Origin of the sequence: Paenibacillus sp. J14 (assembly GCF_000518465.1) — a bacterium.
GTDB lineage: Bacteria > Bacillota > Bacilli > Paenibacillales > Paenibacillaceae > Fontibacillus > Fontibacillus barengoltzii.
Map to the genome: position 1 here is coordinate 1 of NZ_JADQ01000027.1, position 57,671 is coordinate 57,671.

General features: G+C 53.0%; 44 protein-coding genes and 2 pseudogenes (1 of these 46 running past the window's edge). 18 read left to right on the top strand and 28 right to left on the bottom strand.

Annotated features, from left to right (window positions below; translation table 11 throughout):
- A pseudogene (locus M891_RS23810) lies at positions 1-228 on the bottom strand (IS110 family transposase); the annotation flags it as partial.
- A gap of 382 nt (positions 229-610) precedes the next feature.
- Here M891_RS23810 and ku point away from each other — a divergent pair.
- Positions 611-1,588 carry a non-homologous end joining protein Ku gene (ku, locus tag M891_RS0111965; protein ID WP_028539006.1) on the top strand — a complete coding sequence of 326 codons (978 nt, stop codon included), beginning with the start codon at positions 611-613 and terminating at the stop codon, positions 1,586-1,588.
- A gap of 46 nt (positions 1,589-1,634) precedes the next feature.
- Here ku and M891_RS0111970 read toward each other — a convergent pair whose 3' ends face one another.
- Positions 1,635-2,582 carry an ATP-dependent DNA ligase gene (locus tag M891_RS0111970; protein WP_028539007.1) on the bottom strand — a complete coding sequence of 316 codons (948 nt, stop codon included), beginning with the start codon at positions 2,580-2,582 and terminating at the stop codon, positions 1,635-1,637.
- Positions 2,583-2,794: 212 nt separating this feature from the next.
- Here M891_RS0111970 and ligD point away from each other — a divergent pair, with 212 nt between their 5' ends.
- On the top strand, positions 2,795-3,694 hold the full coding sequence (ligD, locus tag M891_RS0111975; RefSeq protein ID WP_028539008.1) for a non-homologous end-joining DNA ligase: 900 nt from the start codon (positions 2,795-2,797) through the stop codon (positions 3,692-3,694).
- A 34-nt stretch (positions 3,695-3,728) separates the two neighbouring features.
- Here ligD and cls read toward each other — a convergent pair whose 3' ends face one another.
- A complete protein-coding gene (gene cls, locus M891_RS0111980) occupies positions 3,729-5,159 on the bottom strand; it encodes a cardiolipin synthase (protein WP_028539009.1) in 1,431 nt (476 codons plus the stop codon).
- A gap of 181 nt (positions 5,160-5,340) precedes the next feature.
- Between cls and M891_RS0111985 the strand changes: the two genes are divergently transcribed.
- Positions 5,341-6,339 (top strand): M23 family metallopeptidase, encoded by a 999-nt coding sequence (locus M891_RS0111985; protein WP_016313196.1) that lies wholly within the window; start codon positions 5,341-5,343, stop codon positions 6,337-6,339.
- Between the two features lie 32 nt (positions 6,340-6,371).
- A complete protein-coding gene (locus M891_RS0111990) occupies positions 6,372-6,785 on the top strand; it encodes a bactofilin family protein (RefSeq protein WP_016313197.1) in 414 nt (137 codons plus the stop codon).
- A gap of 95 nt (positions 6,786-6,880) precedes the next feature.
- Here M891_RS0111990 and M891_RS0111995 read toward each other — a convergent pair whose 3' ends face one another.
- The 7 genes from M891_RS0111995 to M891_RS0112025 form a co-directional block, all read right to left on the bottom strand.
- Positions 6,881-7,651 carry an ABC transporter permease gene (locus M891_RS0111995; RefSeq protein WP_016313198.1) on the bottom strand — a complete coding sequence of 257 codons (771 nt, stop codon included), beginning with the start codon at positions 7,649-7,651 and terminating at the stop codon, positions 6,881-6,883.
- A complete protein-coding gene (locus tag M891_RS0112000) occupies positions 7,644-8,558 on the bottom strand; it encodes an ABC transporter ATP-binding protein (protein ID WP_036700256.1) in 915 nt (304 codons plus the stop codon). The genes M891_RS0111995 and M891_RS0112000 overlap by 8 nt, the downstream gene beginning before the upstream one ends.
- A gap of 257 nt (positions 8,559-8,815) precedes the next feature.
- Positions 8,816-10,687, bottom strand: a complete 1,872-nt coding sequence (locus M891_RS0112005) for an ABC transporter ATP-binding protein (RefSeq protein WP_028539011.1) — start codon at positions 10,685-10,687, stop codon at positions 8,816-8,818.
- Complete coding sequence (locus M891_RS0112010) at positions 10,684-12,402, bottom strand: ABC transporter ATP-binding protein (RefSeq protein WP_036700288.1); 1,719 nt, start codon at positions 12,400-12,402, stop codon at positions 10,684-10,686. The genes M891_RS0112005 and M891_RS0112010 overlap by 4 nt, the downstream gene beginning before the upstream one ends.
- Before the next feature lie 235 nt (positions 12,403-12,637).
- The gene (gene gltB, locus M891_RS0112015) at positions 12,638-17,236 is read right to left on the bottom strand and encodes a glutamate synthase large subunit (protein WP_028539013.1); all 4,599 of its coding nucleotides are present in this window, start codon (positions 17,234-17,236) and stop codon (positions 12,638-12,640) included.
- Between the two features lie 507 nt (positions 17,237-17,743).
- On the bottom strand, positions 17,744-19,933 hold the full coding sequence (locus M891_RS0112020) for a YhgE/Pip domain-containing protein (protein WP_028539014.1): 2,190 nt from the start codon (positions 19,931-19,933) through the stop codon (positions 17,744-17,746).
- A gap of 55 nt (positions 19,934-19,988) precedes the next feature.
- Positions 19,989-20,576: a TetR/AcrR family transcriptional regulator gene (locus M891_RS0112025; protein ID WP_028539015.1), complete on the bottom strand. Its 588-nt coding sequence runs from the start codon at positions 20,574-20,576 to the stop codon at positions 19,989-19,991.
- A gap of 318 nt (positions 20,577-20,894) precedes the next feature.
- Here M891_RS0112025 and M891_RS23815 point away from each other — a divergent pair, with 318 nt between their 5' ends.
- Positions 20,895-22,076, top strand: a complete 1,182-nt coding sequence (locus tag M891_RS23815) for a UDP-N-acetylglucosamine--LPS N-acetylglucosamine transferase (protein WP_036700260.1) — start codon at positions 20,895-20,897, stop codon at positions 22,074-22,076.
- Here the strand turns inward: M891_RS23815 and thpR are convergent.
- Positions 22,073-22,639: an RNA 2',3'-cyclic phosphodiesterase gene (gene thpR / locus M891_RS0112035; protein WP_036700263.1), complete on the bottom strand. Its 567-nt coding sequence runs from the start codon at positions 22,637-22,639 to the stop codon at positions 22,073-22,075. The genes M891_RS23815 and thpR overlap by 4 nt on opposite strands.
- 155 nt (positions 22,640-22,794) lie before the next feature.
- Between thpR and M891_RS0112040 the strand changes: the two genes are divergently transcribed.
- On the top strand, positions 22,795-24,492 hold the full coding sequence (locus tag M891_RS0112040; protein ID WP_028539017.1) for a methyl-accepting chemotaxis protein: 1,698 nt from the start codon (positions 22,795-22,797) through the stop codon (positions 24,490-24,492).
- A gap of 68 nt (positions 24,493-24,560) precedes the next feature.
- On the opposite strand, the gene M891_RS0112045 is transcribed toward M891_RS0112040, so the two are convergent.
- Both M891_RS0112045 and M891_RS0112050 read right to left on the bottom strand, forming a co-directional pair.
- Positions 24,561-25,025 (bottom strand): Dps family protein, encoded by a 465-nt coding sequence (locus tag M891_RS0112045; RefSeq protein WP_016313208.1) that lies wholly within the window; start codon positions 25,023-25,025, stop codon positions 24,561-24,563.
- Between the two features lie 254 nt (positions 25,026-25,279).
- On the bottom strand, positions 25,280-25,660 hold the full coding sequence (locus M891_RS0112050; RefSeq protein ID WP_016313209.1) for a DivIVA domain-containing protein: 381 nt from the start codon (positions 25,658-25,660) through the stop codon (positions 25,280-25,282).
- A gap of 201 nt (positions 25,661-25,861) precedes the next feature.
- Between M891_RS0112050 and M891_RS0112055 the strand changes: the two genes are divergently transcribed.
- Positions 25,862-26,821 (top strand): MraY family glycosyltransferase, encoded by a 960-nt coding sequence (locus tag M891_RS0112055; RefSeq protein WP_028539018.1) that lies wholly within the window; start codon positions 25,862-25,864, stop codon positions 26,819-26,821.
- A 139-nt stretch (positions 26,822-26,960) separates the two neighbouring features.
- Here the strand turns inward: M891_RS0112055 and M891_RS0112060 are convergent, their stop codons facing one another.
- Positions 26,961-27,188, bottom strand: coding sequence for a twin-arginine translocase TatA/TatE family subunit (locus M891_RS0112060; protein ID WP_009226252.1), 228 nt, complete (start codon positions 27,186-27,188; stop codon positions 26,961-26,963).
- A 160-nt stretch (positions 27,189-27,348) separates the two neighbouring features.
- Here M891_RS0112060 and ytaF point away from each other — a divergent pair, with 160 nt between their 5' ends.
- The 3 genes from ytaF (at position 27,349) to M891_RS0112075 (ending at position 29,380) form a co-directional block, all read left to right on the top strand.
- Positions 27,349-27,966: a sporulation membrane protein YtaF gene (gene ytaF, locus M891_RS0112065; protein WP_028539020.1), complete on the top strand. Its 618-nt coding sequence runs from the start codon at positions 27,349-27,351 to the stop codon at positions 27,964-27,966.
- A 129-nt stretch (positions 27,967-28,095) separates the two neighbouring features.
- Positions 28,096-29,037 carry a hypothetical protein gene (locus M891_RS0112070; protein ID WP_028539021.1) on the top strand — a complete coding sequence of 314 codons (942 nt, stop codon included), beginning with the start codon at positions 28,096-28,098 and terminating at the stop codon, positions 29,035-29,037.
- A gap of 97 nt (positions 29,038-29,134) precedes the next feature.
- Positions 29,135-29,380, top strand: a complete 246-nt coding sequence (locus M891_RS0112075) for an NHLP leader peptide family RiPP precursor (protein WP_028539022.1) — start codon at positions 29,135-29,137, stop codon at positions 29,378-29,380.
- 44 nt (positions 29,381-29,424) lie between these two features.
- Here the strand turns inward: M891_RS0112075 and M891_RS0112080 are convergent, their stop codons facing one another.
- From M891_RS0112080 to M891_RS0112105, 6 genes are all read right to left on the bottom strand, one after another.
- Entirely contained in the window at positions 29,425-31,344 is a 1,920-nt protein-coding gene (locus tag M891_RS0112080) for a sensor histidine kinase (RefSeq protein ID WP_028539023.1), read from the bottom strand.
- 270 nt (positions 31,345-31,614) lie between these two features.
- Positions 31,615-32,934 carry an MFS transporter gene (locus M891_RS0112085; protein ID WP_051416964.1) on the bottom strand — a complete coding sequence of 440 codons (1,320 nt, stop codon included), beginning with the start codon at positions 32,932-32,934 and terminating at the stop codon, positions 31,615-31,617.
- Between the two features lie 88 nt (positions 32,935-33,022).
- On the bottom strand, positions 33,023-34,174 hold the full coding sequence (locus tag M891_RS0112090; protein ID WP_028539025.1) for a winged helix-turn-helix domain-containing protein: 1,152 nt from the start codon (positions 34,172-34,174) through the stop codon (positions 33,023-33,025).
- Positions 34,175-34,306: 132 nt separating this feature from the next.
- On the bottom strand, positions 34,307-37,540 hold the full coding sequence (locus M891_RS0112095) for a hypothetical protein (RefSeq protein ID WP_028539026.1): 3,234 nt from the start codon (positions 37,538-37,540) through the stop codon (positions 34,307-34,309).
- A 36-nt stretch (positions 37,541-37,576) separates the two neighbouring features.
- Complete coding sequence (locus tag M891_RS0112100; protein ID WP_028539027.1) at positions 37,577-38,920, bottom strand: glycoside hydrolase family 30 protein; 1,344 nt, start codon at positions 38,918-38,920, stop codon at positions 37,577-37,579.
- Positions 38,921-39,078: 158 nt separating this feature from the next.
- The gene (locus M891_RS0112105) at positions 39,079-40,083 is read right to left on the bottom strand and encodes a LacI family DNA-binding transcriptional regulator (protein WP_016313217.1); all 1,005 of its coding nucleotides are present in this window, start codon (positions 40,081-40,083) and stop codon (positions 39,079-39,081) included.
- A gap of 247 nt (positions 40,084-40,330) precedes the next feature.
- On the opposite strand from M891_RS0112105, the gene M891_RS23820 reads away from it, so the two are divergent.
- Complete coding sequence (locus M891_RS23820) at positions 40,331-40,627, top strand: hypothetical protein (protein WP_036700272.1); 297 nt, start codon at positions 40,331-40,333, stop codon at positions 40,625-40,627.
- Between the two features lie 58 nt (positions 40,628-40,685).
- On the opposite strand, the gene M891_RS0112115 is transcribed toward M891_RS23820, so the two are convergent.
- Together M891_RS0112115 and M891_RS0112120 are read right to left on the bottom strand one after the other, a co-directional pair.
- Positions 40,686-41,141, bottom strand: a complete 456-nt coding sequence (locus M891_RS0112115) for a methyl-accepting chemotaxis protein (protein ID WP_028539028.1) — start codon at positions 41,139-41,141, stop codon at positions 40,686-40,688.
- Between the two features lie 311 nt (positions 41,142-41,452).
- Complete coding sequence (locus M891_RS0112120; protein WP_028539029.1) at positions 41,453-42,517, bottom strand: GGDEF domain-containing protein; 1,065 nt, start codon at positions 42,515-42,517, stop codon at positions 41,453-41,455.
- Between the two features lie 192 nt (positions 42,518-42,709).
- Between M891_RS0112120 and M891_RS0112125 the strand changes: the two genes are divergently transcribed.
- Positions 42,710-43,468, top strand: a complete 759-nt coding sequence (locus M891_RS0112125; protein ID WP_016313221.1) for a threonine/serine exporter family protein — start codon at positions 42,710-42,712, stop codon at positions 43,466-43,468.
- Between the two features lie 28 nt (positions 43,469-43,496).
- A complete protein-coding gene (locus M891_RS0112130; RefSeq protein WP_036700281.1) occupies positions 43,497-43,946 on the top strand; it encodes a threonine/serine exporter family protein in 450 nt (149 codons plus the stop codon).
- 23 nt (positions 43,947-43,969) lie between these two features.
- Here M891_RS0112130 and M891_RS0112135 read toward each other — a convergent pair whose 3' ends face one another.
- Positions 43,970-44,830, bottom strand: coding sequence for a GNAT family N-acetyltransferase (locus M891_RS0112135; protein WP_028539032.1), 861 nt, complete (start codon positions 44,828-44,830; stop codon positions 43,970-43,972).
- 229 nt (positions 44,831-45,059) lie between these two features.
- Between M891_RS0112135 and M891_RS0112140 the strand changes: the two genes are divergently transcribed.
- Positions 45,060-45,983, top strand: coding sequence for an AEC family transporter (locus M891_RS0112140; protein ID WP_028539033.1), 924 nt, complete (start codon positions 45,060-45,062; stop codon positions 45,981-45,983).
- A gap of 61 nt (positions 45,984-46,044) precedes the next feature.
- Here the strand turns inward: M891_RS0112140 and M891_RS0112145 are convergent, their stop codons facing one another.
- The 3 genes from M891_RS0112145 to M891_RS0112155 form a co-directional block, all read right to left on the bottom strand.
- Complete coding sequence (locus tag M891_RS0112145) at positions 46,045-47,376, bottom strand: extracellular solute-binding protein (RefSeq protein ID WP_028539034.1); 1,332 nt, start codon at positions 47,374-47,376, stop codon at positions 46,045-46,047.
- A gap of 137 nt (positions 47,377-47,513) precedes the next feature.
- Positions 47,514-48,311 (bottom strand): response regulator transcription factor, encoded by a 798-nt coding sequence (locus M891_RS0112150; protein ID WP_016313226.1) that lies wholly within the window; start codon positions 48,309-48,311, stop codon positions 47,514-47,516.
- On the bottom strand, positions 48,308-50,065 hold the full coding sequence (locus M891_RS0112155; RefSeq protein WP_016313227.1) for a sensor histidine kinase: 1,758 nt from the start codon (positions 50,063-50,065) through the stop codon (positions 48,308-48,310). The genes M891_RS0112150 and M891_RS0112155 overlap by 4 nt, the downstream gene beginning before the upstream one ends.
- Before the next feature lie 201 nt (positions 50,066-50,266).
- On the opposite strand from M891_RS0112155, the gene M891_RS0112160 reads away from it, so the two are divergent.
- The 4 genes and pseudogenes from M891_RS0112160 (at position 50,267) to M891_RS0112175 (ending at position 54,822) form a co-directional block, all read left to right on the top strand.
- Positions 50,267-50,989, top strand: a complete 723-nt coding sequence (locus M891_RS0112160) for an HAD family hydrolase (protein ID WP_028539035.1) — start codon at positions 50,267-50,269, stop codon at positions 50,987-50,989.
- Positions 50,990-51,140: 151 nt separating this feature from the next.
- On the top strand, positions 51,141-52,634 hold the full coding sequence (locus tag M891_RS0112165; RefSeq protein WP_028539036.1) for a spore germination protein: 1,494 nt from the start codon (positions 51,141-51,143) through the stop codon (positions 52,632-52,634).
- A 9-nt stretch (positions 52,635-52,643) separates the two neighbouring features.
- Positions 52,644-53,726 (top strand): annotated as a pseudogene (locus M891_RS25810) (GerAB/ArcD/ProY family transporter).
- Positions 53,719-54,822: a Ger(x)C family spore germination protein gene (locus tag M891_RS0112175; RefSeq protein WP_028539037.1), complete on the top strand. Its 1,104-nt coding sequence runs from the start codon at positions 53,719-53,721 to the stop codon at positions 54,820-54,822. The pseudogene M891_RS25810 and the gene M891_RS0112175 overlap by 8 nt, the downstream one beginning before the upstream one ends.
- An 18-nt stretch (positions 54,823-54,840) precedes the next feature.
- On the opposite strand, the gene M891_RS0112180 is transcribed toward M891_RS0112175, so the two are convergent.
- Together M891_RS0112180 and M891_RS0112185 are read right to left on the bottom strand one after the other, a co-directional pair.
- Positions 54,841-56,847, bottom strand: a complete 2,007-nt coding sequence (locus tag M891_RS0112180; RefSeq protein ID WP_016313232.1) for a GTP-binding protein — start codon at positions 56,845-56,847, stop codon at positions 54,841-54,843.
- 1 nt (position 56,848) lies between these two features.
- Positions 56,849-57,671, bottom strand: the 3' portion of a protein-coding gene (locus M891_RS0112185; RefSeq protein ID WP_028539039.1) for an SGNH/GDSL hydrolase family protein. It continues 356 nt past the right edge of the window; 823 of the gene's 1,179 nt are visible here — the last part of the coding sequence; its start codon lies off the right edge, out of view — the gene reads right to left on this strand; it ends in the stop codon at positions 56,849-56,851.

Sequence of the window (57,671 nt, forward strand, 5' to 3'; positions counted from 1 at the left end):
CCCCATGGAGGTGATCCAGCGATAGGTTTCGTAACCTGTGGGTCCTGCCTCGTAGCAAAACGATAGCGTTTCGGCCGCTCCCAGCTCTTTGATAAGCTTGCGTAACGCTGCCGGTGTGTGGGGAATGCTCCCGTAATAGCGTGGAGCTTCCCCGCTCACATCTGCAATTGCAACCGAAATTTTTTCTTTGGATACATCTAAACCGACGAATTTTGTGGTAGACTGCATAGTATCAGCTCTCCTTTGCTATGTAGCTCTGAAATGGTTTGGGTTAATCACTATCCATTTTAACCTACGAGATGTAGCAATTTGGAGGGCTGTCTTTGTTTTACGTTCATCTTAGCTAGAAAGTCATGGTATCTGCTCCAGCAACCTGCCCACATCACCACGTCCACAATATCCGTTACAGCAACATTTCGTGCTGCCTCAAATCCTTGCTAGGCCTGTCCTCATTATATCGGTCCACTGCACCCCCCGCAACCGCAGAACACCGGAACGAAGATTCACTCCCCTCACGTAAATAGAAAATAGATTTCAAACCATACTACGGATTAATAGCAAATTTGCCTGCGACGATTTTGAAGGATGCACAAAGAAAGGGGTTTACACGATGCATACCGTCTGGAAAGGAGCGATCAGCTTCGGGCTGGTCCATGTACCGGTCAAAATGTTTTCGGCCACCGAAGACAAGGACATCTCCATGAAATACATCCATAAAGTGTGCGGCAGCCCGATTTCGTATGTACGGCGTTGTCCGGCGTGTGACGTTGACGTGAATTGGGAAGATATTTCGCGCGGTTATGAATACGAGAAGGGCAAGTACGTTCTATTTGAAAAAGAAGAATTGGAGCAGTTGTCTGCCAACGCCGAAAAAACGATCAAGATCATCGATTTCGTGGATTTGAAGGAAATCGATCCGATTTATTTTCAGAAGACGTATTACTTGGCGCCGGATCAAGCCGGAGGGAATGCGTATCAACTGCTGCTTGAAGCGATGCGGGATACGGGGAAAATCGGGATTGCCAAAATCGCCATCCGCTCCAAAAGCAGCTTAGCTGCCATCCGCGTGATGGAAGGGTGTTTAGCGATCGAAACGATCTTCTATCCAGATGAGATCCGCCCGATCTCCCAAGTGCCTAACTTGCCGGAGAACGTTCAAGTGAACGACAAAGAGCTGACGATGGCGAAAATGCTGATCGAACAGCTGTCCACCCCATTCGAGCCGGAGAAATACACCGACGACTACCGCGAAGGGTTACTACAAATGATTGAGCAAAAAGTCGCCGGCGAGGAAATCAGCCTGGCTCCGGCCAAGCCGGAGACCAACGTCATCGACCTCATGGCGGCGCTGCAGGCGAGCATCGAGGCAGTCAAGCCGCCGGTGGCGACCGATCCGGGTCCCGCCGCTGCGGCTCCAGCCAAACGGACGCGGAAGACCGCCGCCAAGAAAGCCAAGGCCGAGGACGAAGCCGCTCCCGCTGCAGGGAAGGCCAAAAAAGCTGGTGCAGACAATGAGACCGTAACGCCAACCGTTGCCGTGAAGCCGAAGCCCAAGCGCCGCACCACCACCAAGCCGGAGGCAAAATAGAGCAAAGGCGTCATCGTCACCGCTTGTTGGTCGAACCGTCAGCCGTTTACATGCTTTGCTCCATATGACAAGCCTCAGGCGGGACATTCGCCCATCCTTGGATAATCGGGTGGCGCATCGTACCGCCGGGCGTCCACTCCAGGAACTGCACCTTAACCGTTAAGGCCGGCTGAATCCAGACGGCCCCTTTCATGCGTTCAGGGACGTTGGCAAACGGGCGATCCGGGATGATGAGCGGCTTTACGTTCTCAGTCAGATCTCGCCAGTCCGCTCCCTTCCATTTGCCGCTGCCGGCATGGCCGATGTAGATGAACCGTCCCTCTGGGTCGTACAAGCCCAACAAGATGGCGTTCACCCCGCCGTCCCGGTAGGTCACTCCGCCAATGGCGGCATACAGGTCGCGGGCCAGCTTTTTCTTGACCCAACGAGCATCCTTGCCGCCAAACGCATAGGTGCTGTCGAGCCGCTTGGAGACAATACCTTCCCACCCCCGTTGCTTCATCAAGTCGTACAGCAGCTCCCCGTCCGCCACATTGGGGACGATCTGCACCCGCTCGGAAGGGATGACCAGCTCTTGCAACAGCTGTTGGCGATGCGTTAATGGCTCTCCATTCACCCACTTGCCGTCATAATGCAAGATGTCGAAGATCATATAGATCGCCGGAATCCGCTGAGCGGCAAAGCGAATCTCCTGCTCTCGCCGCAAGCTGTCCCGCCGCATGATCTCGTGAAACGACGGCTTGCCGCCGGAGAGAGCGATCATCTCGCCGTCAAGAATGACCGAATGCGCCCGGCAGAATTCCCCAGTATCCAGAAACTCCGGATACTGCATACTTCGATCATTGCCCTTGCGGTTGATCAGTTTGACCTCGCGGCCGTCATTATAGGTTAACATCCGCACTCCGTCCCATTTGACCTGGGCCACCCATTCTTCGCCTTGTGGGATCGACTCGCTGCGAATCGGTTCAAATGGGATGATCGGTTTCCATTCCATGCCGCTTCTTCACCTCCCCGCTCCAATGTGCCTATTCTGGTTCTTACCTTCTCCAAACCCGAACTGCCGCTTGCTCCCTAATTTGCCCCTGCCTCGCTTGAACCATTCCGGAGGTTCGTTCGCTCATAGTTTCCTCGCCCTCAGGCAAGCCTAGAATCAACAACCCGAAGCAGGCGAACATCTTTCATCGATTCCAGCAAGGAGGAACCGTTATGCCCCGAACGATCAAAGGAACGATTACCGTCGAAGGCGAAGAGATTCCCATCTCTAACCCGGACAAGCTATTGTGGCCTGAAGCCGGCATCACCAAGCAAATGTACTTGGAGAAGCTGGCCGAGCTGTCGCCTTACCTGCTGAAATATTGCCGCAACCGTCTGCTGACGACGATTCGTTATCCCGGCGGCATTCACGGCAAGTTTTTTTACCAGAAAAATGCCCCCGAACCGCTCCCGCCCTTCGTTCGAACGGCCATTCATGAGAACATCAATTATGTCGTGCTTGACCGGCTGCCGGTGCTGCTGTGGCTGGGCAACTTGGCTTGCATCGAATTTCATCCGTCTCTGCATTATGTCGGGGAGGAACTGCCATGCGAATGGATGATCGACCTGGACCCCACGCTGGAGGACGAACCGCGGATTATGGAGGCCGCGGCTTTGGTTGGAGATATTTTGACGTCGCTGGGCTTGCAATCGGTGCCGAAGACGTCCGGCGCCACCGGCGTGCAGATCATTGTACCGATCGAATACGGCATCACCTTTGACGAGCTGCGGATGGTTGGTCATTTTGTCGCCCGCTACGTCACCGAGAAGCACCCTCACCTATTTACCATTGAACGGCTCAAAAAAGACCGCGGCGACAAAATCTACTTCGACTACTTGCAGCATTACGCCGGCAAAACGCTGGCAGCTCCCTATACCCCTCGCGCCCGGGAAGCCGCCAGCGTATCGACTCCGTTAACCTGGGATGAGGTACGGAAGAACCCGAGGCCTGCGGATTTTAACCTGCTGAATATCGGTCAACGCCTGAAGGAGCGGGGAGATTTGCTTGAGACCGTCCCTCCCCAGTCCCTTCAGCTGATTTTGCAGCATTTAAAATCTCCTGTCCGGGCCTAGCGATGGAAGCTCTCGCCGCACTCGCTGCTAACCGCTACAACAACGGCGACAGCAGCCGTGCCAGCAGCTCCAGCATTTTCTGCCCTTGCGGCCGCTGAGTAAATTCCTCAAACACCACTGGGCTCGAATCGAGCAGATCCTGCTTGAAGTCGCTCTCGAGCCGAGCGATGGTCTCCGGATCCAACAACAACGCTGTCATTTCGAAGTTATAAAAAAAGCTGCGCATATCCATGTTCGCGGTTCCCACCGAAGCGAGCAGATCGTCGATGATCATCACTTTGGCATGAATAAAGCCCTTCGTATACTGAAAGAACTTGACCCCGGCCTCGAGCAGCTCCTCCACGTAAGACAAGGAAGCCAGCTTCACCAACCGACTGTCCGAATGGTAAGGCATGAGGATGATCACTTCGATTCCGCTTAATGCCGCCGTTTTCAGGGCGGAATATACGCTGGGGTCGGGAATGAAATAGGGCGAAGCGATCCAGATCCGGCGCTTCGCCACCGCAATCGAATTAAAGCACATTTCATGAATCGGGTTGCGCAGCAAATTGGGTCCGCTGGTCAAGATCTGCACCTGCTCCTGACCAGACCCTTCATGGGGCGGAAACAGAGCGGGGTCTCCAAGATCCTGCCCCGATGCCAGCAGCCAATCCTCCAGGAAGGTGAGCTGCAAATAATAAACCGAATCTCCATTCAGTTGCAGATGCGTGTCGCGCCAGTACCCCATTTTTTCATAAAGACCGAGATAGTCGTCGCCCACATTTAATCCGCCTACGAATCCGAACTTCCCATCCACCACAAGAATTTTCCGATGATTGCGATAATTGACCCGGCGGTTCAGCATAGCCACTCGTGCCGGCAGAAAGAAGAAAACCTCCACCCCGGCTGCCCGAAGCCGCTCAATAAATGCATGCTCCAGCTTAAAGCTTCCCAGCCCATCGCAGATCATCCGGACCTTGACCCCTTCCCGGGCTTTCCGGATCATCACTTCGGCAAAGGCCGAGCCAATCATGTCGCTGCGGAAAATATAAAATTCCAGATGAATATGATCTCGTGCTTGCTCCATCCGCTCCAGCATGGCCCCAAACGCTTTTTCCCCGGAGGAATACACTTGCGTTTGATTTCGGCCAGTGATCGGATTGGCCGCATGGTGCGTCAGCAGCTGATACAGCCGCTCCTGATGATGCATTTCCGGGTTGCTCATCTCCTGCAAGCGGACCGGACTTGCCAAGTGATTGCGCAGCAGCATCCGTAAGCTAAGGAATGGGACGGGACCCCGGTGCAGCAGTTTTTTGCGCTTCCGATAGTCCCGGGCCATGAAATAGTAGAGGACGGGACCTAAGGGTGGGCACAAAAACAAGATAAACATCCAGGCAACCGCTTTGGCGGGATTGCGGAATTCCAGCAGCAGGATCAATGCAACGTGTACGATAAAAAGAAGTAAAATGCCAATCAGCCAGAGCATGCCTTCCACCCTCCCCTGCCATCATCATTAACCATCCGGCCTGCGGTTTATTCATGTCAGATTTCGAAATTTAACGGATTCCGCCGTATTTATATTAGACAGGACCCGTTTTTTTGACATGATTTAAGAATCATAGGAATAGATAAGTTATAGAACCAACGAAGCGTAGGGAGGGGATGCCATGAGGAGCGTAAGCGTACCGAATCCCAACCGGATGACGCTGCTTGTCCTTCGGGATGCCAATCGGCCCGTCAAACAGATGCAAGTCTCCAAGCCGCTTGTCGTTGCCGTGCCTTTGCTGGCGCTGCTGTCTATTTCCGGGCTGATCGTCAGCCTGCAAGTTCGCTCGGAACAGACCGTTTCTCGCCTGGAACATCAGCTTGAGCAGCAAACCCTGGCCTTTGAAGCGGTGGTGACCAACAAGGATGAAGCGATTCAGCGCTTGCAGAACGAAGTGATCTCCTTATCAAGCCAGTCCAAGGAAATGATGGAACGGATGGAGCGGGTAGCCGAGCTTGAAGCCGAGCTGCAGAAATTTATTGATAAATACGGAGATGGGGATGCGAAGAATCTTGGCAAGCTGTCTTCGTTGTCCTGGGACGAGACGCTGGACGCTCTGGGGGACAGCGGGGTTGGCGGTGAGTTCATCGCTGTGCATGACAATGAGATTGAGAGACTCGCAGCGAGTACGCGAGACGAATTTGCCGCGATGAACGAAATGCTGGACGAGATGGAGAAGCACGTTCCGCTCACCTTGAAAAAAGCGAAGCAGACCCAATACTCCCTCTCGGGCACACCGTCGGAATGGCCCACGCTGTCCACTCGGCTAACCTCGAATTTCGGGTACCGTACCGATCCCTTTACCGGCCGAGCCGCATTTCATGCGGGCATCGACATTGCCGGTAAAGTCGGAGACCCTGTGTATGCCGCTGCGGCTGGCAAGGTCATCACTGCCGACCGGGACGGGTCCCACGGCAAATACATTGTGATTGAGCACCCGGGCGGCCTGCAAACCTGGTACATGCATCTCAGCGACATTGATGTTTCCGTAGGGGATGAGGTGAAGAAGGGGGCCAGCATCGGCAACTTGGGCAGCACCGGACGCAGTACCGGACCCCATCTGCATTTTGAGATCGTCAAGGGCGGCAAAGCCGTTGACCCGATGCCTTATTTGAAGTAATCCGCATGTGGAAAGGAAGTTGATGAAGCGCTATGTTCAAAGACAAGAAAGCCCCTCGTCTGACCGATACCCTGATCGGTCAGGGCAGCTTGGTGGAAGGCAAGCTGGAGTGCAAGTCCAATCTGCGTGTGGAGGGTCAAATTCACGGAGAAATTGATTGCAAGGGACAGGTCATCATTGGCGAAACCGGCGAGGCTATCTCCAATATTAAAGGCGCCGATGTCATCGTCGCTGGCAAAGTGGTCGGTGATATCACCACCACCGGGAAACTCACGATTACGGCCAGCGGTCAAATCGACGGCAACGTGGATGTGGCCAAGCTGATCATCGTCGAAGGCGGGCTGCTGAACGGTTCGAGCAAAATGGAACGGGTGGCCGCCGCTGCTGCCCCAACGGCCTCTAGCGGCAAAGGCAAGGTCAAGAAAGCACGCCCTGAAGCAGGTTAAAAGTGAATCCGTGATAGATAAAGAAGCTCCCGCCGATGAGAAAGGCAGGAGCTTCTTTCATGTGCAACCTATGCAGCTTATACGGCTTACGCAACTTACGCCGCTACGTCGCGTTTTTTAAATACAAGCCAAGCCACCGCCAGGAACAGCAGGACGTAAACTGCCAGCACCGTAATAGAGAAGCCCAGCGTCATTCCGGCCGGCCCGACCTGCCCCCCGCGATATTGACCTAAGTCCATATTGGTAAACAGCAAGTATTTGGCCCAAGCATAACGCGACGGATGGAACAACAACGTAAAGATGTTGCCTGCAAACAAGATGAAGATCGACAGCCCGATCGCGATACCGCTGGAGCGAAAAACCGTCGACAGCATAAACGAAAATGCTGCAATGACCAGCAGATCAACATAGCTGTACAGCAGGCTTTCCAGAATCCGGCTTAAGGGGCTGTCCCCCAGATATTGCGACGGCTCATTCGAAAAGATCAGGAACGAAACAGCCAGCGCGATGACGAAAAATACCGCGCTCATCGCCAACGTAAATAACAGCACAGCCAGCAGCTTGGACAGCAGCACTTTCGTCCGCGTCCATGGTCGGATCAGCAGCAGCTTGATCGTTCCCCAGGTGAACTCGCCGGCTACGATATCAGCGGCAATCACAGCCGCATAGATGCTGACGAGATAATACAGGAAGCTCAGTTGGTCCAACGCATCCCAGGCGCTCATCCGCTGGCTTCCGCCGTCCAGCGAGAACAGCACCCCAAACAGGATCGTCAGTAAGACAAGCAGCCCGAACATGATCCAGGTGCGAACCCGCCGATAAATTTTCATATTTTCGTTTTGGACCAGCGCGAGAAAATTATTCAATGTCCTTCCCTCCCGTCAGCTCCAAGAATTGATCCTCCAGCGAACGCGTCACCGCCTGGATCGCGTACACGTCAATGCCCGCCATGACCAGCTTCGCGTTGATCTCCGCCACTGCTTTCCGGTCGGCAGATACGATCAGTCGGCCGCCTTCGAGGTGTCCGCCTTCGATCAGCGCCGCCGCACGCTGCGGATCGCTTACGTCGAAGGCCGTTTCCAGTGCCCGGCCTTCGGCAGCTTCCGGATGCAGGGACTTGACATCCACCAGTCGTCCCTGCTGAATGACCGCAACCGTGTCGCACATCAGCTCCATTTCCGACAGCAAATGGCTGGAGACAAACACGGTCGTTCCTTCCTCCCGCGCCAGCGCCCGCAGATAATCGCGGAGCTCGCGGATGCCCTGCGGGTCGAGCCCGTTGGTGGGCTCGTCCAGCACCAGCAGCTTCGGCCGATGCAGGATGGCCTGCGCGACGCCCAGCCGCTGGCGCATACCCAGCGAGTACGTCTTGACCTTGTCATGGATACGGTTCTGCATGCCAACCCGCTCGACCGCCTCCCAGATCCGTTCTTTCGTGACTCCCGGAGACATGCGAGCATAATGCAGCAAATTCTGGTACCCGGTCAGAAACTTGTACATCTCCGGGTTCTCCACGATGGCGCCGACATGCGAAATCGCCTCTTCGAAACGATCCTTGATGCTGGCTCCTTCGATCAGAATATCGCCTTCCGATATCGACATCAGGCCAACCATCATCCGGATCGTCGTCGTCTTCCCGGCTCCGTTAGGTCCCAGGAAGCCGTACACTTGTCCTCTCGGAATGTCCAGCGTTAATCGGTCGATCAGTGTCTTACTGCCGATGCGCTTGGTGACGTCCCGCATGCGTACGACGGGTTCCTGCGTCAACTCCATTGGATACTCCCCACTCTCTTTGCAAACTGTATCCCGTTCAATCAGGATAATTTCCCCTATTCTACCATAAGCTATCCTTCAGCTAAAGCTCCGGGCAGTGATGAGGGACTGATAGCGGGCTGACATAGGTCCATCGCCCCACACCCGGATTAACCCGGGCGATCAACTAGAAAATGACCCGGGGTTGACCCGGGTCATCATAACCCCTAGCTGGCCTTCAGACCAACAATGAGCGCCTGGAGCTAGATTCGGACGTCTCATGCACCGTCAGCCTGCGGCTCCTCGCCGTACCAAAGCTGGCGGAAGCTGGCGCTGGTGGCGAGCAGTTGCTCCGCCGTGCCTTCGGCTTCAATCGTGCCGTCCTTCAGCACGATGATATGGTCCGCGTGCGAGAGCGCAGCCTTGCGATGAGACACCACGAGGCAGGTGGCCTCACCTCGAGATTGGAACAACCGCTCCCACAGCTTCCGTTCGGTCTCGACGTCGAGCGCGCTTGACAAGTCGTCGAACACGTACAGCTGTGCCTCGCGCACGAGCATCCGGGCCGCCGCGGTCCGCTGGACCTGGCCGCCGGAGAGCTTGACCCCGCGCGGCCCGACCATCGTGTCGAGGCCGTGGGCGAGCTGTGCCACGTCGTCTTCGAGCACGGCGACGTGCAGCGCCTGCGTCAGGCTGCTCTCGTCCTCTGGCAGCCCGAGCAAGATGTTGTTCCGCAGCTTGTCGCTGTACAGGCGCGGGATTTGCGCCGTATACGCACTTTGCGGCGGAACAAAAAAGTCAGCCGGCGTACGGACAAGGCGGCCGTTCCAGCGGATCTCCCCGGCTTCCGCCGGCAGGAGGCCGAGCAATGCCCGCAGCAGCGTCGTTTTGCCGGAGCCGATCATGCCGGTCACGACCGTAAACGAGCCGCGCGGCAGCCGCAGGCTGATGTTCTCGATGCCCCGGCCGGTCTCGGGATAGCGATACGTCAGTCCCCTTGCCTCCAGCAGCTGCAGCGGCTCCACCGGCAGATAGGCAGCCATCCGATGTGGTTCCCCCTGCACTAATGCGAGTTCCGACAGAGACGGCTCCAACCCCGAGCCGCTTAACGCCGTTGCCGCGCTCTTCATCCCGTGATCGGCTTCGGATGCTCTCCGCTTGCCGATCCCGATGTATGCGGGAGCCGTCAGCAGCTTGGCGGGGGCGCCTTGAAGCATGTGCTTCAAGCGGGAGAAGCTGATCGCCATTTGCTTATAAAACGTCATAAAGTTCCCAACGTTCGAAATCAACTGCGTGACAAAGGTTAAGTAATAAATGAACAGCGACAAGTCACCGACGGAAAACGAACCGCTCCGCATCTTGTAGCCGGCCAACACCAGAATCAGTCCGGTGCCGAGGTTAACGGAGTTCGTAAACACAGAGGACAGCGATTCAGTAATCAGCTTATCCTTGACCATCATCTTCCGCCGCTCATCGCTCAGCCGTTCGAACCGCCGGACGATCCGCTCTTCCGCTCCCGCGACTTGAATCGCCTGCACGTTGGCGAACATCTCGCTGATAGAGCTGGTCACATTCGCCGTGGCAGTGCGGCTGGCAGCCCGGTACTTCTGAATGCGCGCTGTCGCAATTTGCGCCGCGGTCACAACCAGAATGAGCGGGACGAAGACGAAGAACGTCAGCTGCGCATCGATCGAAATCAAAATATAACTGGAGATGATCACAAAGCCCATCAGGCCAAACATATCCACCGACCAGCTCATCGCTTCTTCCGCTTGATCCACGTCATCCCGGAAGTTGCTGATCGCTTCCCCCGGGGCGCAAGGAATTGCTTTGGCGCCGGGCTCCCGAAGCACATGGGCCAGCATATTCCGCCGCAGCAGCATGCTGATCCGGAATCGGTAGCTGCCGTCCGTAAAGCAGCCCACAGCGATCATCGCGATGCGCGCCAGCGCCACACCGATCAGCAACGCCGTTAGACCCTCCACTCCAAACGGGAGGTTGACGTTGCCTTCTAGGTTATCGAAGAACGCCTTCGTAATCAGTCCCGGAAGCAGCGGAATCATATGGATGATCGTCCAAGAGAGCAGGTTCGCGATATAAATCGCCGGTCGATTCAGCAGCAATCTCCAGAAAAAATGCCGCGTACTCATGCCAACACCTCCTCCAGACCAACGGACAACATCCGACTGAATCGAGAGCCCGGATCAGCCGCCAGCTCTTTGCGTGGTCCATATTCTACGATTCGCCCGTTCTCCAGAATAAGGATATGATCGGCGCGTTGTACCGTCGATAAACGGTGCGCGATCATCATGCACGTCCGCGACTCCAACAGCCGGTTGATCGCGGTCTCGATTCGTTGTTCGGTCAGCGGGTCGAGGCGCGAGCTGGCTTCGTCCAGAATCACCAACCCTGGATTCGTCAGGAATACCCGGGCAAATGCCAGCAGCTGCGCTTCACCTGCCGACAGGCTGCCCCCTCCGGAGGAGAGCACCGTATCCAGCCCATCCGGCAAGGCCGCATACCATTCCTGCAATCCCAGCTCATTTAACACGGCGATGATGTCCTCATCTCGGATGCTTTCATCAAACAAAGCCAAGTTATCGCGGACGGTGCCTTCCATAATCTCGATATTTTGCGTCACCATCGCCACCTTGCTCCGCAGCTCGTGCAGCTTGCACTCACGGATATCGATGCCTGACAGCTCGATCTTGCCTTGCTGTGGATCGTAGAAGCGCAGTAATAGCCGTGCCAATGTCGATTTGCCGCTGCCGGTGCGGCCCAGCAAGCCCAGCGTTTCCCCCGGCTTCAGCATCAGATCTATGTTCTGCAGTGTCGGCTCCCCCTCTTCCTCGTACGAGAACGTCAGCCGGTCGATTTTTACGGATAATGGCCCCTTCGGCAACGGTGCACCTGGACCGTCAGTAATCCGTGATTTCGTATTCAGCAGGTCCCGGACACGGATCAGGCTGGCGTCGGCTTTTTGCAGATCATCCAACTGAGTACGGATCTTCTCGATTGGCTGAGCCAACAGTTCCGTGTAATAAAACACGAGGTAAATTGAACCGATCGTCAGCTCCCCTCGTCTCCATAACCAGGCGCAAACCAGAAAAGCAGCGGCATTACCCAGGGCGAATACGAGAATCGTTGTCCCCCACATCATGCCGAAGCCCACTGATGCGCGAACGCGTACCGGTAACATCCGCCGTGCCATCGCATAGAAGCGCTCCAGCACGTAACCGGCAGCTCCATTCGCCCGGGTATCCTCGGTACCTTCCAATTGTTCGCCGATAAAGCCGTAAAGCTCGGCATTTTGGGCGCGCCATTTGGTCCACACCGGAACCATAAATTCGCGAATTTTCCGAATCATGAAGATAGCGCCAACGACAAACAAGCTCATGGCCGCACCAATCCAGATGCTTTCACGGAACAACAGCAACAGGATGCCCGTCATCAGCAGTAAATTTCCGATCATGTGGATCAGGAAGCTGGAGAAGAAGTTGGCCAGCGCATTGACGTCCCCATCCACCCGTTCAATCAATGAGCCGGAGGTGTTCGATTTATGGAACGACATATCCAGCGACAGACAATGTCTGACGAGGTCTGCCCGCAGCTTGTTCGTCGTGGTCCAGCCCAGGTTCTCACTGAAGTAAGACGCACACACCGATACGAGCTGCTGAACCAGAGAGAAACCGATGAAGAGTCCCGCCGCGATATATAATGGCTTCAAGCTTCCTTCCCCTTGGGCGGTATCGATAAAATAACGAATGACTTGCGGATTGATCAACTGCAGAGCAATCGAGATCAACAGCAGCGCAGCCATTTTAATTAGCAGCTTGCGTTGCGTGAACACGTATTTCTCCAGCATTTCGCGATAATGCCCGAGAGGTCTCGTCCTTCGTTTGCCGCTTTGCGATGCAACAGATTGATCAGCCAAAAAGTCGCTCCCCCTTCCACGTTCACTTCCTAATTATCTCCAAATCATATTACACCAAAAACATATGTTCGCACAATCGATTTATTCTATACTGAACAAGACCGCCCCGCTGTCTTGTTCAGACAACCGGGGCGGTCCATACTATCATCGCTATCGCTAAAATTTATTAGTTGTTGCCGGCACGGGCCAGCTCGCGTGCATTTGCTTCAAATGCGGCCAGCAGCGCGGCTTCACCCTTCAGCCCTTCATTTTCAACTTTGCGGATTTGCTCTAACATCCGCTTGTAGTCCTTCGGAATAACGCGGACGAACTTCGGCAGATACTCGTTCCAACGATCCAACACACGGCGCCCAACCGTACTATCCGTATACAGAATGTGACGGCTGATTAGCGTCCGCAGTTGATCGATTTCCGCCGGATCCTCTACCGACTCAAGCAGCACCATTTCTAAGTTACAACGGCTTGCAAAGTCTCCGCTCTCGTCAAGCACGTAGGCGATCCCGCCGGACATCCCAGCTGCAAAGTTCCGGCCAGTTTCACCCAAGATAACGACACGTCCGCCGGTCATATATTCGCAACCGTGGTCGCCGACACCTTCAACGACAACGTTGGCACCCGAGTTCCGCACCGCGAACCGTTCTCCGGCAATCCCGCGGATGTAAGCCTCCCCGCTGGTTGCACCATAGAACGATGTATTGCCGATGATGATGTTCTCCTCAGGAACAAACGTTGCACGCGGCGACGGCTTCACAATGACCTTACCGCCGGACAGCCCTTTGCCGGTGTAGTCGTTAGCATCGCCTTCAACGGTGAGCGTCATGCCTTTCGGGATAAACGCCCCAAAGCTTTGACCCGCAGAACCTTCAAAATGGAACGTGATCGTATCCTCAGGCAATCCCTGCTGTCCATAACGCCGGGTAACTTCGTAGCCCACAATCGTCCCGGTTGCCCGGTTCACGTTGCAGATCGGCAGCCGGGCGCTGACGGCTTCGCCGCGCTCCAGTGCAGGCAGCGCCAGCGGCAGCAGCTTCGTCATATCCAACGTCTCTTCCAGCCCATGATTCTGCTGTCTTGTGCAATAGCGGCTGCTTCCCTCCGGAAGCTCCGGCATATGCAGCAGAGAGTTGAGGTCGACGCCTTTCTTCTTCCAATGATCCACCGCCTTCACCGCATCCAGGCAATCGGTACGTCCGATCATCTCTTCCAGCGTGCGGAAGCCTAGCTCGGACATCCATTCGCGCAGATCCTCTGCCACGAAGGTCATAAAGTTGACCACATGTTGCGGATCTCCGGTGAAGTTTTTGCGCAGCTCCGGATTTTGCGTGGCCACCCCCACAGGGCAGGTATCCAGCTGGCAGACGCGCATCATGATACAGCCAACCGCCACCAGAGGGGCAGTCGAGAAGCCAAACTCCTCGGCGCCAAGCAGTGCGGCGACAGCAAGGTCGCGACCGTTCAGCATCTTGCCGTCGGTTTCCAGCACGACGCGATCGCGCAGGTTGTTTAAGATTAGGGTCTGATGCGTTTCAGCCAGCCCCAGCTCCCACGGCAGACCTGCATGGCGGATCGAGCTTTGCGGGGAAGCGCCAGTACCTCCGTCATAACCGCTGATCAGAATGACGTCCGCGCGGCCTTTGGCAACGCCGGCTGCAATCGTTCCGACGCCGGCCTCAGCCACCAGCTTCACGTTGATACGCGCCTGCGGATTGGCGTTCTTCAAATCGTAGATCAGCTCCGCCAAATCCTCGATCGAATAGATATCATGGTGCGGCGGCGGTGAAATCAAGCCAACCCCCGGCGTGGAGCCGCGCACTTCCGCTACCCAAGGGTACACCTTACGGCCCGGAAGCTGACCGCCTTCACCCGGTTTCGCCCCTTGCGCCATCTTGATCTGGATTTCATCGGCGTTCACCAGATAATGCGACGTAACGCCAAACCGTCCCGACGCTACCTGCTTGATCGCGCTGCGGCGCAGATCGCCGTTCGCATCCGGCACATAACGCGCCGGATCCTCGCCGCCTTCGCCGGTGTTGCTCTTGCCGCCGATGCGGTTCATGGCGATGGCAATCGTCTCATGCGCTTCTTTGCTGATCGAGCCAAACGACATCGCCCCGGTCTTGAAGCGGCGCATGATCGAAGCCGCCGATTCAACTTCCTCCAGCGGCACCTTCGGCCCAACCGGCTTCAGTTCCAGCAAGGAACGCAGCGTCAAATGCTTGTTGTTCTCGCCTTGCACCAGCTCAGCGAATTTTTTATACAGCTTATAATCGCCCGTACGGACCGCCTGTTGCAGCAAATGCACCGTCTGCGGGTTGAACAGATGCTCTTCCCCGCCGCTGCGCCACTGGTATTCTCCGATGGAATCCAGCACTTTATCGTTGCCGTCCTTGTCAGTAAAGGCCCGGAAGTGATGGGTAAGCGTTTCGGCAGCCACTTCTTTCAGGCCGATGCCTCCAATCCGCGACGGCGTCCATGTAAAGTAACGATCGACGAAGGAAGGCTCCAGGCCAACCGCTTCGAAAATTTGCGCCCCGCGGTACGATTGAATCGTCGAGATGCCCATTTTGGACAAGGTTTTGACGACCCCTTTGGTCGCTGCTTTGATGAAGTTGTACACCGCTTTTTCATGCGAAATGCCTTGCAGCATGCCTTGGGCAATCATATCCTTCAGCGATTCGAACGCAAGATACGGATTTACTGCGCTGACGCCATACCCAAGCAGTAACGCAAAATGATGTACTTCACGCGGCTCGCCCGACTCCAGCAGCAGGCTGACCTTGGTCCGCGTCTCTTCGCGAATCAGATGGTGATGCAAGCAGGAAACTGCCAACAGCGCCGGGATCGCTGCGTTCTCCGCATCCATTCCGCGGTCGGACAAGATCAGAATATTGTGGCCCTTGGCGATGACCCGATCTGCTGCTTCGCATAACGTATCCAACGCCTTACGCAGCCCCTCCGCTCCTTCAGCAGCCGGGAACAGGATCGGAATCGTGATCGCCTTGAAGCCTGGCCGGTGCAGATGGCGGATTTTGGCGAAGTCCTCATTGGACAAAATCGGCGAATCCAACCGAATCTGACGGCAGCTCTCCGGCTCCGGCTGAAGCAGGTTGCGCTCCGGACCAATCGTCGTAGCGGTCGAGGTAACGAGCTCCTCGCGGATCGCATCAATTGGCGGGTTGGTGACTTGCGCAAACATTTGCTTGAAGTAGTTGTACAGTCGCTGCGGATGTTCGGACAAGACGGCAAGCGGCGCGTCGTACCCCATCGAAGCGATATTTTCCTGACCGGTTAAGGCCATCGGCTCAAGCACCTTCCGCAGGTCTTCATACGTATAACCAAATGCCATTTGACGGCGTGCAATGTCTTCGTGGCTCTCCGGCGGCAGCTCCTTCGCTTCCGGCAGATCTTCCAGCTCAACGAGATGTTCGTTCAGCCATTCACGGTACGGATGCTCCTTCGCGATCGCTGACTTCACTTCCTCGTCGGAAATAATCCGGCCTTCCTGCGTGTCGACTAGCAGCATCCGGCCCGGACGCAGCCGATCCTTATAGAGTACGTTCTCCGCCGGGATATCCAGTACGCCGACCTCCGAGGAGAGGACGATCAGGTCATCCTTCGTCACGTAGTAACGCGATGGGCGCAAGCCGTTCCGGTCCAAAATCGCCCCGATCTGAACGCCGTCGGTAAAGCCCATCGCTGCAGGCCCGTCCCATGGCTCCATCATTGTGCTGTGATATTCATAGAACGCCTTTTTGTCCGGGTCCATGTCCTCCCGGCCGACCCATGGCTCAGGCACCATCATCATCGCTACGTGAGGCAGGGAGCGTCCGCTCAAGTACAGGAATTCAAACGTGTTATCAAACATCGCCGTATCTGACCCGTCCGGATTGATGATCGGTTTTACTTTCTCCAGATCGTCGCCAAACTTCTCGGTCTTAAACATCGACTGACGTGCATGCATCCAGTTCACGTTGCCGCGCAGCGTATTAATCTCGCCATTATGAATCATAAAGCGGTACGGATGCGCCCGCTCCCAGCTTGGGAACGTATTCGTACTGAAGCGCGAGTGAACCATCGCAATGGCCGACTCCAATCTCTCGTCTCGCAAATCCAGATAGAATTGTCCGACCTGCTCCGTGGTCAACATCCCTTTGTAGACCACCTTCCGGCACGACAAGCTGGATACGTAAAAAGCATCCCCCTGCTCTGCGCCGCTATAGCGGATCGCGCGTTCAGCCCGGCGCCGGATCACGTACAGCTTGCGCTCAAAGTCCAGATCCTCCTTCAGATCTGCGGAACGCTCGATAAAAATCTGGCGAACGAACGGTTTAGCCGCTTTGGCCGATTGACCCAGCATATCGTCGCGAGTTGGCACCGTACGGAAGCCGAGGACGCGTTGTCCTTCCTCTTCGGCGATGCGCACGAGTTCTTCCTCCTGCTTCGTCCGAACGGCTTCGTCATGAGGCAGGAACAGCATACCAACGCCATACTGTCCTGCCTCTGGCAGGGTGAATCCAAGCTTAGCTGCTTCAGCGGCAAAAAAACGGTGCGGGATTTGCAGTAAAATACCTGCGCCATCCCCCGAATTCGGCTCGCTGCCTTGGCCGCCCCGGTGCTCCATATTCGCTAGCATGGTCAACGCTTGGCTTACGATATCGTGGGAAGCTTTCCCCTTGATATGAGCCACGAAGCCCATGCCGCAAGCGTCTTTTTCGAAAGCGGGATCATAGAGTCCCTGCTTGGGAGGTAATACGGTATGTTTCATCATCTGACGCAACCTTTCTATTTAGAGGTAGTTCAAACATCGTTAGCGAATAAAATAGATCAGTCCCTATGTCCTGCGACTACGCCGGATAAGCCCGGTTCAATCTTTCTTTTTATTCTAACGGAAAATGTCACATCTGTTTTTGCATTATATTCTCTTTATTTTGCACTATTGATTAGAACTTTTAGGCCGTTGCAGGGCGGTTTTGCCACGAAAGCGTCACCATATGGAGACGTATGGTTGTCTTTGCCTGTCTATTTGCACCATTATCCCTTTTGATCAGAGAAAAAAGTCGAACCTGCCATCCGTTGCTCATAGCGTCCATAACCCGATCGAGAACTTAGTTACTATAGAGTTTATGTCCCCGCATAAAATGTGTCCCGCCCCAACTCGACTGATTATTACGGGATCATCCTGCAAAAGGCTCAGTGCCGGAATATCTCCCCTACAGAAAAAGATCCGCCCTCCAGAAATCCAGAGAGCGGATCTTCTATATTTATGATTCGATTAGTGCGACTGTACGCTCAGGTTGGCTTCAGGACTGCGCTCTGTACTGCGTTCGTGGCGCAAGAAGTACACCAGTGTAAACACCAGGAATACGACGCCAAACACGGCCAGCCAACCAATGTTTTCCCAAGCCATCGCCATATCGCCGGTGGAGATGACCGCCTTGAAGCCTTTGACGCTGTATGTCATCGGCAGGATCGGATTGAAGGCTTTCATCCAGTTCGGAATCAGTTCGAGCGGGAACGTTCCTGCGCTGGTCGTCAATTGGAAAATCAGCATCAGGATCGCCAAGAACCGTCCCGGGTTCTCCATCCAGGTAACAAGTGCTTGAATGATCAACATGTAGCACAGGCTAGTAACAAAGGCGAAGAGATAGAAGAGCGGAACACTCTTAACCTCAAGCCCTAATCCGTAAAGAACCAGGCCAGATGCCAGCAAGGACTGAAGCAGACTCATGCCGGCAAAAGTCAACGTGCGGCTTACGAAGCGGCTCCAGCCACTGGCTTCCGCTACCGAACTGCCTCTGACCGGCACCACCAGCGTCGAGATCAGCGCACCGACGAACAGGCCCAGCGACAAGAAGTATGGAGCAAAGCCCGTGCCATAGTTAGGTACTTCATTCACCTTCTGCTCATTGATCTCGATCGGCTGAGCATACATGTTGACAAGCGCATCGGTTTTCTTCACGCCAGAGGTTTGTTCTGCGGCATCGGTCAGCTTCGAAGCCAGCTCGCCCGAGCCCTCCGTCAGTTGGGTCATGCCGTCCTTCAGTTCACCCGCACCTGCATCCAGTTGCTTCGAACCGTCGGCCAACGTACCTACGCCGCCAGATAATTGCTCGACGCCGCCAAGTAGTTGTTTGGCGCCTGCGCTCAGCTGCCCGGCACCGCTTGCCAGCTTCTTACCGCCAGCCGTTGCTTCCGACAGCTTGCCGTTAAATTGCTGCAAGCCGCTCGCCAGTTTCTCTTGTCCGGCGTTCAGCTCAGTCATGCCTTGCAGCAACTGTTCTTGGCCTGCCGTTAATTGCTTCCCGCCTTGCAGCAACTGCTGTTGAGCGTTGTGCAGGTCCTGGCTGCCTTTCAGCAATTGTTGATTCCCTTGGTGCAGCTGCTCACTGCCTTGGGCAACCTGCTTGCTGGCTGCGATCAACTGCTGAACCGCTGCGTTCTTCGCGAGTTCCGGATTCGCTTGGGCCAGCTGCTCTAAACCTTGCGCCACGCTGTTCGCTCCTGCAGCCACCTTCTCGCTGCCTTGGACCGACGTTTCCAGGCCTGTTTGCAACTGGGCGCTGCCTTGTTCAGATGCAGTCAAGCCAGCTTCCAGCTTCTTCGCACCTTCCAGCGACGATTGAAGCCCTGCCTGAAGTTGGGTACCGCCTTGATGCGCTTGTTTAGCGCCGGCTTCCAGCTGTTGGCTGGCAGCTTCCAACTGCGTCAAGCCGCTAGCCAGGCTGCCGGCTCCATCCTTCACATCATTAATGCCTTGGTATAAGGACTGTGTACCTTTCTCCAGCGGAGCAACGCCGTCCTCGAGTTTCATCGTGCCGTCAACGAGTTTCGCCAGATTTTCTTTCAGCTTCTTGGTTCCATCATCGAGCTTCACCGCTCCCTCGTTGAGGGTGCTGGCCCCGTTGCCGGCCTCGCTGAGACCGCCCGAAATTTTCTCCACTTGGTCAAACAAGGTTTCCGTATAGGCTTCCGTCACTTTGGCGGACACCTTCGATTTGATCTCTTTCACAGCCGTACCGCCAATTTGCGCGGCCAGGAAGTTGTAACCTTCGTTTGGCTCGAAGATCAATTGAGCCGGCGAAGGATTATCATCCATCAATGTGGTCGCTTGTGAAGAGAAATTGTCCGGAATGATGATCGTCATGTAATACTCATTATTCTTCATTCCAGTTTCCGCTTGCTCACGGGTGACGAACTTCCATTGGAAATCGTCACTCTTCTTTAGTTCAGTAACGAGGTCCTCGCCGACCTTAAGGTCTTTCCCCTCGTATTGTGCGCCTACATCCTCGTTCACCACCGCTACCGGCAGCTCGTTCATCTTCCCGTACGGATCCCAGAAGGCCGTCAGGAACATGCCGCTATACAGTACGGGAATGAACAGCACTACAAGAATCGGGATGAACACTTTAGGATTCTTAAAGGTGGCTCCCATATCCTTGAAAAATACACTTAATGATTTCATTTTTGCTTTCTCTCCCCTTGGTGGCTTCTTTCTCTAATAGTTAAATGTAATTCCTTTAAACTTCCCTTGGCAGAAGCAAGCCTCCAGCTAGAAAATCGTGGATAAACTCCTTGATTTGCTCTTTGCTCAAAGGCGGATTATTCTTGTTCCAGTCCGAGGTTAACGCGATATAGAGCTTAAACACGACGAAAGCAAGCAGCTTGGGATCATACGAGCGAATCTCCTCCCGCTCAGCCGCCCGGGACAGATGACGCTCCAGATATTCCAGAATTGCGTTTTCGATCTGCTCCAATCCCTCCTTGGCTTTCGGGGTGCCGAAGTCACGAACCTCTTGGGACAACTTGATGAGGAGCTCATGCTCACGGCGAAATCCCAGCAGCGCATCCATCGCCCGGTGCAAATTCTCAAAGAAGGGCTTCTCCTCATCAATCTCCGGCTCGATCACCCGCTTCATCTCCATAATGACGGAACGTAGAATTTCATCGAACAGTTCTTCTTTGTTCGTGAAGAAGGTGTAGATTGTTCCTTTCGCCACATTTGCTATTTTCGCCACTTGGTCCATTGTCGTCGCTTTGTAACCAAATAAAGCAAAGGACTTTTCAGCTGCTTCGATAACGAGCTTACGGCGATCTACTACAGCCATCCATGTCACCTCCCTGCACTTGGAATGAATAATGGAAACACATTTCCCGGCCAAAAAATGACTAAAATTCATTTTTGGTCATTTGGTCAATTCATACTTTACTCCACTCGCTGTAGAAATGCAAGATGTTTTTTCAGAATGTTTCATTCACTTTCACCAGCTTGTTCCATAATCCCGTTGGCTCTGATTCTCCCCGACCTAGGTCCAGTGGATCGACCCGTCTCGAGCCTCTTTAAACCGGAATATAATCAACATAAACTTAGTATTAGGAAGCCATGAATCGGAACGATCTATATAGAAGAAGCAGGTGATATCCTCATGCGAAAAAGAAGAGTGTTGATCCTATCGGAAGGTTTTGGAAGTGGACATACCCAGGCCGGACACGCGCTGGCAGCCGGATTAAAGCGGAAGAACCCGCAAATCCAGACGAAAGTGATGGAGCTGGGCTCGTTTCTGAATCCGACAGTCGCACCGCTTATCCTATCCGCATATCGGATGACGGTGAATACGAGTCCTGCACTGGTAGGCCTGTTTTATAAGCACAAATACGAGAAGCCGGTTGGCAAGTTTGCTCGCCTGGCTTTGCATAAAATGTTCTATACTCATGCAGCCGAAGTGATCGCGCAGCTGCAGCCCGATCTGATCGTCTGCACGCATCCGATTCCCAGCGCTATCGTGTCCTACCTGAAGCTTAATTCAGATGTGAATCTGCCGCTGTGCACGCTCATCACAGATTACGATGCCCACGGTTCCTGGATGAGTCCCGGCGTGGATCGGTACCTCGTCTCCGCACCTGAGGTCAAAGCTTTGCTTGTCCAACGCGGAGTCGCTCCCACCAAGGTACAGGTGACGGGCATTCCTGTGCACCCGGATTTCTGGAGCAAGCAAGAGAAGGCGTCCGCCCGGGAAGAATTAGGGTTAAAAAATATGCCTACCGCCCTCGTCATGGGCGGGGGTTGGGGATTGTTGCTTCGTGAGGAGCTACTGGACAAACTAGCGGCTTGGCGAGAGGACATTCAAGTTGTCTGCTGCACCGGCAGCAACGAGAAGCTTGCTGCTCGACTGCGTGCACATCCAACATTTCATCATCCAAACATGAAGGTGATCGGGTTCACGCGGCAAATCGGCAAATGGATGGATGCCTCTGACCTTCTGATTACCAAACCCGGCGGAATGACTTGCACCGAGGGAATGGCCAAAGGCATCCCGATGTTGTTCTTTGAGTCGATTCCAGGTCAAGAGGAGAAGAATCGCGAATACTTCGTGCAACACGGCTATGGGGCGGAACTGACCTCACCGGACGTGTTGGACGAGTGGTTTGATAACATTCGTCATCAGCACGCTTCGAATCTTCAACCTTGGCCGGAGCCTGCCTTGCAGCACCCCGGTTATCAGCCCGAACGCTGCGCCGAAGCCGTGCTTCATCTGCTGTATCAGGCTGCCGCTCCGGTCCGCATACGCCTGCAGACGGCCAGCCCTGCTGAGCAGCAGGCCAACTAAGTCAGCAGCGCAGATCCAACCACCTCATACATCGGACGCTTATGCATATGCGTACGATAAATGACCAGACGATCGGCCTTCCAGCGGCCGAAATCCGGTTGGGTCTGCAATACTGCAGGATCTAATCTGGCCCCTTCCCGAAATTTCCGGGCCAACGTAATATGCGGACTGAAACGTCTTTCCTCCGGCACAAAGCCAAGTGCCCGGTTCTCCGACGTCACCCGGCTATGCAGACTCTCCAGCCCGGCTACCTCACCTCGGACGCCAGCCCATAACACGCTGGGACTTGCCGGACGTCCGAAGCTGCCAATCCCCGCCGCTTCCATTTCCAACGGCCCGATCCCTTTTGCTGCCCGCGTCAAAGCCGCCAGCAGCTCATCCAAACGCCCCGGAGCTAGATCACCCAGAAATTGCACGGTAATATGGTAGTCTTCCGTGTGTACCCACTTTTTGAAATCCAACCTCGTTTTTTGCTCGCTGCACCACGTCTCCAGCTTCTGCTTGATCTCTGGCGGAAGAGGGACAGCGATAAATAATCTCCATTTATCTTCGTTAATTGACATGATTCGTCACCTTTTGTGATTTTTTTCTCAATTTTTTACTTAATTCGACACGCCAACGTGCGATTAGTTACATCCAGCACATTTATTCTCTATATAATGTGTCTTAGTGCTGCTAGCATATACACTCTTCAAGCCTGGGAGATAGGAGATGGAACATGAGTTTTGCTCAAAAAATCACCTCTGTCCTGATCGGACTACTGCTTTTAGTTGGTTCACTCATCGGGATATTTGCTTATCAGACGTCGTATCGTGAGGTCGAGACATCCGTCGGTATTGAAACGGTCGGCTGTGCTAATATTACCACCGGCCTGGTGGATCCGGAAGCGGTTTCCCGTCTTGCCTCCGGTGACCGCAGCGGCCTTGCGGAGCTGGAGGAACAATTAAACTGGACGGTAGAGCATAAATCGTTATTTAAGGAAGTGTTCTTGATGTCCCTGGACGGCACCATTCTTGCGGCCGACCAGAATCTCAAAAGACGGGGGTACCAAGCAGGAGACGCTTTTTATTTCAATGAGCAGGACCGGAATATGATTCTTGAGATGAAGCATCCTGTATACACCAAGGTCTATTCTTATGATGGCGTAAAGCTGCTCACCGGTTACGGTCCGATCTTCAAAAATCATGACCCTAACGAAGAGATCATCGGTCTCATGGTCATTAACTTCGACGCTTCGATCATCGGCGAGAGAACTCGTGACATTCTACTCCTGCCATTCATCATCGGCATCGTCGTCCTGCTCGCCGCAGTTGTGTTTGTGTACTTCTTTATCCACCGGATGATTCGGCCGCTGGAAACGTTGTCCCGGCAGGTAGAACGGGTTGCCGAGGGCGATTTGACTGTGCAAACTAACGTGCGTCAAGGTAAGGACGAGATCGGCAAATTAACTCAAAATTTTGCGAAGATGGTTAGTAGCCTGCGGGAGTTGATCACCGAGGTGAACGGAACTTCGATGCATGTGGCCTCCTCCTCTGAGCAGCTCTCCGCGAGTGCACAGCAAATTGGAAAGGCGGGTGAACATGCGGCAGAAATCACCCAATCCCTTGCCGACGGGTCGGAGCGGCAGCTCACGAACCTGGAAACCGGGGCAACCATGCTGCATGACATGTCCGAACGGATTGGTCAGATTGCTCGCCATGCCGAAGGCGTCTTAGCATCGGCGCAGCAGGTCTCCGATGCATCCAACCAAGGGGAGCAAGCCATCCAGTCCAGCGTAGCACAGATGTCCACCATGGAAGCCAAAATCATTCATCTCTCTGCGATCGTTGAGGAGCTGGGCAGCCGCTCCAAAGAAGTGCAGAGCATCCTGGACATTATGACCGACATCGCCGCTGAAACTAACCTTCTCGCGTTAAATGCTTCAATCGAAGCAGCCCGCGCGGGAGAATACGGCAGCGGATTTGCCGTCGTTGCCTCCTCGGTCCGCAAGCTGGCGGAACGTTCCGCTGCCTCGGCGCAACAAATCAGTGAGCTGATCACCCACATCGTGGGACAGGTTGAGCTCACCAGCAGCGCAATGGATGAGATCGTCCGTGAAACGAAGCGAGGTGTCCAGCTGGTGAGCAGCGCTGGAGCTTCCTTTAGTGACATCGCAGCTTCAACGGAAATTACCGCTGCATCGATTGCGGATATCAGCGAAGCGGTTCGGCTCCTGTCAGACAACTCACAACGACTGGTGAAGTCGATTGACGATATCGTGAAGTTCGCCGGCCATACTGCAGTCAGCGCACAGGGGATGTCTTCATTCTCCCAACAACAGTTAGCTGCGATGGAAGAGGTTGATGCTTCCGCCAGCTTCCTGTCCAGCTTAGCGGAGCGGCTTCATTCCATGATCGAACGTTTTAAAGTCATGTAATTGCTAAAAAAGACCTTGCCCAGCAAGCCATCTTGCTGGGCAAGGTCTTTCATGTATTCGACAAGAACTTATTTGCCGAGGTAAGCGTTCAGCATCCAACGATGTTTCTCCAGCGAGGAGACGATACCGAGCAACAGATCACTTGTTGCTTCATCTTCTGCTCTTTCTGCCGCTTCCATGCCTTCCTTCAGCTCGCTGTCCAATTTTGCAAAGTCCGCCACGACGGCTGCTACCATTTCTTCAGCACTTTCCTTGCCGCTGGCTTCGGTGATGCTGGCCGTCGCTAGGGCTTCACGCAAAGTTGCAATCGGGGTGCCGCCAATGGCCAACAGACGTTCAGCAATATCATCAATATAACCAGCCGCTTCGTCATAAAGGGCTTCGAATTTCTCATGAAGTGTAAAGAAGTTCGGACCTTTTACAAACCAGTGGAAATTGTGCAGCTTCGTATACAGGACCGTCCAGTTTGCGATTTGCAGGTTCAGTTGTTTCTGAAGTTCTTGATTTGCTTGAGTTAAGGTTTGGTTTGCCATTGTGAATTCCTCCATTCAACATATGAAATATTTAATGTACCATTGTGACAGTTACCTAAAACTTGAACTAAATTAAATTTAGACTAAATCTAAATCTTGTTTATATCATACCACTCCACTTTTAGATATGCAACCATCATTTTCATGAATATTGCATGAAATACCAACCAACATCAGGTTTATTCTGTACCTCTTTTCCCTTACCTATGCAAAAAACCGAACCGGTAGTATTCTCCGGTTCGGTTCAACTCCATTTACCGCTCGCCGCGCAAATGCAGCTTAAATTGCTCCAGGCTTCGTTCCACTTGGCGAATGCCGTCCTCCACCAGTCTGCGGTCCACCGCATTTTCCATATCGAACGAAGGTCTGCGGGCCAAAGCCTTCTTCTCCTCTTCCCAATACGCTTGCCGACGCTGGATTTCTTTATATTTGTCCAGCAGATCGGTAATAATATCGTAGAAGCGTTCATAATCAACGATAATGTCATCCAGGAAGCGGTCAACTTCCTCCTTATCGTAGCCCCGCATTTTGGCGTCAAAATCTTTTTCGTGAATGGAGAGCGCATCCAGCTTGATTCCTAATTGTCGAAACAAGCTTTTCTGGTCTTCCAGCTTGCGCGCGTAATCGTCTTGCATTCCAAATCCCTCCGTACCTGCCTAAAAGGTTATCCAGCGCAGTTAATCTGCAAAAGCAGTCGTATCTACTCTAATGTACCACATTATTGCCCTTTCGTTCATCTCCACGTTAGGATGCGGGTGATACAAGTATTCGACATTGTCCCGTTTTCTTTTTATAATAGTCAATAGCCTGAGTCTAACATCTGGTGGTGAGTAGCGATTTTATACTTATGTACTTTTCTGTTATCGTTTCTGATCGTGTATTTTCTGATTCCCCCGCTCGGTAAGTTGGCCTTCCGTCTGGATTTCGTGGACAAACCCCGAGCGGACGTCGAACGCAAGATCCATCGTCAGCCAATTCCGCTTACAGCCAGCTATGCGATATTTGCCGGATTCTTTGTTGCATACCTGCTGTTTACGCGCAACTTCTCCTGGGAGACGGGAGCATTGTTTGCAGGCGGAGTGCTATTGCTGGCCATTGGGACCGTCGACGACTGGTACAAAACGAAAGGCAAAGACTTTCCGGCACTGCCTAAACTGATCGTTCAAGTGTCTGCTGCGGTGCTCGTTTATGCATCCGGCATCACCTTCAGCGGCTTCGTGAATCCCTTTAGCGGCGACTATGTCCTGCTGCCGGCATGGCTCCAGTTTATCTTAACGATTCTCTGGATCTTTGGTGTCACCACCGTCATCAATTTCTCGGACGGTCTGGACGGTTTGGCCGGAGGATTATCCGCGATCTCGGCCGTGACGCTGTTCGTAGTGGCATTAACCAAAGGGCAGACCAACTCGGCGATGCTTTCGGTTGCCTTGATCGGGGTGACGCTGGCCTACCTGCGGTACAATAAACCGCCGGCCAAAGTCTTTATGGGCGATGCGGGAGCTACGTTCCTTGGGTTTATGCTAGCGGTGATCGCATTGGACGGCGCATTCAAGCAGGCTACCGTCCTGTCCCTGTTTATTCCGGTGCTGGCCCTCGGCGTACCGATTTTCGATAATCTGTTTGTCGTGATCAAACGGATGCTGCAAGGAAAATCACCTTACGTCGCCGATGCCAGCCAAGTCCATTATCGGTTGCTGCGAGCCGGGCTAAATCAGAAGCAGGTGGTTATGTTCCTGTACTTGATCAGCACCTGTCTGGGACTGTCGTCGATCATTCTGCTGCTGTTGCAAGTCTAACGAAATGAAATGAAAGCGAACGGCCTTCCAATCGTTCCAACCAAAAAGCGCGTGCCCCGGATCTTCCCGGCGGCACGCGCTTTTTATTGTCGCGTATTTCCTCACAAAAAAAGACCCCAACGGAGTCTTTGTAGTGGCATCAGGATGATTTATTCGTATCTGCAGCGGGTTGAACCTCCGCTTTCTGCGGCTGCTCGTCTTCTAGAATGTCCCCGCGTGCGCCTCTCTTAAACTCCTTGAGCATCGTGCCAAAGCTGCGCCCTAATTCTGGCAGCTTGCTGGGACCAAATAACAACAATGCTGCGATAACTAGAAGCAGCAAGTGAGACGGACGCAACAAGTTTTCAAGCACATTTATCACTCCCATCGAGTATCCTTGTGGACATTATACTACTTTCTTGAATACAATGGAAACCCTTTATCAACCGTTCCGAGTGTCTCAGCAAACATGATGATGCTAGGCCATAAACCATTTTCCTTTTCTGGGCATATGCTGTGTCATCATGTATTGCAAAGGAGCGAACATCATGGGTTCTTACAGTCTGTTGGCCGTCATCGCCATTGGACTCGCGTCCAACTTGGATAATGCGGGAGTTGGTATTGCCTACGGGGTACGAAAAATCCGCATTCCTTGGTATTCCAATCTGGCCATCGCCGCCATTTCCTTTTTGGCCACTCTGGTGTCGGGTTATTTCGGAAGCTGGTTATCCTCTTGGGTCCATCCCTGGATCGGACAGTTACTCGGAACGATTGTGATCGTCGGGGTTGGCGTATGGGTGCTGTTGCAGCCATTTCTGGAGAAGAAGAACATTTCAATTCAGGAGGAGGATGATGTCAATCCGTTGACCCGCCTGCTGCGCAATCCTGAAGAAGCAGATAAGGACAGCTCCAAATCCATTAGTCTTGGCGAATCCATTGTCCTCGGGATCGCCTTAGCCATGAATGCGCTGGCCGGGGGATTTAATGCCGGTATCACCCATTTGAACATCTGGTATACTTCGTTGTCCGTCGGTTTGTTCAGCTACCTGCTGCTGGCCGCATGCGCTGCCTTTGCCGAAAAGGTCGCTGCAGAGAAATTTGGGAATCGGGCCACCGTCATTTCCGGCCTGTTGTTAATCCTCATCGGGATTCATCAACTCTTCTAAAATATTTCCTAAGGATAAGGCAAAGCCCCTTGTATCCTAAGGGGCTTTGCAAGAGTTCTAGCAAACTACCTTGTCTACAAATTTTCCTATATAATGAAGAGGATGGTTCCTATAAAGGAGGTTCGATTTGTGAACTGGAATTGGTTTCATAGCTATGAAAAAGATTTAGAGGCAGCTTTCGATCAAGCGGAAAAGGTTCTATCCGAGCTGCCTGACGAATTCCAAGGACATGCTCTCAATTATTTGGGGAAATTTCACGCGTTAAAAAAGTCTGGCTCCCAGAACTACATATGCTATTTACTTCCATTCTGGATGCAGGAGGCTGCCGGTGCCAAGCCAGAGCTTAGCCGCGAGTTGACCGTGGCCATGATCTTGGTCATGCTGCATTATCATTTAATCGATGAAGTGATGGACAATCCAGAGGCAGGAGACAAGTGGAGGTTGCCGCTGGCGAATTTGCTTCAGCTTGAATTTTCTCGGATTTACGCCGCCTTGTTCACTTCCGAATCCCCGTTTTGGAGTTATTACCGGAAGTATACTGCCGAATGGGCAGAAGCCGTCTTGCTGGAAAATCAACATGATTTCTTCCAAGACAACCCGGTTCGTATTGCACATAAAGCTTCTCCCGTAAAGCTGTCGGTGGCCGGCATGCTGCTCCTGACCGAACATGACCAGCTGATTACTCCTTTCGAATCTGCCGTTGATGCCGTACTGGTGACGCTGCAGATGCTGGATGATTGGGAGGATTGGGAGAAAGATTTGCGAGAAGGAAGCTACAATTCTCTGATTTCCATCGTGCAGCATGAACTGCAGATTCCAGCGGATCGCAGACCTACCCCGGATGAAGTAAAACACGCGTTGCATGTTCGGGATATCCTGTTCATTTTTGCTGAACGAACGGATCAGAATGCAGCGATATTAGAGGCGAACGCCCCGGGTCTAACACACCTGCACGAGTTCCACGATTATCTCCGAACCAATCTCCGACAAGGAGCTGAAAGTTTAAGAGATGAACGAAGTTTGCTAGCCCAGGGCGGTTTAGCCTATTGGTTGGCGAATCAGAAGATCTAAACCTAGCAATCAGAAGATCCTATCCTAGCGTTCTGGCGAATTCCATGTTATAGTAATAAGGAAAATATAACTATTTTTACTGAGAAAGGGTGATCTTATGACATCAGGAGCGCTCCTTCAAACGCAAGTTGTTCAAAAAGCTTGGCAAGATCCTAGCTTCAAAGCGAAGCTACTTGCCGACCCGAAAGCTGCGATCCAGGAGGCACTCGGTGTAGTTCTCCCGGATCACATCAAAATCAAAGCAGTAGAGGAGAGCACGGACGAATTTTACGTCGTACTGCCGCCTCAACCGGAGAAAGTTGTCATGAGCAAAATCAAACCAGCAGGAATCTGGGGCGAATAACCCCTACCGATCTTCGCTAGCACTCAGGCAGGGACCGAACGAACTTATCCCATCGCATACTCCTCAACTTGAACGGAGGGGAAGCGGATAACGACTTCGGTCCCTGCTCCTTTTTTGCTCGTAAAATGAATTTGACCGTTCATTACCTCAATAATCCGGAACGTCACCATCAAACCTAACCCTGTGCCCTTCGTTTTGTTAGAGAAATAAGGCTCACCCAAGCGGGCCAGCACTTCTTCGTCCATCCCCTCGCCGTTGTCCTTGATATGGATCACCACATCGTCGTTTTCTTCATAGCTCCAAATTTGGATGTCGCCTTCGCCCCGAAGTGCTTCAATACTATTCTTGATGATATTGATAAATGCTTGCTTGAATTTGGAAGAATTGCCGCGCACATAAAGGTTTTTAGGAATATGAACCGTGATTTTACCCCCCTGCAAATTCGCTAGAGGAATCAGGATCCCTTCGATATGAATAAATTCTTCCAGCACGTTCAGCGTCGTCACCTTGCCGCCTTCCGGCTTGGCGAAAGTGAGGAAGTCCGTAATAATCGCCGAAGCGCGATCAAGCTCTTCCAACGCCATGCTTAAATACACCTTGTCCGAATTCTGCTGCTTCTCAACGAGCAGTTGCAGAAAGCCTCGGGTCACCTGCAGCGGGTTGCGGACCTCGTGGGCGACCGAAGCGGCTAATTCGCTGATGATCTCCATTTTCTCCGAACGCTGCAGCTCGTTATTAAACATCTCCAACTTCTTGGAGTATTCCACGACCTGCCGGTGATTCTCCGCAAATCTTCGGCCCAAGATAATAATCAACGAGGTCAGGAAGCAAACGATGCCTAATTTCCACAAAAACAGCTTATAGTATCCGTCGTAATAGTAATACCAAATCAATTCGCCTGCGGATAGCAGCGTGAACGAGAGTACCCCGGCCAGAAAGATCAGCGCCTCTTTGTTCCCTTTCGCTACATAAACGGTTAAAATGCCAGCCAAGATCAGAAATTGCGCAATAATCAGATAACCTGCAAATTGAGTCGTAATGAGCTTATAGGCATCATAGTAGCGATTACCGGACAACTCGTTCGCTAACAGCAATAGCATACAGAGCGCGGAGAAAACCACAAACACTTTGCGCGAACGCCGGATTAAAGCAAAATAACCAGGACCAAAGATTTTTTCAAAGAAAAAGATAAACGAAGGAAGCAGGATGAACAAAGCCAGGTCAAACATCACCACCAGTATTCTGCCCGCCGTCGTATAGTCAAACAGCCAAAAGACAAACGGTGAATACGTCAGCACAAGCAAGCCGCTGGAGAAAATGACCGCACACAGCGAGAACCACATCGGCATATTCACATATTTCAGAAAAACCGAACAGAACAACATAATTACCGAGATGAAAATCAGCGTGCTGCCCAAAATTAAGTCGGTGATGTTGCCGCGTACAAAGCTCTTGATCAATTCCTGGTTATTTCCGATCCGAATCGGATCAAAGATCCCGATGGTATTTGTCGTTGAGGATACGCCGATATACAGCGTCTGACCCGAATTTTGTGGAGATACCGGTACCAGCACACTATTGATACTAAAGTTAAATTTGCGCTGCGATTCAAAGACTTTGGCTCCGTCTAAATTTACCGTAATGTGTTTGCCATATATTTTATCGATCAATACGACTTGGGAATTCTCCGTGATTTGAGGAAGGATGATCTTGATCCACTGTACACTACCCTTCTCCGGCTTCACCGGGCTCTCTTCTCCCGCGCTTACACTCGTCCAGCCGTCTAGTGCCTCTAGCCATTCCTTGCTCGGATTGGGATCCAATTGGTCCGTCCAAGTGACCTGCCAATTTCTAATTTGCTGTACCTCCGAGCCCACTGCACTCGAATTTCGAAAAATAATACCGTAAAATGCAGCAATGAATATGACAAACAAGACGACAAATCCTTTGATCAAAGACTTCATTAGACACCTCTGGAGATATTCTAAAGTGTTAACCCGGTTGACGCGCCTCAGTTCGAAAGGATCTGAGCAGGGCTACTTTATACCATTCGATTAAAATCTCGCAATAACCTTCAATTTATGGAAATAGTGATAATTTTTTTTAGAAGAGACGTGCCACAGTTATTTTACCGTGGATAACTAGTTTTATCTATGAATAGTTTTATTTTTCTAGAAAAAAAAACGCAGGAGCTGTCTCCTGCGTTTACGATGTTCGCCTTCCGGCGAACAGATCTATATTCCCTCTATTGCTCGTTTCGCGTCGCTTCGCACAACGGACACATCTTCCGAACGCCATAGTACTTTCCCCAACGCAAGCACCAACAAGCCAAGCGCTGCGATGACTCCTCCCAAATATATGAAAGATCGGCCTGGTCCGATCCATTCGACCAGAAGTCCTCCGAGTAAAGGAGCTACGAGCATCACTAAGCCCAAAAGGGAGGTTTGGATACCAAAGACACGGCCGACCATGTCCGCTGGCGTTTCTTTCTGCAAGCAGTAATTAAACGTGACGACCACCACCCCATTGCCGACGCCTAATCCAAATCCCAGCAACAGGATGGGACCTGCCGAACTCCCCGTAGGAAGCAAGCCCAGACCGCCGACGGCCATTCCAATCAGCCCGTATCCGGCACTGAATTTCCAGGCATAACCCGCCGCCCCCTTATTCCAACGGTTAAGCACCGCAATGATCATCACAGCACCCACTCCCGCCGCAGCAACCATCCAACTGAGATAAGCCTCCTTCAGAGGGGCAATTTCCCGAAATAGGCTGGTGAATTGAAAATCGATCATTTGGATCGCTGCCGTCGCGACAAAACCAAACAGAAGAGTTACTAGTAAGAGTCGGGTTCTCAGGATACAACGCAAGCCTTCGATCCACAAGGTACGGAGGGACGTATCCTCAGCCGTTTCCAAAGCGGAGGAGGAAGAACGATCGAGATTTCGTCCGGCCTTCTGGAATTGAACTTCCACCTTCTTGATCGTGAGCAGGATCACTAATGAGAACATCCGAAAGCAAACATTCAGTAGGATGCACCATTCGGGGGTTAACAGGGCTAGTGCGAAGCCGCCAAGCAGCGGACCGGCGATTTTAGAGCCCTGGTTGACGAAGCCGTTCAGCGAGGTCGCTTGAAATAGCTGATCTTCCCGCACGATACTGCGCGTCAATGATTGCTGGGCGGGAATTATAAAGGTAGAGAGAGTTGCGCGCAACGTTAACACCGGAAGCAACCACAGCATGTTCGGAGAGAGCAGAATCATCAGGGTGAGTGCCGCTGTCAGCAGATCGCAAAGTCGCATCAGCTTCAGCTGATGAATGCGGTCGGCGACCACGCCGGCAAAGGACCCAAGCAGGACACTGGGTAGAGCGTTGGCTACGGGGATCAGCGCTAGCATAAGCGGTCCAGCCTCCCAACGGTATCCCACCAGCACCTGAATCGCCAGCATGTCAAACCAATCTCCAAATGTCGCCGCCGTATATGCCGCATAAACGCGTGTAAAAGTTTTATTGCGAAGCAGACCCGCAGGTCCGGCCTGTACATTACCTGTCATGATCATTCCTCCAACCAACCTAGTTTCGTATCAACTAAGATCAATGTAGCGGAGGAATGTCAGAAGAATATCAGAGCAACTTTCTGGATCAACCTAACTGTTCACGGATGACCGCATCGAGCCCAGCCGACAAGCGGGTGACGCCTATCCGATCCAGTTCCAGGTTGTATAATTCCAGGTATTTTTGCTGCAACGCTAAGGGGGGCGGGAACATGGCGAAAACATTCACGATTCGGTATAGGGAGTGTAATCGAAGCGGCACGAAGCCAGACCGATCCAGCACCGTCAGCCCTTCGTCCAGCTGCTTTTCCGCCTCCGTCGATTCCCCTTTCCGCTGTAGCCACAACCCTTTTACCACCCTATAACTGCCGATCTCTCTTAAGAAGGGTTTCTCGTTCAACATCCCATTTTCTACGGCATCCGCCAACTTCGCAATTTGGGGCTCCGGTGATCCTGCCACCACATGAGCCAGCAGCTCAGCGATCGTGATTTGCGGGATGAAGCTGTCATATTTCAACTCCGCGATGACGCGATAGCTGAAGCTCACGCGTTCCAGCGCTTTGTTCGGCTTACCAGCCAGCGTATAGACGTCCAAAATCGTCAGAATCTCCATCTCCCTATGATAAGGGGGCGGCAGCAACTTCAGGGCAAGCACGCGCTCGCATACCGGCAAGGTCTGCTCCGGACTCTTTGTCAAGCAGAAGAACACCAGCAAGTAGAACAAGCGGTCCCTCAAAGGGGCTTCGCTCTTATTTAAGAGCCAGTCCAAATCGCCTTGAACGAACTGAATGTACTCCGAGTAGAACGGGTCCAGTTGATAACCCAGCACATCCTGTTGGCGCGCCAGCGTCAGCATCGAACGCCCCTGGCCATAGAGCTGGTATTTACTGAATAGGGCTCGCATCGTCTCATGCAGCTCCGGATCCGCCAAGGTTGGAATGACTCCCTCTGCGGGATGGGGAACCGGCAGCACCAGGCTGTAGCCTAAGCCTCGAATGGTCCTGATCTCCAGCCCATGGATAGGCTTTAGCTTTTTACGAAGCCGGTAGATATGGTCGTCCACCGTACGTTCGACCGGGTATTCCAGAGGCCATACCTTATCCAGCAGTTGCTCTCGGGTAAATGTCCGGCCAACGTTACGGTACAAGAATTGAAACAGCGCGAACTCTTTCGGTAACAGCTCCACCGTAAAACCCTCCGCGGTAATCTCGAATCGTTCGCTGTTGATGTCTAGATGCATCGCTTGTTCCTGCCTTCCCCGTAAATGATGACCTAATTATATCATCTACACGCATAAAAAAGACGCCGGACAAACGCAAGGCATCGCTGCCTGCACTCATCCGGAGTCTCCTTGAACCTAGATGATCTCCCGCTAGACTAAATCTGCTTCAATTCGCCGCACCTTGCCGCTGCGAACCTCCTCAGCGATCTCGCCGTCGATTACGGAGCCGTCAATCGCAAGCTCCGTTCCATCGTGCTTCTGCACCACCAACCGGCGAATCGCTGCAGCATCCGGGCCATAGGTATCCTTCTTCTGCGGGTTACGATAGACGACCTCCGTCGTGCCCAAGAAGCGGAAGGATACCTCGCCTTGCGCATCAAAGAGCCAACCGGGCAGGCGCGGATTCAGCGCAAGCCGGAGCTTGCCTTCATGCAGGCGGAAGATCCGTTTCCCCGCCATCATCGTCATCCACATGCTGAGGAACTCGGCGGTGGATCCGCTAAGCCGGGCGACATACCCGCGGCCATGGGTATCCGGATCCGGATTTACGCTCGTCGCGATAAAGGAGGAGTTCTCCAGCGTGCTGCGGCCATACACTGCCGGATCGAGGAACGGAATTAACGAGGTGCGAAGCTCGGAGAAGAACTCCTCGGTCAAACCGCTCTTAAGCAGCGCCAGTAAGTACTTATAGCTCATATGCAGGAACACCGATTCCCGTTCCAGCCACCCCGGCGTAAAGGCGCGAATGCGGCCGATCTCATGGGTCTCCGTATCTAGGCTGACGGAGGTTTTATACATTTGAAGCTGGGTGTCGAACAAGTCGCTGCGGCGAATTTGCTCATAAGTCCGCTTGGCTTCGTTAGGGTCCTCAACCGTCTTCAACCATCGAGCAGGACCTTCCAGGAAATGCGGCAGCGGGCGCACTGTAAATTTCTTCACGACCGCCTTCGGCAGACCGTATCCGCTGATCACCGGGTTTCCTTGGGCATCGGTCACCGGCTCAAATTCCGCCGCTTCGTAGGCGAAATACGTAGGTGTCACGCCGCCGCCCAGTCGGATCGCCTCCCGGATGCCGCGCTCGATCTGCTCCAGCATGCGATCCGCCAGCCGTCCGATCGCCTGAAGCTCCAGCGGAGATTCCGTCCCGCTGATCCCGAAACGAATAGCATCCCGGTATTTCTCACGCGCCGTCGTCACCTGATCCCAATAGTCAAACGCCTCCAGGCTCCCTGCCAAACGCGCTTCCAGCAGCCTTTCCACTTCGCTGAGCAGCGCAGCAACTTCCTCGGGCACTTGCACGACTAGGTCGTTGCCAGCGGCTACAGCTTCAGTACAAACTTCCTGAACGAACTTCAGCAGCCGCTTTAACTCAAAGGTTTCGCTCATCCCCGAGCCAAACAGCCCAGGCAAGCCGTTCATCGCATCGTTCCATCCCGGCTTGTTCGCTTCCATCTCCACGCCCATGCCAAACGGATCTAAGGTGGCAAATTTGACCAGTCCCAGCGACAACAGCTTGACGAACAAGGTCGTTCGGTAAATTTCACCGCGGCCGTGTTCGGTTTTTAGCCAGTTGGTGCTCTTGAGTGTCAGGCCGAATTGGGCCATCTTCTCTTCATCGTGCACCAGCGAGCCGTATTGGCGTACTTTACCACCGCTGATGACATATTTCTCACTGCGCGGCAGGACGCGGGCCGGACTGTCGAAGTACGTATACTCCCGTTCTCCAAACAGCAGCTGTTCTTTACGATCTGGAAAAATATCAAGATAACTGTCAATCAAGTCCATATTGTAAGTCCAATGGTCCGTCCAGTAGCCTTCTCCAAAAGAGGCTTCAATTTGCTGTTCAGCGAGCGACAGCACGCCGGTCAACAGCTCATTCTCCTGTACAAACAGCCTTACGCCACGATGATTCACGAGCGAAATCAGCTTGCCCGGAGTAAACGATCCCAAGCACAGAGCAGCCAGCTCCTCTCGATGATCGGCCGCCGCCTTCTCCAGGAAGGCGGATAGCTCTGCCGCCCGTTCAGCCGGAACCCGGAAGGTAGTGCCTTCCACGCCCAGCGGATTATAACCATCTGCCTGTATCAGGCTGAAGAACGTGCGGATATTAAACGTTCCAACCCGAGGATTAAAATAGACATCGTTGCGCCGGTTTTGGTTGGCATCGCGGAAATTGCCGTTGCCCTGCGAATAATATTCCGGCGCGATCGAGAAGAAGTTGTAGTCCCGCTCCAGATCCCCGTGCTTCCGGGAATACAAGTGAACCACGAACCCTTCCCGGCCATTCTCGAAAATAAACGGATACCCGCCGCGCAGAAAATTGTCCAGATAGCTCTGCCGGCAGTAAGCATCAAACAGCGGCAGAGCTGTTTTCGTGGCGATGTCTGCGGTCAAATCCTCGGTTAACTGGCTTGCCTCCGCATGCTTGTGGGAAATGTAAGCCGGGTTGGCAATCTCGGCCGCTTTGCGATTTAACCGTTCCACGCTTTCGATATGCCCGATCAACGTGTAAATGTGGCGGCTTTCGCCGGGGGCAAACTCGGCAGCAAATGCCGAAAATCCGCAAGGTACCTTATTGGTACAATACTGCGGTGCCGCCGTTAATGCGGCCAGCGGCTGCTCGGCAAAACGGTCGGGATACGCCAGCGACGTATTATCGCCGAAAATCACCGCAAAGTCGGCTATCGTCTGCAGCAGCTTCCCGTCTTCTCCAAAAGTGAGGTAGAAATGTCCGCTTTGCACCTCGCTCACTTCGGCCTCATCATGGGTGCTGGAACGGACCCGATAGAACGGAATCCCATTCTCGATATTGTCGACCTCCATCCAGCTGCGCAGCAAATTCCCGATTTCCTTGTAGCCGGCGTTCTCTACCCCGTACGGAAGAATCTCCGGCATCCCATCCAGCATTTCTAGCTGCACCGGCGTTCCGGAAATATTCGTAACCTCTACCTGACGGGCCAGTGCCGCATAATCATCATTAGGAACCTGAAAATAACTCACCTTCACCCGCAGCCCCTGCGCTTCATGGGTTTCCTCAATCGTCAGCTCATTGGTCAAAATGTGCATACGGCGAACGGCTGACGCATCAGGGAAGGCACTTTGGAACGGCTCATAGATCCCCGCTTTCCCTGCGGTTTTGATAAACGTCCGGAAGCCTTTCATCGCAACCGATTGATACGTAATGCTGGCCGGGGAGAATTCCATGATTGGGCTGTTTTTGTCCCGGATCCCGAAGCTGCAGACCGCTTGCCCCCGGTTCACATAAAACGTCCACATTGGAATCCCCTTCAAGCCGGCAAGGCCGGGAAGGAAGCTGGAGAACGGCTTGGCCCGGTCAAACTGCTCGATCACGAACGCCTTTCCCTCAAAAGAATAATTCGACATAAGGACTATCCCTCCGTTCATTAAATAAGGATGTAACTAGCCTTGGATGATATATGTCGCAATCGAATGCGCCGGCAACGTTTCGCTTGCAGCCTCACCGCCGAGCTCCAGGGCAAACGGCTGCGCTACATCACTTTCGTTCTGCACGACAACCGTAATGCTGCCGTCTGGATTACGGAACGCAGTAGCCAGCAAGTCCGGAGCTTGGGCTTCCAAGCCGATGCGGGTAGCTCCCGGTTTGATATATTTACTGAAATGCCCGATGTAGTAGTACGAGCTGTTGTAGTGAAGGGTATCGGTTGTCGTATCCGCGATGATGGGCGCATCACACAGGTTGCCTACATGGTTCGGACCGCCCGTTTCATCCAGCACCAAATTCCAATCCAAGAACCCTTCGTTCCAATGGTTCAAGTCACCGATAATGTTCCGGCCGTAGCGTTCGCCGGTGAACCACTGGCCAAGCTTTACGCCGCCTTCCTGGCAGCCTTCCGTGAACAGAAGATGCTTGTCGGGGAACAGCTCATGCACTTTGCCAACGTTCTCGAACGCTTCGCTGACGTACCAGTGGAAGCCGGTGCCCCATACGTATTTCGCCGCTTCGGGATCGCTCAGTACGGCAGAGGCACGCTCAACCATAATATCCCGATTGTGGTCCCAGATGAGAATATGGACGTCCGACAGGCCTTCCCGGTGCATCACCGGACCCAGGTAATCGCGTACGAAATCACGTTCTTCCTCGCCACTGTAAATACAGGAATCCCAGGTTTGCACCGCCGCCGGTTCATTTTGTACCGTGATGCCCCAGATCGGGATGCCAGCCTCGCGATAAGCTTTGATGAACTTCGTATAATACAACGCCCACACCTCGCGATATTCCGGCTTCAGCTGGCCGCCGTGATTCATATCGCCGTTCGTTTTCATCCAAGCCGGAGGGCTCCAAGGAGAGGCCAGCATGGTGATGTTCTCCCCGGCAACTTTCGCCGCATCATGAACGAACGGGATCACCCATTTGTGATCGCGGGAAATATCGAACGTTTTCAGCTCCACGTCGCCATCCTCGATATACGTGTAGTTCTCCAGCGCGAAGTCGCAGCTGTGGATGTGCACGCGACCCAGCGTATATCCCAGCCCCTCCTGCGGATCGAAATACTTGCGGATCACTTCTTCCCGCTTCTGCGGGCTGATCCGAGACAACGTATAAGCGGCCGCTTCGGTGAACGCACCGCCAAATCCCATCACCGTTTGGTAGGTCTGCTCCGGCAGAACCTTCAGCTTCTGTTCCGTGCCAGCTGCTGCGCTGGATTGAACCGCCACTTCCCCTTGCGGCTGCAAGCGGTCGGCGGAATCACGCGAAGTGAGCACTTTCACCCATTTTGCCATCGTAATCCTCTCCTTGGTTTTTGATTTGGTGTTTCTGTAATCGATTTCAAAATCAACAAGAGCAGTACCGGAAAAGCGCGCCGATCTTCAATAAATCGAAGACATACAAGGAACGAAACCGGTTTCGATCTCTTGTAAAAAAATAGAGGCCGAGCGGTTTACAGCGATCGGCAAGAATCGCGAATAACCAGCTCTACCGGGATGACGCCTTGTTGCACGTCTTCCCCGCCTTCTATCGAATAGATTAACATGTCAGCCGCCCTGCTGCCAAGTACATCTGTATTTTGTCGTACCGTCGTTAACGCAGGAGTTAGATATTTCGCCATTTCTATATCGTCAAAACCTAGCAGCGAAATATCTTCAGGCACGCGCAAACCGTGCCGCTTGATCGCTATCATGGCCCCGACTGCCAAATTGTCGCCGGCTGCAAACACAGCTGTTGGCCGCTCGTCCGCCTGCAATAGCTCCTCCATCGCTTTGCTGCCGCTCTCTACGGTATAGTCGTAGCTTCCTTGTACGATATGCTGCGGATGAATCGTCAGCCCTAGCTCTTGCATCGCTTGCCGAAATCCGTTTAACCGCTGCTCACCAGCGAAGGTTGGACCGCCGCCGATATGCGCGATCTTCCGGTGACCCAGGGAATGCAAATATTTCACGGCCTGACGGGCGCCTTCTATATTGTCCGAGTACACCGTACTCTTGACGGAAGATTCCTGATCCAACAGCACGCAAGGAATATCCGACTCGAGCAACTCCTGATAATACGGATCGGTGGCATCCGGCAGCACCACAACCACGCCGTCAATGCCGCGGATTTTACAGTGTTCCAGATAGCTGCTTTTCTTGCCGCCGATATCCTTAGAAAGAAACATCAGATCGTATCCCTTGGAAGTAGCCACCCGCTTGAAGCCTTCGATCACACCGCCAAAAAACGGATGCAGGATACCCGCACCGGAAGGCTCAATAAACAGCACGCCAATCGTCCAAGAGCGTTTGGTGGTCAGCGAACGGGCGTGAGCATTGGGCAAGTAGCCAAGCTCGTCCGCAGCATCTAAAATTTTGCGGCGCGTCTTCTCACTGACATCGGAATATCCATTAAACACCTTAGATACGGTCGTAGGCGAAAAGCCGGTCTTTTGTGCAATATCATAGATCGTGATCAACGTTCTCATCTCCTCTGCCCGGATCCAAGCAGAGCTCGAAACCGGATTCACAGGCCATTGTAGCCGCAGGGGCGCTGGAAGTCAACCATATCAAGCGTTATGAGTCCTATTGGTCAGAAAAAAAATCACAAGGCTCAGGAATGTCCTGAACCTTGTGATTGAGTTAAGTTTGCCGGATTTGCTGAATTATTTTGGGGCAAACTTTTGGGGGAATCACAACTTTGAATAGGAAAGGCGCTGATCTGACATGGACGGTATCCACAAAAACTCCGCGGACTTCGAATATGAACGTTACAAGCTGCTGAAGGAGTATCGCCCGGAAAATGACATTCCCTTCGATGACTTGCTCCCGCACGATACGCGGATTGTCCAAGGCATCAGTGAACCTGAAGCTACGTTCGACAGCGAAGATGATCCGCTTCCTGATGTGCCCGATGCGGACGCGATTCAGAAGGACAGTCCCGTCGACCCGGTCGCTCCCGATCCAGATGCCATGCACGGCACCGATTTACTTAACGGCTTTGATGGCGACGAAACCGAATAAACCACACAACGTAAGAAGCCTTCCATGTCCTATGGAAGGCTTCTTCAACCTAATCACGTTAATCTTTATAAACTTTAAACTTACTTACCAGAGCCTGCAGCTGTTCAGCCATCCGGCTTAAATCCGCCGAGGAGGAAGAGATTTCCTCCACAGACGCCAGCTGTTCTTCTGCCGCTGCAGAGATCGTTTGGGTGCTGCCCGCAGTCTGCTCCGAAAGCATGCGAATTTGCTCAATCGCATCTCGGGCGGCCTCACTTTCCCCTGCAACCTCCTGCATCGTGGCAGCAGCAGCTTCGACGGCTTCCGCCGCATTCATCACCGACTGGCTGATCGCAATAAACGATTGTCCCGACAAATCAACGGCTTCCCGGCCTTCGGTTACTTTATGCTGAATGTCGATCATTGCAGCCACCGCATGATTCATCTCGTCCTGAATACGGGTGATCAATTCGCGGATTTGGTCCGCCGAATGGCTTGAGCCTTCGGCCAGCTTGCGAATTTCGCTCGAGCCCAAGTTCGTTCACGAAATAATCCAGATCCGATCCTACGCTCTCAATCTCATTTGTGATCAACGAATTTGCCGTTGACACGCTTTCTGCCGCGCTGTACATGATCTCCTCTTCGATGTAATCACTTGCTTTCCAATAGGTTGTACTTGAGATCACCAGGCTCGGAACTAGCAGGATGATCACAAACGTGATGATGAGCTTTTGACGAATGGAAAATGATAACTGTCGACTCACGATGATATGCCCCCTAAAATCGCTTCAATAGTCATTGGAATCCGCCTTGAACAGGTAAGGTAATGCTTACTTAGCGCATGGTCTATGTCACGTATACCCGGTTTCGTCCTGCCTCCTTCGCTCGATAAAGTGCCTGATCTGCCTTGAGGAATAACTCCACCTCATCAACATTCGGATAGGTTGCACTTCCTCCCGAGATCGTTAGCTTTAATTTCTCCCCATCCGGCAAAACAAAAAGATGGTTCTCCACATTGCGGCGCAATCGTTCGGCAATCACTTTGATTTGGTCCGCATCGCAACGATCTACCAAAATCACGAATTCCTCGCCGCCCTTGCGGGCAATGTGGTCTCGCTGCGAGAACGTCTCTCGCATTACATCAGCGATTTGCAGCAGTACAGCATCGCCCGCCAGGTGACCATATTGATCATTGACACGCTTGAAGTGGTCAATGTCGATGATTAGCAGGGTGAACGGAATGTTGTCGCGCTGGGCGGCGGCGATTTTTTGTTCCATTTTCTTTGCAAAAGCCCGAGAATTGTATAAGCTCGTCAAGAAATCTCGGTTCGCCGCTTCCCTCATCTTACGAATGGAGTCGTCCTTGTTCCGGAGATAATGCAGGATGGAAAATGCGATTACACCCGCAATAAAGAACAAAGGCAAATATAACCCCATCTCCAAATAGGGAAAGCCGTCGTACAGAATCCAAGCGATCACCACCATACTCGCCGAACTTAACCCAAGCACCAGGAAGAGACGCGGCATCGTTGTCTTTTCCTTGCGCAAGAAGAGAACCCCAATGAGAAACGTCACAGGCGAATTCAAGGCAGCAATCACAGCGTGCGTTCCGAACTCATGCAGAAACAACCGATAAATCATGATCAACAGCGTCGTAATCGCTCCCGAAATGCCGCCTCCTAAATAAACGGAGATCAGGATGGGCAACTGCCTGAAATCGACCACTATATGCCTGGAGATCTGAAAATGGTAATGCATCAGAAGCACGCCCAACAGCCCAGAAACAATGCCCAGTGCGAGCCGTGTCCCTAACGCCTTTTGCAGGCGTTCGGTTAAGGCGCTTTTTACTATATGTCCAAAAAGGATTCCCGTCGTCAGCAGTGTTAAATTATTCAGTAAGCTTTGCAGCATCAAATGTTCCTCTCAGGTGTATATAAAGCATTATGTAAGTAGTGCTAGCATAACATATTAAAGCGACAAAAATAAGATATTTCTACTATTTTTCGATTTTATTCGACATCTTTAGACACCTTCTGTCGACTGCGTTTTTCTGCCCTGCGGGTCATGATATAATGACGTCAGATTGTTGAAAGGGTGACGGTAATGAATGACATGGCTGCGGTCCAAGGACAGGAGCCTGTACAGGTGTGTCTATTGGCGGGAAAAATCATGCTTCAGAGCGGAGCGGAAACGTATCGCGTGGAGGATACGATGACTCGGATGGCCGATGCACTGGGACTCTCCGGCTCGCATAGTTATGTGACCCCGACGGGGATCGTCTTTCAATCCGGCGAAACGGAATCTGCCAAGCTGATCCGCATCGTGGAGCGGACGACCGACCTGCAGAAAGTGTCTGCAGTGAACGACATCTCCCGGAAGCTGCACAGCGGGGATATCACAGCAGCAGAAGCTCATGCCTTGCTCCGCGAGATTGAGTCGGAGAAGCACGCTTATCCGATGCCGCTGCAAATGGCGGCTGCGGCCTTGTCCAGCGGCTGCTTCACCTTGATGTTCCGCGGCCAGGCGGAAGATTTCCTGCCAGGCTTATTGTGCGGCGGAGTAGGATTTGCCGCGTATTTGCTGTTCCATCGGCTGGTGAAGGTGAAATTTTTCGCCGAGTTTACCGCAGCACTGATCATCGGTCTGTTGGCCACGGGGTTCGTGCAGATATCGCTAGGCCGGGACTTGGATAAAATCATTATCGGTTCGGTGATGCCGCTCGTGCCGGGACTGCTGATCACCAATGCAGTCCGGGACCTGATGGCTGGACATCTCGTGTCCGGGTTATCCCGGGGAGCGGAGGCTTTTCTTACCGCCTTTGCCATTGGAGCCGGAATTGCCGTCGTCTTCACTTTGATTTAAATCGCACTTAAAGGGGACCTATCGTCCAATGTACATACTCGTTCATCTGCTAATTAGTTTTATCGCTTCAGGGGCTTTTGGCATCCTCTTCAACGCCCCCAAACGAACACTGCTCCAATGCGGCCTGTCCGGTATGCTTGGCTGGCTCGTCTACATCCTGCTGGAGCCAAGGATGGAGAGCGTATTTTCAACCGTTGCGGCTACGTTCTTGGTTGGCGTCTTGAGCCAGCTGTTTGCCCGCGTTTACAAGAAGCCGGTCATTATCTTCAGCGTAGCGGGGATTATCCCTTTGGTTCCGGGCGGGCTCGCGTATGATGCGATGCGGCGGTTCGTGGAGAATGAATACAATTTGGCTGTGGAGCTCGCCGCCAAGGCCTTCCTCCTATCCGGTTCGATCGCGATAGGGCTTGTCTTGTCTGAGGTGCTCGGCCAGCTCTTAATTCGGCGAATCCCGCGGCGTTCCGCAAGCGGACGCTGAAACCTGAAAACGGCGCTAACCGCTTATCGCGGCAGCGCCGTTTTCATCCAGAACGTGTTCATATACACCAGCTCAAACCCGCACTTCAACATGTTCGCATGGCTAGCCGAAGCAAATTCCACATCGGTGTAAACCCGTTTCAGTCCGAGCTTCCTCGCCGTTTGCAGCCGGTACCGAATCAGCGATGTTTGGATACCGCGATTCCGGTACGCCGGGAACGTATAATCGTTGGCTAAATACCCGGTATCGCCGCGCACAAACAAAGAACCCATTCCTGCCGGCTCCCCTCCAAGAGATGCAACGTAATTTCGAAAATCGTCCCGATAGTAATACCGGATCTTCCGCTTCACCATTCCTTCGTCCAGCGATGAACCGTCCCCGCCGCGTGATCGCTCGATCAACTGGATAAAAGCAAGAGCCTCTGCTTCGTTAGAGACCCGAGCCATGTGAATTCCTTCCCTCGATTGAGCTCGTTCCGAAGACTCTAATCCAAGGTTTTCCTTATCGAACTCATGCTTGAGAAAAGCGAGCTGAAGCCTCGGCACGAAGCCTTTAGCGGCCAACGCCTCCGCCACTTCGCTGGTTTGCCGGCCCGGGCTCAGGTCAAAGCAAGGATCGATACCAGAGGCAGCATACTTCCCAAGAATCTCCGGCAGCCGCTCCAAATCGGCAGGGCCAAAGCCAATCACACGATTGTAATAACTGGATAACGGGGACAACTCGTCCAACAGCAGCGTCGTCCCGCCGATTTGTGTCACTGTAAAATGAGATTCCTTCAAATACAAAGAACGTTCGTTATTAAACTTCGTCATCTCCATCTCCAGTTGAATCAATCGTTCCACATCGCGAAGAACAGGATGAGGCTGTCTGGAAGGAGTCATCATAGGCGCTTTCTCCTTTTCACGTTCTCACTTCATTCATTTTGTATACAAGTCTTTTATTATCCACTCAAGCAGGTGCTATGATAACCTACCTGCAGCAGCAGATCAATTTGCATCTTCTACACAGCGGCAGGCGTGATATAATAACTAGCGACTGCCATTAAACGGTATTCGATTCCAGATCCGCGTCTAATTCTAGATTAGCGCATCAGAAAGAAGTGAACAGCAAGAGATGATCGGCGAGATTGTATTAGATGTCGTTTTGCCTATTTTTATCCTCATTGGATTAGGCGCCTTGATGCAACGCGCCTTTAAGCTTGATTTGTATACACTGGCCAAAATCAACTTCTACTTCGTGACACCTGCCGTCGTCTTCGTCAGCATGTACGAATCGGAGATGTCCGCCGAGCTGCTGGGAAGCGTGACAGCATTTTACGTTTTGTACGTCCTGCTGCTCTATGGGGTCAGCCGGCTCGTTAGCTGGCGTCTGAAGTTTAGACCTGGCATGCGGGCCGCCTTCACCAACAGCTTGATCCTCGACAACTCCGGCAATTACGGATTGCCGATTAATCAGCTGGCCTTTAAAGGTGATCCGTTGGCTACTTCCGTTCAAGCGCTGGTCATGACGTTCCAAAGCCTGGTCACGTTCACCTACGGCGTGATGTCCGTGCAACGGGCCAAATCCGGCGGTACGCTGAAGGCCGCGTTGATCGGGTTTCTCAAGATGCCCGTACCTTACGCCTTGGTGCTTGGGATGGCGCTGCACTTGCTTCAATGGCCGATTCCTTATTTTGTATCTAAGCCGCTTGGCTACATCGCCGACTCGATGGTAGCCATCGCCCTGCTGACGCTTGGCGCTCAAATTGTCAAATATCCGCTGCGGCTCGACCGGATTGATGTCTATGTGAGCGTCGTTCTGCGTCTGTTGATTGGCCCGGCAATCGGGTTCATCTTGGTATGGGTGCTGAACCTCAAAGGAATTCCCGCCCAAGCCCTGCTGATCGCTTCCGGCATGCCTACCGGTGTCAACAGCACCATCCTGGCGGAGGAGTACGACAATGAACCGGATTTCGCCTCTCAAACCGTGCTGATTTCCACACTGCTGAACATCATTACGATAACGGCGCTGATCTCCCTATCTAAATACGTCGGCTAGTCCCCAAAAATAAGAACCTTGCGCCAATTGGCGGAAGGTTCTTGCTTTAAGCCCGGATTCTTTATTCATCTTGCTGCAATGCGGCTTCATGCTCCTTCACGAATTGCTCCGGCGTCACCGCTTTACCGAACAAGGCTTGGATCATATTTAAATGCGTCTGGGCCGCGTTCCATTTCATTTGCACGTCGGCAAATAAGGTCAGGTTGCTGGCCTTGTTCAGCTCATCCAACAGATCGATGTAGAGCTTGGGTAAATCCGAAGCTGTCGTATCCACCTTGGTTGCCGGAACGACCCCGGCCGTGCTAACCGACTCAGCTCCCCACTTACTAATGAAATATTCCACGAACTCCTTCGCTTCGTCTTTGACCTTGGAGTTTTCCGCAACGAACAACCCAACCCCCGGTCCGCCTACCCAGCTATTAATGTCCCCATTACCGCCGGTGAAGGTTGGGAATTTGAAGAACCCAACATTGTCTTTAAATTGCTGAGGGACGTCCGGATTACTTGTAAAGTTAGGCACCTCCCAGGTTCCCGCCAAGAACATGGCGGCCTGTTCTTTGATGAAGACCATTTTACCTTCTTCATTAGACAAGCCGTTAAAGCCTTTATTAAAAGCGTTCATATCCACCAGCTTCTGAATTTCAGCCGCCGCCTGAATCAACGCTGGATTCTCGAAGCTGCCCGTGCGATCGATGGCCTGCTTCAGCGTTTCCGGTCCGCCGATCCGGTCGGCCAGGTACATATACCAGATCGAGCCCGTCCAACGATCCCGGTTCCCCAGCGCGATGGGGGTGACCCCTTTGATGTTCAGCGTGTGAATCACGTCCAGGAACTGATCGTAGGTCTGCGGCACTTCCAAATTGTATTTATCAAAAATTGCCTTATTATAATAAATCGGTGAGATGTTCAGTTCGATCGGCAAGCCGTACGTTTTGCCCTGTACCGCATAGGCATCAGTGGCCCCCGGTACGAATTGGTCCTTCAAACCGCGTTCCAACACATCATCAAGCGGGGCAAACAGATCTCCCTTCACGTAAGGGTCCATGAAACCCGCCGCCCAAGTGACACCAACGTCAGGCAGTTCGTTCGCCGCAGACAGTATTTTTAGTTTGTTTTTGTATTGCTCATTTTCCATCACTTCTTGCTGTATGGTGATATTCGGATGCTCGGATTGATATTGGTCAATGATCTCATTTACCAGTTTATTTTGCTGCGGAGAGGAACCTGCCGGCCACAGATGCATGAATTGGATCGTGACCTTCGCACTGGCCGCCGATGCTTCATGGTCATCCGCCCCGCCCCCTCCTGCCACCTTGTCGCCTACGCAACCGGTAAGTCCCAACAACAGGAGAAGCGCAATCCACAGAATGGATGCTGTTTTCTGGTTGGACATGCTTTAGCCCCCTAATTATCTCGGCTATTCGTGTAACCGCTTCAATCCAAGTTTATCACGTTGATGATTCCGCTTCCATAGCACGCGAAGCTGAACCCCCATTTCGCCGCAAAGATCTGTGACAAAATGGTCAAGGCTTAAGCGTCATCTTCCGTCTCTTTCGTCTGGCTGCGGTATTTGCTGGGACTCATTCCTTCGTAATTTTTGAACACCTTGATAAAGTACTTGTCGCTTTGATAACCGACACGCTCCGCAATCTCCCCAACGGACATCGTTGTCCTTAGCAGCAGCTCCTTGGCACGGAGCACCCGCAATCGGGTGATATATTCGCTGAAGGTAAGCTCGGTCTGCTCTTTGAACAGCACGCTAAAGTAACTTGGATTCAGATGCAGATGATCGGCCACCTGACGCATCGTAATCGGCTCGTGCAAATGTTCGTCCAGGTAGTTCAATGCCTCCTGGACCTGAGGCGTATATTGCGTATCCGTATCCTTGGTCTCCAGCAACCGTGGATCCACCAGTTTCTCCATCGTTTCGATCCGATGCCGGTCGTCCTCTACCCGCAGCGCCTGCTCTACGGCTTGAACCAGCTTATGCTTGTCCACTGGCTTCAGCAAGTAATTAACGACGCCGAGCTGCATCGCTTTTTGCGCATATTCGAATTCCGCATAACCCGAAATGATGATCGCCACCGGCTTGAAATGCTTATGGCGTTGCTGCATCTCAATCAACTCCAGCCCGCTGATGCCAGGCATGCGGATGTCCGTGATGAGCAGGTGAGCGACATTGTGTTCAAGCCAAGCCAGCGCCGCCTGTCCGCTGTCCGCTGCCTCGATCCGGTATCGACCGGCAGACCAGGCTTCCAATGTTTTCGTAAAGCCCTGTCTTGTTCTCGGTTCATCTTCCACCACAAGTATGGTTTTTGTCTGCTTCATACCGTTCCCCCGTAATCACTAGGTATTTCAAAGCTCACGGACGTTCCTTCGCCCGGGCGGCTGGTTACTTGCAAACCGTGCTTCTTCCCTTGCTCATCATAATACAAACGCAACCGCCGGTGTACATTCACAATCCCGACGCCTGTCCCCTTCGAGGAGATGGAAGGCCCGCCTTCCATCGCTTGCATTAAGCCGCTTAACGTCTCCTCATCCATGCCGGGACCGTTGTCCTGCACAGTGATTTTTAAGTACCCTTCCTTGTTTGAGGGTTCAACACATACGCTTACTTTGCCCTGGCCGAGTTGCTTTTCAACCCCATGCCAAATCGCGTTCTCCACGAGCGGCTGAATCAGAAGCTTAGGAATTTTCACATGGCGGAATTCGCCGGCATCAATGGACCAGGTTAAGCGTTCTGCAAGCCGAATATCCATCAGCTGCAGATAACGTTCCACATGCTCCAGCTCGTCCTCAATCGTCACCCACTCGTCCTGGTTGGGACTGCTGATAATGTACCGGAACAAGCTGGACATGCCGACGACCAGGTTGGCCAACTCCTCCTCTCCCTTATCCTCCAGTGACCAATAGAAGGCCTCCAGCGTATTAAACAGGAAATGAGGATTGATCTGAGCCTGCAGCGCTTTTAATTCGGTTCGGCTCTGCAGAAGCTCCTTCTCATAAACGACGCGGATCAATTCGTTCATATTATCGACCATTTGGTTATAGGAATTGTTCAGCTCGTTAATTTCCATCGTGCTCGAGAACATCGGGTTCCGCTGAAGCACCCCGAATCTCGCCCCGCGCATCGCCTTGATGAGCCGGAAGATCGGGCGGGTAATCATCGTCGACAGCGACAGCGACATGATCAGGAACAGCAGCACCCCGATGGCTCCCGAAGCGAGGACAGCTGTGCGCAGCGCGGAAATCCCGCTGGTGACGTAGCTCATGGGTGTGAAGAAGACCAGCGTCCACCCGGTTGCTTTAGAGGCTTGCTTGACCTCGATAAACTTCTGTTCGCCGATGGTGATATTTTTCCCCTCGTTGCTCAGCAGTTCCTTCACATTTAATTCTTCCGCAGGGAAGCTGAAGTTGGTTGCCACAGGACGTTGATTCCCGTCGACCAGCAGAATATACTCCCCCACATCCTCGTCGATCTGATCATGAATTTGAAAATAAGTCCGATCGAGCCGCACCATCAAATATCCCCCGGATGAAAACCAGCGGTCGAGCAAGCTCACCCGGCGCAGTGCCAGCACGGTGGACGGATCGCGCGGATCGATCCCGATCCAGACAAGCGAACCTTTGCCCCAATTCGCTGCATTAATCCATTCCGAGTCGATCGTGTCAATCAACTGGGTTTCGTTCAGCGGGAACAAACGGCGGTAATCATTGGTATATAATTCCAGTGACTTGATGCCGGTCACATAAGCCTGATAGTCACTAAACAGCGGCAGCAGCGATTGGCGCGAACTAAAGGGCGTCTCCTTCCCTTGCACCTCAGCGAGCAGCAGCCTCTGAACGTAAGCATCGGTGGCGACCTGCGTGGTCAGCGTATTGATCTGGGCAATCAGTGCATCCAATCGACCATTAGCCTGCATCGCGGTTTGACTGATATGCTTCTCCGCATTGGTTTGCAGCAGCGCGGACATCCGATAATAAGTGAGTACGCTGGCGATGCCCAGGACAAAAATCATCAGCAGCATAAAACTGATGAAGATTTGATTTCTTAAGGTAAACCATCGTTTCGGCTTTTTCACGTCCGCTCCAAACCTTTCCACCCAAAGTATACAGTCCGATCCCATCATATCCGAAAAGGACCGGTCGAACTATGGATTTTTCGAAATTGTCACGTATAATGGGAAGGCGACGGCTCCCGCAGCCAGGACAATACATAAGCATTTTATAGGAAAAGGCCGCGGTTTTCTACTGCGGCTGGTAAAGAGAAGGGGATCATCACAATGAACGCAATGACTTCAAACCGCGCGATCTTTTTTGACGTAGATGATACGTTATACGACCACCTGCAGCCTTTTCGCGAGGCACTGGAAGAAATCCTGCACACCGGGCCGGACTTCCCCTATGAATCAGCGTACCACCGAATGCGTTATTACAGCGATTATCTCTCCGCCCAAGTCGGAGGGACGCCCACCCACGGACATGAGCTGGAATCAATGCGCACCGAACGTTTCGTACGTTCCCTAGGGGAGTTTGGGCTTTCGCTGACAACCGATCAAGCCGCAGCGGTACAGGCCGCTTACCTAAGCCGTCAATTTGACATTCGGCCGTTCTCCGGAGCGCTGGAGCTGATCGGCGAACTTAAGGCGCGTGGCGCTGTTGTCGGAATCATTACGAACGGGCCGCCGGACCATCAATGGCGAAAGATCCGGGCACTCGGGGTCGATCGGCTGATTCCTGCCGAACGGGTCTTCATCTCAGGGGCGGTAGGTTTAACGAAACCGGATGCCCGCTTGTTTAATCTGATTGCCGGGAAGCTGGAGATGGCACCGGATCAGTGCTGGTATATCGGAGATTCCTGGCGTAACGATGTCGTGGGAGCGGCCGGCGCCGGCTGGCACTCCATTTGGTTTAATCACCGCGGCATCCAGCCCGAATCAGATCCGTATCTCCCCCATACCCCGGTTATCAGTTATGCTGAATTATCCCGGCTGTTGCTGAAGTGAATCCATAGAATAACCATACATAGAATGCTGCGAACCATCGCAGTATTCTTTTTTTTTGCACTTGTTCTGCAACCCATCCCGTCAAAATCTGCATAGTTCGATCAATGCTACACACAATAGAAGAAAATACCTCAGTTGGAGGAATTGCGCCTTGAACTCCCGATTATTGAAAACCATCATGACGATGGTAAAGCATAAACCAGAGCAACAAACATCACATCTTACTGAGCCTCACCCCCCCGGTCCGCTCACTTTGGAGCGGGTGCTGGAGGAATTTAACGGGTGCTCCGATCTATCGCATCGGACGTATCCGGTCATTCAGGCCGACATTATCTACTTTGAGCATTTGGTCGACAACCACAAGTTTATCAACAATGTGATCATTCCGCTGGAAAATATTCAGCGGGAGGAACTGGGGGCTCTTTTGCAGCAATCCCAGTTCGTGCGCGAAGAAGAAACGAAGAACGTGATTCAAGGGATTTTGGAGGGCGAAGCCGCTCTATTTGTACCTCAGGGGGTTTATTTAATTTCGGCTTACGGTCCCGACGTCCGATCCATCGAGCAATCTGAAACGGAATCTGTCATCGTCGGCCCGCATGATGCCTTTAATGAATCGCTGGGTACCAATCTGTCCATTATCCGCCGCAGGCTGAAGAGCAATCGTCTGAAAGTTGTACAATTTGAAGTCGGCGAAGTGTTCAAAACGAAGGTATGTATGCTTTATATCGACGGATTTGCCAATATGGACTTCGTCAATCGGATGTCGGAGCGGATTCAGGGCATCGAGTACAGCGGTGTTTTGGATGGCAGTATGTTTTTACAGCTGATCGAAGACTACCCTGCCACCATTTTCCCTCTTTATCTGAGCTCGGAGCGGCCTGACGTTGCCGTATCCAAGTTGAACGAAGGTCGGGTGCTTGTGCTCTTGGACCAGAGCCCGTCGGTCATCATTGGGCCTACAACCGTATTTGAATTTTTTACCTCCCCTGACGACTATTACAGCCGCTGGGCTGTGGGGACGTTTCTTCGACTGTTGCGCTATGTCGCCTTTATTCTTACGCTCACCTTAACTTCGATGTATGTATCAATCACAACGTACCATTACGAGATGATTCCGCAAAATTTGCTCGCTTCGATGTCTGAATCGCGCAGCCGCGTCCCCTTCCCTCCCGTCCTGGAGGCGCTGATGATGGAAACAACCTTGGAGTTGCTGCGAGAAGCTGGGGTTCGTCTGCCTACCAAAATCGGGCAAACGATCGGTATCGTTGGCGGTATCGTGATCGGTACTGCAGCGGTGGAAGCCGGGTTTACCAGTAACATTCTGATCATTGCCGTTGCAATGTCCGCCATCGCTTCCTTCGTCATTCCCAGCTACACGATGAGCGGTTCGATTCGACTGATTCGATTCTTGCTGATCATCTTATCCGGGATGCTCGGGAACTTCGGATTTATGTTCGGCCTCGGGCTGGTGATTATCCATCTGTCCAAGCTGACCAGCTTAGGTGCGCCGTACACCCTTCCGCTCGCGCCGATTAAACCGGGCGATTGGAAGGATACCTTTATCCGGGGCCCCTTCTGGATGTTGTCCAAACGCCCAACGCAATCCCGTACTCCCAACAAAACGTCCAACAAAATGAAGAAATAGGTGACTCCAGTGGAACGGGAAAAACTCAATCGCTTCCATATCGCCCTGATGGTGTTCAATACCCAAAGCGGTGCCGTCCTGTTCACTCTGCCGCGCCTCACGGCCCACGATTTCGGGACCAACGGCTGGCTGATGATCCTTCCTATGTTCGTGCTGGTGACGCTGAACATTATGCTGATCTCTGCGGTGTACCGAATGGGCCGAGGCCAATCAATATTTGACATTCTCAGCGCTTCACTGCCGCGATTCCTGCTAATCCCTCTATATGTTCTGTTATGGGGGTTATTCAGCATGATCGGTTGCCTTGTCATCAAGCAATACGCTTTGATATATCAGATGCTGATCTTTCCGGCGACCTCTGACCTCATTCTCAAAACCTTCGTGGACGTGCTGGTGGTTCTCTACATTACTAAAGGGATCTATACCATGTCTAAAGCGAATGTCATCTTCTCGCTGCTCCTGCTGTTGCAAATTCCGCTGATCGTACTCTTCGTCCATGAGTTTGATCTCTCCCGCTTTACTCCTTTTTGGCTTAAGGAAGGAGCGGATATGTACGAGGGGCTGAACAACCTGTAAAGCGCGTTTTTGGGATACGAGTTGTGCCTGTTTCTTTTTCCCTATGCGGAAAAAAACAAAAAATGGTTGAAATATATCCATCTAGGAAACGGAATTACCATGTTCGTGTCTCTGCTCGTTTCGATTATGGCTTACGGCTTCTTCGGTCATCACGCTCTGGTCCATTCGTCGTTTCCGATCCTCGATATGTATGCTTATTTACGGTTTCCGTTCATTGAACGCATCCAGAACTTTCTCTTCAGCCTGTTCTTGTTCTCAATCGTGCAGACGGCAGGCATGTACTATTGGGCCGGTCAGGAGGCGTTGGCGCAGGTCTTTCCCCAAATCCCCTGGAAGGTGATCGTCTTCGTTTCCATGGTTGCAACCATCCTTGTAGGGATGATCCCCAAAACCTTAATCGTCGTAGAGTCTTGGTCCAGCTATTTCACCTTTGTACAGATAGGTGTTGCCTTCGGGCTCCCGTTGCTGCTGATTGTGCTTCTACTCATGCAAAGGAGGTTGAAGAAGCATGCTTAGACGATTTCTGCTCGCTGCCGTTCTCATCCTTGTACTCACCGGCTGCAGCCGGGACCAGCGGATTCTGGAACGAGTTGGTTATATTGAAACGGCCGCTTTTGATGCGGCTCCCGAGAATAAGATTAAGGCTACGGTCAGCATTCCGCTGGTTTCGCAATACGCCCGGGATGGCAAAACGACCGACGAATTGCTGTCAACGATCGCTTCAAGTCCAAAGCAAGCGAGGGAGGCCTTGTCGTTGCGGACCAGCCGAATCATTGCCAGCGGACATATTCGCACCTATTTGATCGGTGAGGAGTTAGCCCGCCGCGGCTTCTGGCCGTATTTAGATACGTTTCTGCGCGATCCCAACATTTCCCTCCGAACTGCGATGGTTATCGTCGAAGGGAATGCCGGTGAGATCATCAGCCAAGAATATCCGCGGCATACCAAGACGGCGAACTATATCAACAAGCTGTTGCAAAAAGAATACTCAAATCAATCGCTCCCCCGAACCTCGTTGTACGAATTTACCCGCGACTACTTCGATGACGGGGAGGATCCAATTGCCGCCTTAGTCCTGGAGAAGGAGAAGGATATTACCATCAGCGGCATCGCCTTGATGCGGGATGATCGAATGATTGCGAAGCTGCCGTGGGAAGACGTTTACCTGTTCATGCTGTTGTATTCGAACCTGCAAGAGGGCGAGTTTACCCTGACGACGGAGCATCCCGACTTGAAGGCGATTTCCGTCAAGGCGGTAAAAAGCAAACGCCGGATCGTGATTACGAAGAACACGTCCGGCGATTATGAAGCGAATATTTATTTGAAGATCTATGGAAGTGTGGATGAGTACATTGGCAATGCAAAACTAAGCACCTCTGAACGGGCAAAGGTTGAAAAGCTGGTCAGCGAACATATCGTTTCGGAAGCGCTGCGGGTGATCAAGACCATGCAACGCCACCGCACCGACGGGATTGGGCTCGGGAAATATGTGCGCAACAGCATGAGTTATGATGAGTGGAAAAAGACCGATTGGCATGAGATGTTCAGCCAGCTTCCGGTCAAGGTCCATTGTTCCTTCTACATTAAGCAATTCGGTTCCTATTTCGACTAAGATGAACCTGTTGATGAACTACCCTTGCAGTGCTTTGCGCACACTGAGAATATATTTCGCCTGATCTAACGGATTAACCCCTCGCCGAACCCGCTCGGCGTGCACATCCGGCGGGCACGGTTCATAGCCGGCAAAGGAGGAAGCAAAGGTACTGCGTCCCTTGGTGTACGAGCTAAGTTCAATGGGATAATCCAGCGAAGTCGAGAGCGGTACATGCCCTTCAATCAGCACTCGTTCTCCTTGCAGCTGAGGCGGCTCGAACCGGCCGCGCATCTGCACGAGGTCATTCATTACCCGACCGGCATTCTCTTCGGGGACAACGATGCGGACATGCAATATTGGCTCCAGCAACTGGGTCCCGGTATTCGCCAGCCCATTCATAATTCCCATCGGCGTGGCGACAGCAAAATCCAGCGGATGGGTATGCCATACGTGATGCTGGCCATAGACCAACGTCACCTTCAGATCAGTAACCTCCCAGCCATACAGCCCTTGCTGCAACGCCTCAGGAACACGGCGCGCCACCTCGTTCTGATATTGCGGCAGCAGATCCTCGTCCCGCACCCGGGCTTCGTAGACCAAGCCGCTTCCCCGAGGTCCGGGCTCGATCTGGAATCGCAGGATCGCCCAGCACGGCTTCGGCATCGTATAAGCGATGAACCCTTCCCCGGCTTGCTTCGGTGTTTCTTTATAAATGACCGATGGCTTCCCAAAGGTCACCTTCAAGCCGTAACGGGATTCCATGACGCTGCTTAACACTTCCAGCTGGATCGGCCCCATCACCTTTACGTGCAGCTCTCGTTCTTCCTGCAGCCATTGCACGTCCAGCAGCGGATCTTCGTCGGACAGCTCCTGCAGCGCTTCCGCTACGGCGCGGTATTCTGCTTCGTTGGCTGGATGAGCCTGTACCGTAAGCAGCGGAACGGCCAGCTTCGCTTCAGCCGGCACTGCATCCGGCCGCCCCAGTACATCGCCGATCCGGACGTGGGATAAGCCGCAGACGGCCGCGATATCGCCTGCCCGCAGCAGACCGATATCTTCCGAACGTGTTCCGTCGATTTTGCGGATCTGTGTCACCTTCTCGCTGAGGTTCTGCGTATAGTTGTACACGGTATCGCGATTGCGGAGGCTGCCCTCATAAAGGCGAACATAAGCCATCCGGCCCATCGTCTTGTCGCGTTCGATCTTGAACACGACGCCGGAGGGCGGGGCCTCCGGATCCCCTTCCGCCGGAGGGAAGTAGCGCACCATGGCATCCAGCAGCTCAGCGATACCCATTCCCTTCGTCGCCGCCCCGTACAGCAGCGGATAGATTCGGGCAGATCTCGCTTGCTCCTCCGCACAGCGTTCCCAGCGTTCCTCCGCGACATCCTCCCCGCTAAGGTAGGCCTCGAGCAACGCCTCGTCTCGCTCGGCCAACGCTTCGATCAAGCCGCTCCGCGCCGCCGTGAACGCCTCAAGACTTCCCGCATCAGCCGCCGCCGCTTCACCTCCCGCGCTCCACAAATCCGCCGCTCCTTGATAATCCTGCCACATCCCCAGCGGATGCTGGACTGGAACGATGTCCGGGGACAGATATTTGCGTGCTTGCGCCAGCACCGCATCAGGGTCCGCGCCAACCCGGTCCATTTTGTTGACGAATAGAATCGTTGGAATTCGCAGCTTAAGGAGCGCGTTCCAGATCATTTCCGTTTGGGCCTGAACGCCTTCTACGGCGGAGATCACCAGCACCGCGCAATCCATCACGCGCAGCGAACGCTCCACTTCGGACAGGAAATCGACGTGGCCCGGCGTATCAATCAAGTTCACCTGCGTACCTTTCCAAGTAAAATTCGTCATCGCCGCACGAACGGAAATCCCGCGCTGGCGTTCAACTTCCAGCGAGTCCGTCAGCGCGGTGCCGTCATCCACACGGCCCGGCGTCCGAATCCGCCCGCTGGTATACAAAATATGTTCCGTCGTCGTTGTCTTGCCCGCATCGACATGGGCAAAGATCCCTACATTCAGAAGAGGGGTGCTCATCATCTCAGCGCTCCCGTTCATCATCACTGAAGTACCACGCCAAGAATGCGTCGGCCACGACCTTGCCTGCCGCTCCATTCGGATGGGGATCGTACTCCGAGCTCATGAATTCCGGACGCAGCCGGTGATCCTGCGGCGCGGGCTGGGACAGATGAACGGCCATGTCAAAGACGCGGTCAACGCCCGGAAGCGAGGCGGAGCGGATATGATCATTGACCCGCCGCCAGACCTGTTCCCGCTCTTCGCTGAAATTAAATGGCGGAACGGTGAACAGGATTATTTCCGTAGTCGGATCGTTTTGGCGAAGTAAGGAAACGATGGTCGTCAGGTCGGCCAGCAGCTCCTCTGAAGTACGGGCGCCGATATCGATATCGTTAACCCCAAGCGCCAGGATGATTTGGGTGTTCGTCCCTGGAGCCTGCCCCAGCTTCACCTTGTTCAGCCAGGCCCGATCGGCGGCAGCATCGTAGGCTCGTGCCCAGCCGGAGCCAAGGTTCCATACAGCATAATCATTGCCTAAGCCATCGGCAATTCGCGCCGCCCAATACTCGTAACCGTCCCGGCGAGTCCTTACGCCTTGCGTAATCGAATCACCAAGGAAGATGAGGCGTTGCTGCACCGGCTTTGCGCTGGCAATCAATGCGGGCATGACCAGCAGATTCTCCGACTGCACAAAGCCATCGGCAGCAGCTTGATCCGCACATGCTCCCGGCGCATCAAACGCCATTACTAACATCTGCTCGGTATTGTAGGGAACCGTTTTGCCTCCCGACTCCGTTGAAATCGTCCAAGTAAACGCCAGCAGATGGCCTTCCGGCAGGTCGATC

Excerpts from the sequence above, each read along its gene's own strand:
- M891_RS0112085 (WP_051416964.1), bottom strand. The coding sequence starts at position 32,934 with ATGACAGGTAATGTACAGGCCGGACCTGCGGGTCTGCTTCGCAATAAA.
- M891_RS0111985 (WP_016313196.1), top strand. The coding sequence starts at position 5,341 with ATGAGGAGCGTAAGCGTACCGAATCCCAACCGGATGACGCTGCTTGTC.
- M891_RS0112130 (WP_036700281.1), top strand. The coding sequence starts at position 43,497 with ATGTACATACTCGTTCATCTGCTAATTAGTTTTATCGCTTCAGGGGCT.
- M891_RS0112090 (WP_028539025.1), bottom strand. The coding sequence starts at position 34,174 with ATGCATCTAGACATCAACAGCGAACGATTCGAGATTACCGCGGAGGGT.
- M891_RS0112075 (WP_028539022.1), top strand. The coding sequence starts at position 29,135 with ATGACATCAGGAGCGCTCCTTCAAACGCAAGTTGTTCAAAAAGCTTGG.
- M891_RS0112045 (WP_016313208.1), bottom strand. The coding sequence starts at position 25,025 with ATGGCAAACCAAACCTTAACTCAAGCAAATCAAGAACTTCAGAAACAA.
- M891_RS23815 (WP_036700260.1), top strand. The coding sequence starts at position 20,895 with ATGCGAAAAAGAAGAGTGTTGATCCTATCGGAAGGTTTTGGAAGTGGA.
- M891_RS0112020 (WP_028539014.1), bottom strand. The coding sequence starts at position 19,933 with ATGAAATCATTAAGTGTATTTTTCAAGGATATGGGAGCCACCTTTAAG.
- M891_RS0112145 (WP_028539034.1), bottom strand. The coding sequence starts at position 47,376 with ATGTCCAACCAGAAAACAGCATCCATTCTGTGGATTGCGCTTCTCCTG.
- M891_RS0112180 (WP_016313232.1), bottom strand. The coding sequence starts at position 56,847 with ATGATGAGCACCCCTCTTCTGAATGTAGGGATCTTTGCCCATGTCGAT.
- ligD (WP_028539008.1), top strand. The coding sequence starts at position 2,795 with ATGCCCCGAACGATCAAAGGAACGATTACCGTCGAAGGCGAAGAGATT.
- ku (WP_028539006.1), top strand. The coding sequence starts at position 611 with ATGCATACCGTCTGGAAAGGAGCGATCAGCTTCGGGCTGGTCCATGTA.
- gltB (WP_028539013.1), bottom strand. The coding sequence starts at position 17,236 with ATGAAACATACCGTATTACCTCCCAAGCAGGGACTCTATGATCCCGCT.
- cls (WP_028539009.1), bottom strand. The coding sequence starts at position 5,159 with ATGCTCTGGCTGATTGGCATTTTACTTCTTTTTATCGTACACGTTGCA.
- M891_RS0111990 (WP_016313197.1), top strand. The coding sequence starts at position 6,372 with ATGTTCAAAGACAAGAAAGCCCCTCGTCTGACCGATACCCTGATCGGT.
- M891_RS0112025 (WP_028539015.1), bottom strand. The coding sequence starts at position 20,576 with ATGGCTGTAGTAGATCGCCGTAAGCTCGTTATCGAAGCAGCTGAAAAG.
- M891_RS0112095 (WP_028539026.1), bottom strand. The coding sequence starts at position 37,540 with ATGTCGAATTATTCTTTTGAGGGAAAGGCGTTCGTGATCGAGCAGTTT.
- M891_RS0112060 (WP_009226252.1), bottom strand. The coding sequence starts at position 27,188 with ATGGGAGTGATAAATGTGCTTGAAAACTTGTTGCGTCCGTCTCACTTG.
- M891_RS0112175 (WP_028539037.1), top strand. The coding sequence starts at position 53,719 with ATGCTTAGACGATTTCTGCTCGCTGCCGTTCTCATCCTTGTACTCACC.
- M891_RS0112000 (WP_036700256.1), bottom strand. The coding sequence starts at position 8,558 with ATGGAGTTGACGCAGGAACCCGTCGTACGCATGCGGGACGTCACCAAG.
- M891_RS0112040 (WP_028539017.1), top strand. The coding sequence starts at position 22,795 with ATGAGTTTTGCTCAAAAAATCACCTCTGTCCTGATCGGACTACTGCTT.
- ytaF (WP_028539020.1), top strand. The coding sequence starts at position 27,349 with ATGGGTTCTTACAGTCTGTTGGCCGTCATCGCCATTGGACTCGCGTCC.
- M891_RS0112005 (WP_028539011.1), bottom strand. The coding sequence starts at position 10,687 with ATGAGTACGCGGCATTTTTTCTGGAGATTGCTGCTGAATCGACCGGCG.
- M891_RS0112140 (WP_028539033.1), top strand. The coding sequence starts at position 45,060 with ATGATCGGCGAGATTGTATTAGATGTCGTTTTGCCTATTTTTATCCTC.
- M891_RS23820 (WP_036700272.1), top strand. The coding sequence starts at position 40,331 with ATGGACGGTATCCACAAAAACTCCGCGGACTTCGAATATGAACGTTAC.
- M891_RS0112160 (WP_028539035.1), top strand. The coding sequence starts at position 50,267 with ATGAACGCAATGACTTCAAACCGCGCGATCTTTTTTGACGTAGATGAT.
- M891_RS0112100 (WP_028539027.1), bottom strand. The coding sequence starts at position 38,920 with ATGGCAAAATGGGTGAAAGTGCTCACTTCGCGTGATTCCGCCGACCGC.
- thpR (WP_036700263.1), bottom strand. The coding sequence starts at position 22,639 with ATGTCAATTAACGAAGATAAATGGAGATTATTTATCGCTGTCCCTCTT.
- M891_RS0111970 (WP_028539007.1), bottom strand. The coding sequence starts at position 2,582 with ATGGAATGGAAACCGATCATCCCATTTGAACCGATTCGCAGCGAGTCG.
- M891_RS0112150 (WP_016313226.1), bottom strand. The coding sequence starts at position 48,311 with ATGAAGCAGACAAAAACCATACTTGTGGTGGAAGATGAACCGAGAACA.
- M891_RS0112120 (WP_028539029.1), bottom strand. The coding sequence starts at position 42,517 with ATGCTGCAAAGCTTACTGAATAATTTAACACTGCTGACGACGGGAATC.
- M891_RS0112135 (WP_028539032.1), bottom strand. The coding sequence starts at position 44,830 with ATGATGACTCCTTCCAGACAGCCTCATCCTGTTCTTCGCGATGTGGAA.
- M891_RS0112125 (WP_016313221.1), top strand. The coding sequence starts at position 42,710 with ATGAATGACATGGCTGCGGTCCAAGGACAGGAGCCTGTACAGGTGTGT.
- M891_RS0112010 (WP_036700288.1), bottom strand. The coding sequence starts at position 12,402 with ATGCTGGAGAAATACGTGTTCACGCAACGCAAGCTGCTAATTAAAATG.
- M891_RS0112080 (WP_028539023.1), bottom strand. The coding sequence starts at position 31,344 with ATGAAGTCTTTGATCAAAGGATTTGTCGTCTTGTTTGTCATATTCATT.
- M891_RS0112050 (WP_016313209.1), bottom strand. The coding sequence starts at position 25,660 with ATGCAAGACGATTACGCGCGCAAGCTGGAAGACCAGAAAAGCTTGTTT.